The organism is Streptomyces erythrochromogenes, assembly GCF_040684695.1.
GTDB classification, from domain to species: domain Bacteria; phylum Actinomycetota; class Actinomycetes; order Streptomycetales; family Streptomycetaceae; genus Streptomyces; species Streptomyces erythrochromogenes_C.
Window position 1 is genome coordinate 1 of sequence record NZ_JBFBGM010000021.1, and the last position, 55161, is coordinate 55161.

Sequence of the window (55161 nt, forward strand, 5' to 3'; positions counted from 1 at the left end):
GCCGCCCCCCGGCGGGCGCGCGGGCCCCCGGGGCCCCCGCCGCCCCCGCCCCCGCAACGGTGCCGCACCCGGCCACGCGCCGGCACCGGCACCGGCACCCATTCGGCGCGGCGGAGCCGGACCCTACCCGCGCCCGAACAGCGGCGTCAGGGCCATCTCCGCCGCCCCCTGCGCCACACCCGCCCCCGCCAGCGCGACCACCGGCCGGGCCGGATCCAGCGCGCGGGCCGCGAGAACGGCTCCGACACCGGCCACGAAGACGTCCGGCGCCGCCGCCACCACACGCCCGCCGAGCAGCACGCGGTCCACGTCCAGCAGGGCCACCAGGTTGGCCGCGGCCTCGCCCACGATCCGTGCGGCCCCGGGGAGATCGCCCCGGGCGACCGCCTCCAGGCACAGCGCCTCGACGCAACCGCGCGCCCCGCACCGGCACCGCGGCCCGTCCAGCAGGAGCACCTGATGACCGAACTCCCCCGCCGCCGAGCGCGCACCCCGGTAGACCCCGCCGCCCAGCCAGAGTCCCGCGCCGAGCCCGGTCCCGATGTGCAGGTACACGCAGGTACGGGCGCCGCCCCCGGCATAGACCTCCGCGACCTCCGCATCCGGCCCGGCAAACGCATCCGCGTCAACACCGGCGCCCGAGCCCACACCCGCACCGACGCCCGCGCCCGCGCCCGCGCCCACACCCCCACCGGCACCGGCACCGGCACCCGCACCCGCCTCCGGCCAGGTGGCCCGGAGCCATGCCCCGGCGGCCGCGGCCGCGCCGGCGTTCGTGTCCTTGTCCAGCAGCACCGGCAGGCCCAGCCGCCCCTCCAGCACCCCCCTCAGCGGGAAGTCCTTCCAGCTCGGGTATCCCGTGACCCGCCCCATCACCCCGGCCCGGTGGTCGAGCGGCCCCGGCGCGGCGACCCCGACCCCCAGGAGCGGCGGCCCGGACGGGTCGCGGACCCGCGCGACCGCCCGTACGACGGCCTCGACCGCCGCCTCCGGCCCGGCCCCGAAGTCGAGCGGGCCGCCGCTCTCGGCGACGACGCGGCCCGCCAGGTCCACCCGTACCGCCAGGAGCTCGTCGCGGTCCAGGTGCACCCCGACGGCGTGCCGCACGTCCGGCACCAGCCGCAGCAGGGTGCGCGGCTTGCCGCCGGTGGACGCGGCGCGGCCCGCCTCCGCGACCAGGCCGTCCGCGCCGAGCCTGGCCGTGATCTTGCTGACGGCCTGCGGGGTGAGCCCCGTACGGGCGGCGAGTTCCGTGCGGCCCAGTCCCGCCGGTCCGGCGGCGCGCAGCAGGTCCAGCACCAGCGCCTCGTTGTGGCCGCGCAGCGCCGGCAGGTTCACCCCGCCGCGCCGGCCGTACACATCGCCGTGGCCGCCGTGACCGCTGTGGCCGCTCCCGCGGTTCCCGCTCCCGCTACCCCTGTTCACAGGCCCATTGTCCACCCTCCTTGCACTTTGACAACACTGTTGCCAAAGTGGTCTCCATGAGCACCCCCGCCCCCACTGCACCACTTCGCGTCGGCGTCATCGGCTATGGACTCGCCGGTTCCGTCTTCCACGCCCCCCTGGTGGCCGCCACGGACGGACTCGTCCTCGACACGGTCGTCACCTCGGACCCGGACCGGCAGGCCCAGGCCCGCGCGGAGTTCCCCGACGTCCGCACCGTCCCCACCGCCGACGCGCTCTGGGAGCGCGACCTCGACCTGGTCGTGGTCGCCTCGCCCAACAAGACGCACGTCCCGCTCGCCACCACCGCCCTCGAAGCCGGCATCCCGGTCGTCGTGGACAAGCCCCTCGCCGCCACCGCCGCCGAGGCCCGGGCGCTCGCCGCCCTGGCGGAGCGGCGCGGAACCTTCCTCTCCGTCTTCCAGAACCGCCGCTGGGACAACGACTTCCTCACCCTGCGCCGCCTCCTCGCCGACGACGAACTCGGCGAGATCCAGCGCTTCGAGTCCCGCTTCGAACGCTGGCGGCCGCAGCTGAAGGGCGGCTGGCGGGAGTCGGGCGCCCCTGAGGAGATCGGCGGACTGCTGTACGACCTCGGCAGCCACGTCGTCGACCAGGCCCTCGTCCTGTTCGGGCCCGCCGTACGGGTCTACGCGGAGACCGACGCGCGCCGCCCGGGCGCCGAGACGGACGACGACACCTTCATCGCCCTCACCCACGCCAACGGGGTCCGCTCCCACCTCTACATGAGCGCGACCACCGCCCAGCTCGGGCCGCGGTTCCGGGTGCTCGGATCGCGCGCCGGCTACGTGAAGTACGGCCTGGACCCGCAGGAGGGCGCCCTGCGGGAGGGGCTGCGGCCGGACGGGCGGCTGCCCTGGGGAGAGGAACCCCCGCACCTGTGGGGGCGGGTGGGCTCGGGCGAGTCCCCGCTGACCGGCGGCGGTGCCCCGGTGCCGACCGAGCAGGGCGACTACCCGGCGTACTACGCGGCGGTGGCGGACGCCCTGCGCACGGGCGGGCCCGCCCCGGTCACGGCGCACGAGGTCGCGCACTGCCTCGACGTACTGGAGGCGGCCCGCATGTCGTCCCAGGAGGGCGTGGCGGTGGAACTGCCCGTCACCGACGAGCCCGGGGCCGCGTGACATCCCCGGCGCGCGCATGCGGAACGGGCGGGGCCGCCACGCCGGCCGCCCCGCCCGTCTCCCGCTCCCGGACCGCGGCGGCTACGCGCTCTTGAACTCCTGGCGCTGCCGGCCGAGGCCCTCGATCTCCAGCTCCACGACGTCACCGGCCCGCAGGTACGGCTTCGGCTCCGGCTGGCCCATCGCCACACCGGCCGGCGTGCCGGTGACGATGACGTCGCCCGGGTACAGGGTCATGAACCGGCTCAGGTACCGGACGACCTCGCCGACCGGGAAGATCTGGTCAGAGGTGTTGCCCTCCTGCTTGAGCTCGCCGTTGACCCACAGCTTCACGTCCAGGACCTGCGGGTCCGGGATCTCGTCGGCGGTGACCAGCCACGGGCCGAGCGGGGTGAAGGTCTCGCAGTTCTTGCCCTTGTCCCAGGTGCCGCCGCGCTCGATCTGGAACTCGCGCTCCGAGACGTCGTTGACGAGCAGGTAGCCGGCGACGTGCGCCAGACCCTGCTCCGCGGAGTCCAGGTAGCGGGCGGTGCTGCCGATGACGACGCCGAGCTCGGCCTCCCAGTCGGTCTTCACGCTGCCGCGCGGGATCAGGACGGTGTCGTCGGGGCCGACCACGGTGTCCGCGGCTTTCAGGAAGAGGATCGGCTCGGCCGGCGGCTCCGCGCCGATCTCCGCCGCGTGCCCGAAGTAGTTCAGCCCGATGCCCACGATCTTGCCGATGCGGCCGACCGGCGCCCCGATGCGCAGCCCCTCGGCGTCCAGGACCGGAAGCCCACCGGACTCGGCCGCGTCCCGTACCCGGGACAGCACGGAGTCGTCGGCGAGCAGCGCGCCGTTCACATCCGTGATCAGGCCGGACAGGTCCCGCAGGGTCCCGTCCTGGTCGAGCAGCGCGGGGCGCTCCGCCCCGACCGGTCCGACACGCAGCAGCTTCATGGGCATTCTCCCGTGGTCGTGGGTGGTCGGCCCATGGGCATGCCCCGGGCCGGACGATGGGTTGCGGCCATCGGAGGATTGGTCGATCCTCCAAGATGTCCACCCAATCCGCAAGACCCTGTTCACAGACTGGAACGCACTGCTCCGCCGGCCGGCCGGTCGGTGGCGGCACCCGCGGTGCCGGTGGCGGCACCCGCGGTGTCGGTGGCGCGCGCCGCGGCGCGCGCCTTGCGGTGCTCCAGCCAGACCCGCTCCGCCACCGACCAGGCGGTGGTGGTGAGGAGGTAGAGCCCGGCGGCCAGCGGCACGACGGCGGCGGTGATCAGCGTCCCGAAGGACAGCAGGGGCAGTACGCCGCCCAGCTTGCGCATGGCCTCCTGCTGCTCGGCACTGAGCTCGGGCAGCCCGGCCGCACCGGCCCCGGCCCCGGCACCGGCCCCGGCACCGGCCTTCTGCACAGGCTTCTTCACGGACTTCTTGGGGGCTGCGGCCGCGGCCGCAGCGGCCACCGCGGCAGCCCGGCGCCCGCGTACGGCACTCCACGCCGCCACTGCCGCGATCGCCCCGAAGAGCGCGAGGAACACCAGCCCCTGCGCGCCGAACAGGCCGCCCTCGCCGAGCGCGTCGGCCCACCGGGACCCCAGCGGCGCGGCGAACAGCCGGTGGCTCAGCAGCTCACCCCCCGAGGTGAACGCCTGGTACATGAGGAAGAACACCGGCAGCTGGAGCAGCAGCGGCAGGCAGCCGGCCACCGGAGTCGCGCCGCGGAAGGCGGCCCTGCTCAGCGGGTGCAGGGCGAGCCGTACGAGCACGGTGAACAGCACGATCGCGGCAGCGGTCGCGGACTCGGCCAGCACCGGCTCCAGGAGCCGGCCCAACTCGACAACAAGGTGGGTGAAAACGGACACGTGGGCCCTCCGAAGGGTCTCGTCGAACGTCGAAAGAGGTGCATTTCGGCGTGACGACCCACGAGGGGCGACAACAGTGATCAGTCAGCAGAAGGCGAGGAGTACTGCGCGCCCCTACGCGGCCGTCGGAACGAGACGGCCGGGCGCCCTGGGCCTCGACCGGCCCGAGGCGTCGGGATCGCGCTGCGGCAGGAACGCCGTGCGCTGCTCGCGATCACGGATCGCGGTGCGTATGCGGTGGGGTGGCACGGGCCGTACGAGCCGTGCGGCGGCGGCCAGGGCCTCCGCGCCCACGGAGACGGCGGCGACGGTCGCGGCGAGGGCGACCACCACGGCGCCCAGCCCGCTCTCCCCGGCGAACAGGCCGAGGGCTCCCCCGACCAGCACCAGCGGGAGCAGCACGGAGAGGACTGCGGCGATCCGGGTGAACATGACGTCGAAGCGTCGTGACCGACTCACGCGAACCTCCCCCTCTCCAAGCGCTGTTCCCCGTCGATGGTAACCGGCACCGCCGACAACGCCGGAGCGCGGTCACGGCCTGAGCGTCCCCCAGACCACCAGCCGGTACTTCGAGCTGTACTCGGGCGTGCATGTGGTCAGGGTGATGTAGGCGCCGGGTTCGCCGTAGCCGTACTCCGGCTTCACCACGCTGCGCGGCACCGGCGCGATCACCCCGGTGTCGCGCTCGGTCGTCTCCCCGAGGACCTTCCCCACCACGTACGTGTACCTGCGCCCCCGCAGGTCGACGATCAGTTCGTCGCCCGCCCGCAGCCGGTTGATGTACCGGAACGGCTCGCCGTGGGTGTTGCGGTGCCCGGCCAGCGCGAAGTTCCCCCGCTCCCCGGGTCCGGCGGTCCCGGGGTACTGCCCCGCGTACCCCTTGTCGAGGACGGACCGCTTGTCGATGCCCTGCGCGACGGGGACGACGAGGCCGAGCCGCGGGATCCGCAGGACGGCGTACGCCCCCGCCGCCGCCCCGGCCCCGGCCGCCCGCCCGGACGGACGCGGCGCGGGCGCGGCGGAAGCGGCAGAGGCAGAGACGTCGGCCGAAGCAGAAGAAACAGCAGGGGAAGGAGAGGCAGAAGGCCCTGCGGAAAGCGACGGACTCCCCGGGTCCCGCTCCGGTCGGCCCCAGTCCCGTTCCAGGGACCGGACCTGCTCCCGCGCCGCGGCGGCGGCCTGCCGGTTGGTCCACCACACCTGGTGCACCACCAGCAACAACACCACCACACCCACGGTGACGGTCAGCTCGGCGGCCGCCCACAGGACCCCCACGAGACCGGCCCGGCGCGCCCGCCGGCCCCGCCCCTGAACCACCACAGGTATGTGATCCCGCACGGGCGGCACCCTAAGTCCTCCCCCGTCAACTGACCAGCGGCAGTACGGTGTGAACCATGCGCCCCGACACGCCTGCCGAGCACATCGCCGAAGCCGAGCGCCTCATCCGCACGGCGACCCGCTACCCCGAGGACCAGGAGCCCTTGCTCCTCCAGGCCGCGGCCCACCTCGAACTGGCCGACGAACGGGACCGGGCGAGCGCCCTGTACGACCAGCTCCTGTCCTCCTCCCCGTCCGACCCCCACCTGATCAAGGCCCTCCAGGCGGCGAACCTCTGGGAGTACGGCCACGAGGCCGAGGCCCGCGCCCTCATCGCGGGCATCCGCGCCGCCTCCCCCAAGGACCCGGCCCCCTGGGAGGTCATCGCGGAAGCCCTGGAGGCCCACGACGAGTTGGAGGCCTCGGAGGACTGCTTCACCCAGGCCGCCACGCTCCTGATCGCGGACTCGACCCCGCTCACCCCGGCCACGACCGCCCTCCTGACGGGCCGCCACCGGGTGCGCCGGCTCCTGGGGCGCCCGCACGACGACTGGGACATGGTCGCCGACACCCGCCACATCGGCCCGATCCCGCTCGACGAGCTCCACGACCCGAAGCGCATCTGGGCCCTGGGCTCCGACGACCCGGCCGAACTGCGCGCCGAGATCGCCCGCCTGCGCGCCGAACTGGGCGACCGCCGCGCGGCCCTGTCCCGCCCGTTCCCGGTGGCGATCCTGCACTGGCCGCAGCGCGAACTGTCCGAGCTGCTGACCAGCTACCCGACGCTCGGCTCGGAGTACGCCTCGCACGAGGCCCACCTGCGGGAGATCGAGACCTCCCTGCGCGCCCTGGCCGCCTCGGGCACCACCAACCTGGGCATCGTCACGGCCAGCGTCCCCTCGTACGAGGCCTTCGCCGCCTCCGAGAAGACCTCCCCGGCCTCCCCCAGCCTCCTGGCCGAATACGCCACGACCCTCGCGGCCCGCGGCAAAGCCACCCCCTGGCCCCCCACCCCCACGGCCCCCTGCTGGTGCACCTCAGGCAAGCCGTACTCGGAGTGCCACGGGGAGCCCGGCCCCTGATTCCGCTCCACGCTCCCGGCCGTATCCATCCAGACCTGCCACAGGGGACAGTCGCGGATTAGGCTCGTCCTCGATTCAACGACCCCCTAGGCAGGCCATGAGCGACGACTGGCAGTTCGAAGTTCCCACCACTGGTAGCAAGCACCTCCCGCCCGACGCCCGATACATGGAGGCGCTCAGCAGCCAGGGATACGGCTTCGAGGTGGCCATCGCCGACCTCGTCGACAACTCCATCGACGCCGGTGCCCGTGACGTGGTGATCCATTTTCTCCGTGACGAGGACCGGCTCGTCAGCCTCCTCGTCATCGACGACGGCAAGGGAATGACGGAGGAGGACCTCGATGTCGCCATGACCGTCGGGGGCCGCCGCGACTACGCCTCCGATGCTCTGGGAATGTTCGGCACCGGGCTGAAGTCCGCCTCCCTCAGCCATGCATCAGCGGTGACGGTCGTCAGCAAGACGCGTAGAACCAGGGCAGTCGGCCGCCGCTGGCTGATGGAGCGGGCCGTCAACGGATACCAGTGCGACATCGTGGCTGCCGACTACGCACAGACGCTGATCGACCGGTACGCCCAGAGGCCGATCACCTGGCAGGGAACCGTCATCCGCTGGGACGGGGTCAAGAACTTCCCCCAGAACGGCGGAGGCGGCCAAACCGACCGCTACCTGCACCGGACCATCAACCGACTCGGTCTCCAGCTCGGTCTGTACCTGCACAGATTTCTCGCCCGGGACGACTTCAACATCACGATCGCGGTCGAGGACGTGAACACCGGGACCGAGTACATGAACTTCGGAGTCGAGGCGCTCGACCCGTTCGGATATCCGGTGCCGGGTCACACCGACTACCCGCGGCGCTTCAGCGTGGACCTTGCTTCGGCGCTTCCTGTGTCCCTCGATGCCCACGTCTGGCCCGCGAAGTCGACACTGGACGGGTACAAGGCTGTCGGCTCCGTCCTGGACCGTCAGGGCTTCTACTTCTATCGACACAATCGCCTCGTGCAGGCCGGCGGCTGGAACAACTTCCGACAGCCGGATCAGCACCTCTCGCTTTCTCGTATCGCCATCGACCTCCCAACCCAGGGAAACGACGTATTCCGACTGACCGTGAAGAAGGAGGGTGTCGAGGTTTCACCCGAGTTCGTCTCCGCTTTGGAGGAGGCTCGAGATGTCGAAGGGCGTCGCTTCCTCGACTATGTAGCCGATGCCGAGTCGGTGTACCGCGAGGCGCGCAAGCGCGCGGGAACGACCCGGAAGGCCGTCGTCGGTCCGGGCAAGGGGTTCGACCCGGTCGTCCGAGAGGCGATCGAGGACGAGCTGCCGCTCTTGCCCGGTGAGGATCCCATCGCCATCCGCTGGCAGGCATTGGACAGCAGCCTGTTCTTCGACATCGACCGGGAAAACCGGACGATCGCCCTGAATCACCGTTACCGCTCGGCGATCCTGGGTGGAAGGCGCGGCGGCCTCAATGACGCCCCCACCTTGAAGTCCCTCATGTACCTCCTGCTCCACCAGGTATTCGAGAAGGAGTACAGCGGAAGCAGGGAAAAGGACAACCTTCAGTTGTGGCAGTCCATCCTGGTGGCCGCTGCACGCACCGAGCTGGAACGCATGGGCGACGATGACTGACGCGGGCGGCTACCCGGAACTCCCCTGGTCGACCGTCGAGCACTACCTCGGGGAACGTCAGGCAGCCAGCTATCTGCTCTCCGCACCGACAGCGGGACGTGCTGTCTGGTACGAGATCGGTGACGGCGGGGAGGAAATCTCGCTGCAGGTGGAACTCGACCGACACCAGCAGCCACCACGCTCGTCGCTGCCTGCGGTCACCATCGACCAGGTGCACCGTGACGGCAGGCGGATGGCCCGCATCCACACCACCCAGGTGGCGTTGATGCGCGACTTCCACGACCTGCTCACAGCCGTCGCCGACCGCATCGTCACCGGCGGGCGCGACCTCGGGCAGGCCTTCGAGGAGACGGTGCACGCGTGGGGCCGGCTGCTCGACCAGCCGCGCGGACTCGGCGTGGAGCGTCGCATAGGGCTTCACGGCGAGCTTGCGGTATTGCGTGCCGTTGCCCGCTCCCACGGGTGGGCACAGGCGATCGAAGCCTGGACCGGACCCAAGGCAGAGGAGCACGACTTCGGCCTGCCGGAGTCCGATCTCGAGGTGAAGACCACTGCCTCGGAAAGGCGACGGCACACCATTCACGGGATACACCAGCTCACGGAGAGCTCCGGCCGCCCCTTGTGGTTCGCCTCCCTCCAACTGACGCGCGGCGGTCTCGGCGGACGCTCCCTTCACGATTCGGTGACCTCGGTGATCCGTGACACGCGGGCTGCCGACCGCATCGCGGCATCACGACTGGAGGCTGCCTTGGCGACCGGTGGTTGGAGTGAGAGCGACCCGGACGACGAGCGGTGGGCTCTGCGTGCGGCACCCTTGCTCGTTCCGGCCGAGCAGCTCCCGAGACTGACCGAGTCGATGATCCCCGCCTCCGTCCGAGAGCACGTTTCGGCGATCGACTACCGCATGGACATATCCCATATGAGCTCGGCACCCGGCTCGCCGGTCGACCTCACCGACTTCCGTCTTCCGTGACCGACGAGGACCTCCATTGACAAGTACCGAAACCCTCCGGATTGCACTGCACAGTGCCGTGCTCTCCGATCTCGACGGCAGCAAGCCGAAGAGCCTGGCTCGTGCCCTCGCCTACCAGGCCGAGGACATGGCCCCGGACGTCGCGGCGCATGCCGACGAGGCCGATTTCCAGACAGCGCTTAAGGGTGCCCGCTCGACGGACCAGTTGGTCGAGCTCTGGCGGAAACAACTCACGCGCTGGGACTACGCCGACCAACCCGCCTGGAGCGCCACACCGCCGCGCACCGACGAGCGCAGGGCCGCGGTACACGATCTGCTGAAGCTCGAGGAGACCACCCGCACGCTCCTCGACGGGCTGATTCCCGTGTCGAAAGCGGCGGTCTCCGTGGTGATCAGTCCGGAGCACAAGCCCTGGTACACACCTCAGTCTCAACTCAGCCGACCTCACTACTGGCCCGCCTATCGGAACCTGCTTGCTGCCAAGGGATGGCCGGCCGATGCCGTGGCCGCACTGGACGTGGCAACCGACCAGGTGGTCGAGCGACTGGCCGACCCGACCGACTCGACGCTGTACCAGTCCAAGGGTCTCGTCGTGGGCTACGTGCAATCCGGGAAGACCGCGAACTTCACCGGCGTCATGGCCAAGGCCGTGGACGCGGGCTACCGGCTGGTGATCGTCCTCGGGGGCACGCTCAACATGCTGCGAGCCCAGACCCAGCGGCGGCTGGACATGGAACTCGTCGGACGGGAGAACATCCTGCGTGGGGCAGACGAGCTGGAATCCGACTATGCCGACGACCCGGCGTGGACGGCCGGAAGGTTCGTCTCCTTCGGCAGCCTTCCGTCCTCTCTGGGAGCGTTCGACATCGTGCGGATGACCACGAGGGACGACGACTACAAGAGTCTGCTGCAAGGCATCACCGCTCTGGAGTTCGAGAAGCGGGAACCTGCCCTTCCGCTGTACGACCGGGAGAACCTGCACCGCTCGGCTGCACGCCTGATGGTGGTGAAGAAGAACAAGACAGTGCTGGCCAAGCTCGTGAAGGACCTGGGGAAGATCAAGACTCCGCTGGCGGAAGTCCCCGTCCTGATCATCGACGACGAGTCGGACGAGGCCTCGGTCAACACCTCCAAGCCGGACGTCCAGCGCAGCGCGATCAACGAGCAGATCTCGAAGCTGCTCAACATGCTGCCGCGTGCCCAGTACGTGGGCTACACGGCGACGCCCTTCGCGAACGTCTTCGTGGACCCCAGCGACACCGAGGACATCTTCCCGAAGGACTTCCTCATCTCCCTGCCCCGCCCCGAGGGATACATGGGCGCACGCGACTTCCACGACCTGGACAGCGAGGTGGAAGAGCACGAGCGCACCGTCGCCAACTCCAACGAAAAGGCGCATGTCCGCGACATCGTCGACGACGCGGAGGACGACACCTGCCTCCGGCAGGCCATGGACATGTTCGTGCTGACGGCCGCCATGAAGTTGTACCGGGAAGAAGTGGGCGAACTCGGCGACGGCTACTTCGAACACCACACGATGCTCGTCCACGAGTCGGTGCGAACCGGAGCCCACCGGGAGTTGCACGACCGGGTGCTGAACCTGTGGCACAACGCCGGCTACACCGGCCCTCGCGGGCACGAGAGGCTGCGCAGGCTCTTCGAGACGGATGTCGCACCTGTGTCTGCAGAGCGGGCCGACGGGCAGAAGGTTCCCGCCTCCTATGACGAGTTGATGCGATTCGTCGGGCCGGCCAGCGTGCGCATCGGTGGTGACGGCCGGCCGATCATCGTCGTGAACGGCGACAAGGACCTGGAAACAGGCGAGGCCGACTTCGACAAGCGCCCGATTTGGAAGATCCTCATCGGAGGGCAGAAGCTGGCCCGCGGCTTCACGGTCGAGGGGCTGACCGTGTCCTTCTTCCGCAGGAGGGCCGGAAACGCCTCCACCCTGATGCAAATGGGGCGCTGGTTCGGATTCCGCAAGGGATACCGGGATCTCGTGCGCCTCTACCTGGGCCGCAGGGAAATCATGGGGAGAACCGAGGTGGACCTGTACGACGCATTCCAGGCCATCTGCCTCGACGAGGAGGCATTCCGCTCCGAGCTGCAGCGGTATTCCGTGATGGTGGACGGTCGGCCGCAGGTCACCCCCGCACAGATTCCTCCATTGGTCTCGCAGCACCTGCCGTGGCTGAAGCCGACCAGTCCGAACAAGATGTACAACGCCAGACTGGAACTCGTCAGGTCTGCCGGGCGCTGGGAGGAGCCCACCGCCTACCCGCAGAAGGGCGAAGACATCCGACACAATGCCGAGCTGTGGCTTCCGTATCTCGAGTCACTCGGATCACAGGCGAGCACGTACGGATACCACTTCCAGGACAAGGGCGTCGCCCACCGCTTCAACGCCCTGACCGGCATCTTCTCGGCACCCACCGTCCTGGCCACGCTCTGCGGACTGCGCTGGGAGGTGGCAGATCAGTTCTCTCCCCACCTCCGCTACATCTCGGAAATCACCGAGGCCGGCAAAGTGGACGACTGGGTCGTGCTCGCCCCTCAGCACGCCTCCGCCTCCGCCGGCAAGACAGTCACCCTCGGTTCGGCGGGGCGGCACTACTCGTGGTTTTCCCGTGACCGCCGCGCGGACCGAGGGCCGCTGTTCGGCGCGATCAGCGACAAGAAGCACCGCGGGGTGGCCCACCGGATCGCAGGCGCCCTGGGGGCCTCGGGGGATGCGGCCACGGAGGGGTTGGTGGCCGAACGACGTGGTGCGATCGTTCTCTATCCGGTAGTGCAGACGGCCCACCAGGGCTCCATCGACGCAACCGGCCGCCTCGATTCGGACAAACTCGTCATGGCGTTCACCTTCGTGGCACCGGCCTCCGCCCACAGCGCGAACGGCCAGGTCGTCCAATTCACGACGATCTCTTCCACGCCCGATGCGATCATCGACGTCACGGAGATCGACAGAAGTTGATCTACGGCAGGTCGACGGTGGTGGTGAGGCGGACAGCCCGCCTCACCACCACCGCGCACACGGCGATTTCGGGGGCGGCATGAACACAGGCACGACGGGACGGCTTCGGTCCCTGGACATCTGCTCGGGGGCCGGTGGGCTGGCACTGGGTCTCGAACAGTCCGGTTTCGACCCCGTCCTCCTGCTCGACAACCGCGATGTCGCATGTCGAACCCTGCGCACCAACCGGCCCTCCTGGAATGTCCTCGAAACGAACCTGCTTGACTTCGACCCGTCCGAGCACACCGAGACCTACGACGTGGACCTCCTGTCCGCCGGCCTGCCGCGTGTGAAGGCCACGGCCGCCGTGGCGCGCCGTGACAGCGAAGCCGAAATCGAACTGCTCCGAGCCACGATGCTGCTCCTCCACGGTGTGCAGCCCAGGGCGCTGCTCGTCGAGAATGTGCCCGACCTGGTGACGAAACGAGATTACGAGGCGATTCGCTCGTACGTAGCCGACGAATTGACACACCTTGGCTATCGACACACCTGGTTCGTCGTGAACGCGGCGGATTTCGGCGTCCCGCAAACGCGCCGACAAGGCATTTTGGTCGCTTTCAAGGGCGATGCGCTGGATGCCTTCGTCCAGCCGAATCCGACCATCGAACCACACACGACCGTCGGTGAGGCACTGCTGGAATCGATGGCTGCCGGCGGCTGGCGAGGGGCACACAAGTGGGCAGAGCAGGCGGATCAGCCCGCTCCCACTCTGGTCGGCGGTTCCTGGGAACGTGGGGGCGCGGACCTGGGGCCGACGGGGTCCAAGCGCGCCTGGGCACGCATGGGAGTGGACGGAGGGACGGTGGCCGACTCAGTCCCGGACGCCGACTTCGAATGGGATCCCGAACTGGGACGGGCCGGGATGATGCCGCTCACCGTCGCCCAGGCCGCCTTGCTCCAGGGGTTCCCGCCCTCGTGGCGGATCGAGGGTCGCAAGACCGCGATGTACCGGCAGGTGGGCCACGCCTCACCACCGCCCGTCGCACGCGCCCTGGGCACGGCCATCGCCACCGCCCTGCGCTCCTGAAGACGGGGAAGGAAGCAATGGGCCTGCAGCTCGGTGACTACACTTGCCCCTCATGACCAGAAAGCAGCCTCAGCCGTCTCACCATGGGCAAATCCGCGTAATGGATCTGTTCGCCGGGGCTGGGGGCTTTTCCTCCGGGTTCAGCCGCTACACGCCCGGAGGGGGGTCCGGTCCGTTCACCTCGGTAGCCGCCGTCGAGTTCGACCGGGCTGCAGCGGCGACCTACGCGGCCAACTTCGGTGGTTCGCATGTCTTCGCGGGCGACATCGCACACTTCGATCCCACCCCCTACAAGGGTCAGGTCGACGTGATCATGGGCGGACCGCCGTGCCAAGGCTTCTCCGGACTAGGCAAGGAAGATCCGACCGACCCGCGCAACGAACTCTGGCAGGAGTACGTTCGGGTGGTGGCCAAGGTCCACCCCAAGGTGTTCGTGATCGAGAACGTCGACCGCTTCCTGAAGTCCGCGCAGTACGCCGAGCTCCTCTCGGCCGCCAAAACGCCTGGGCATCCACTCCACGACTACACGGTGGTGCCCGCCGTGCTGAACGCCGCCGACTACGGAGTTCCTCAGGCACGGCGGCGCGTGATCGTCATCTGCACCCACAAGGACTTCGCCGAGCCCCTGCGACACCCGGCGCCGACACACCACAAGAACGGCTACGAGTCGGACGGGACGCAGGACGCCCTCTTCGACTCCGTGCCCGGTGGACAGACCCTGCCTCGCTGGGTTCCGGTCTCCAAGGTCTTCGAGCTCTCCGCCAAACTCCCGATCCTGCCGCGCATGCCCGATCCGCGGGGCGACGGGGACTCCACCGGCTCCGTACCCGGGCACTACCTGACGACGGATCTTCATTTCGGGAGGAACCCGGAGGATCTGTCCCGCGCCCGATACATGGCAATTCCCGAGAACGGAAACCGGAAGAACCTGCGCGGGATCAGCTATCGCCTCGACCGATCGGGGCGCATTCGCCTCTCCACGGACAAGGACTACGGTCGCCTGAAGGGGCAGGAGCACTACCTCTCCACGGACAGCTGGGACAAGCACAATTCCGGATCAGGCGACGTCATGGGCCGCATGCGGAAAAACGCTCCTTCCGTGACCATTCGAACAGAGTTCTACAAGCCCGAAAAGGGGCGCTACCTGCACCCGACGGAGGACCGCCCGATCACCCACTATGAGGCCGCCCTCATCCAAGGGTTCCCCGAGACCTTCAAGTGGTACGGGACCAAGATCGAGATCGCCCGTCAGATCGGCAACGCCGTACCCGTCGGCCTCGGCAGGGCCCTGGCCGAAGCCATCCACACCTTCCTGGCACGCAACAACTGACCAGGCTTCGAGCCGCCCGTCAATGATGGTCCGACGGCTTGTCCAGGCTCACCCCCGCCGGCAGCCGAGGGGTGGGGACGTTCTTCTTCCCGGCAGAACGATCCCGGATCGGCGCCTCGGCCAACAACTGCTCGAAGATCGGGACCAGAGCGTCGATCGAAGTGCGACTCACTTCACCGTCCTGGGGGCCTACCGGCAGTCGATCCCAGGGTGCCGCCGGGGCGTCCTCCGCGTCGTCGATCCAGTCCTGGAGCGCGTCGGTGTCGGCCGGCCGATCCGGCGCCAGCACGTCGTAGACCAAGGTACTGCCGGCCGCGTTCACCGCTGCGGAGAGCGCGTTGGCCAGGTCGCCCGGACGGGACGCCCCTGCGGCAAGTCGCCGATCGAGAACCTGCAGGATTGCCTGCGCCGTCGGGCGGTGATCGATGACATCCAGACGCATCGTGGTCTGCAATACGTCCTGCACCCGGCAGGCGGTCTCGGTCGGGCGGTAGTCGGCTCCGTCACGGAACAACTCGGCGGCCCACCAGAGCCGAGAAAAAGCCTGCGTGTAATGCGGCCCGCAGAAGCGGGCCGCCGTCGCGGCGCCCGGCCCACCGTCCGTGTCCGAGCCCCTGTGCCGCCACACGACGTAGTCGGGGGCAACCACCATGGCGATGAAGTTCCACAGTCGCCCGTCCGCGGCCTCCGCCCGCGTCATCCGCAAGGTGGCGTGCAGTCGAGGTGCGATCCAGCCGTCCGCAGCCGTGCGACGGTCCTCGAATCGGCGCATCGCCTCGTCCACCAACACGCGCACCGGGTCGGTTCGCCAACGGTGGGCAGCGCCCAGCGTTTCGGCAGCCCTTCGCAATGCCACCTGAGGCGGTCGCTCTTGTCCGGTCTGCACGGCTCGACCGATGTGCTTGGCCACCGCAGCATCCGCCAACAAGGCGAGAGTCGGCGGGAGTTCCGGGACATCAATACGGTTCATCGCGGACCACCGGCTCCTTCGAGGTTCTGCACGGAACGCACCGCATTGGTCAGGTTCCTCGTCGCGCGGCTTCGTCGTCCTGCTGCGAACTGGACGCCCGTCTGGATCTCCGCCCAGCCGTAGCCCTTGGTACGTCGTTCGACAATCTCGTAGAGCGCGTCGGTCGGTTGGCGGCCCGGCAGCACGTCCGGGAGCATCGACCGGAGCACCGACTCCCGCCAACCCTTCGGCAGTACCGGAGTGCCGTCCTCGTCCGTGTCGAGATCGCTCACGGCTGTGTGGAACATGGCGGTCCATGCGTCCTGGGCAATCTGGGTGGCTGCGAGGTCACGCAGCATGCGTTCCCCCGGACTGCCACCGGACCCCCGAAGTGCGGCGATCAGCCCCTCGACGGCCCCGGTGTTGAGATACACGGTCGGAACGTCACCCGTGGTCTCGACGATCCAGGCAGACTCCTTGTAAGGCCGAAGCCATTCGAGGTCACCCTCCTTGAAGTCCACCTCGACGATCTCGATCTCGCGCTGCCGGGCAGGCGTCGACGCCTTCAGATCGACGTACCAGTCCTGCACGGCAGACCCCACCAGCCGGCCTGCAACGCCGTCGACCGTCGCGACGACGGAGACTCCGAGTGTGGCTCGCCGCAGGTGAGTCACACTGTCCAGTTCGATGGTGCCCTGCATCGTTCCGTCCGCCGACCGCGACAGAACCGCAGTCGTGCGGGCGTTCGTCGCTTTCTCGGAGAGTACGGCGAGGAACACCACGTCGGACCACGGTCCCGAGCTGATCTCCGATTCCGGGACGGTCACCGACAAGCGCAGCCGAGCCCGCTCCCACGCTCCCCGCCCCGCCTGGTGCAGGGCGACCGCGCGGTCGGCAGCAGAGATCATCGCGTAGGGCAGTTCCCGGTTGTCCACCGAAACGGACACCACTCTCAGCTCCACGTCTCCGAAGATCGTCGGATAGGGGAACACCGCCGTCACGCCGCACCTCCGCGAGCCTTCTGAACCTCCACCACAAGTCGCGCGTACCCACTGCGTACGGGGTGCGTGGCGGGGTTTGTGACACCTCGGAAGACCGCTCTGCGCACTCCGGGTTCCACCACGAGGTCACCGTTCTCCACTCGGCAGTCCTCGTCTGCTTCCAGAGACGACCATCCGACCACCGGACGGCCTCCCGAACGTACGTCGAACTTCGCCACGGGCGTCAACCTCCACGGGTCTTCGGCCGCGGGGAGCCTGACCTCAACGGTCACGCTCCAGGCGCCCGATTCCACCACCCGTGCCGTCACTCCGCGGATCGTGGGAAACGCCTGCGCCCGCCGTGCCGATCCGTTGGGTGCATCCCAGGTCAACAGCTCGCGCAGGGCGGCTGGGCCGCCCGCCCGCTTCGTCTCGCGCCTGCCCACCAGAGCGCGCACGGCCTTGTCGACATCGCTGCGGAACTCCTTCAGACGGCTCACGGCGCCACGCTCGTAAAGCGAAGTGAGCTCCTCCGTCCGGTCCCAGCGGTCGTGCTCGGGCGGCTCCGAGGCGCGCAGGAACTCTTCGGCCAAGGCGACATCGTCGCCGTACCGATCCGTCGCATAGCCGGCCAGCAGCACGGCCTGGAACGGCATCGTTCCCAAGGGCAGCTCGCGGGGGCGATGCTCCGTGATCGTCATGCGGTTTCCCCGCATGCACACCACCCGGCTGTGACGCTCGTCTGCGTCCGCAGCCGGAGTGAGCAGGAGCACCGCCATGTGTTCGCGACCCTTGTCCCGGGCCCTTCCGCGCCCCTTCAGGGGCGTCACGATCAATGGCACCTCGGCACGCGCCACCTGGTCTTCCGAAGTGAGGCTGTCAACCGTCTGACCGTCGAGGTGGGCTTGGAGTGCGCGACTCAAGGCGGGATGACGGGTGTACGGGTCGACCCGCTCTTCGGAGACGACGACCTGCCCATCGCGAAGGGTGGAAACCCGCGCCTCCAGCAATGGACCGGCAGCGGCACCTCCGATCATCGCCGCCCAGAAGGCGTCGGCCAGCGATCGCACGAGCTTGTCGTGCAGGTCACGCAACTCCTCGGCGTCTCCGGACGCGTCATGGGCACCGACGACCAGAAAGGACGTGCCCGGTTGGCTCGTGTGCCGGTCGAGGTGCAGGCTCCGCACCGCCTCCTCGTCCGCCCACCACGAGCGAGAGACGTCTTTGTGTGCGGGGTCCGTGTCCGGCTCGCCGAACCAGGCCGGCCCCGCGAAAGCCTCACCGTCGACCTGCCGCCACGGCAGGTCGAGCCGTCCGATGACCCGTCGCTCCGTCCTGCCTTCGTGCGGCTCGGAAAGCGTCGAGTTGATGAGGACGAGGCCGAAGCGACTGGCGGCCCACAAGGTTGCCTTGCCCAGCCCGTACGAGCCGCCCGCACGGCCTCCGGACTGCTTGTGGCTGTCGAGCTGACGCCTCACGACGGCGGCGAATCGGCCGTCGTGGTATTCCGGCCCCGTCAGTCCGTTGGCGTTGAAGTCGTCCACCCGCAGGAGGAGCAGGGAGTTCTTCGATTCGAGTTCGTCAAGCGCAGCCCGCAGGCTCCTCGACACCTTCTGTTCCGCAGAGGCCGCGCGTTCGTAGTGGGGGCGCAGTTCGTCCCACTGGAGTGCAGCCAGGAACGACGAGAGGTGCTCGCCCGTCAACTCGTGCAGGGTGTAGTGCACTCGTACCGGAGCACCTGCGTCGAACCGCTCGTCCAGCGCATTCTGGGTGGCCTCACGGGCCAATACGGACATGTCGGCGTCGAAGGCGAAGGCAGCAGCATTGCCGTACTCACGCCCGCCGTCGGCATGGGCCGTCCGGTGATGCCACCGCAACGGGCGGTTGGACGCCACGTCGGTGGTCCGACTTTCGACCAGGGCGGGGTTGGTGCCGAATACCTCCGCGAGCGCCCTCTTGGTCTCCTCCCGAGGCTCTGCCCGCCCGTTCACCCAAGCGGAAACAGCCGCACGGGTCAGCCCGAGTCGGACGGCCAGGTCGGACTGGGACATGTCCATACGGTTCAGCTGTCGTGCGAGCCAAGGACCGAATTCCTCAACAGGGTGCTCCATGCATCGCCCTCCGCCGTCCCACTCCTCGACCTACGTCGTGATCACCTTAACAGGACTCATTTGACAAGGAGGTTGTTGTCAAATATTCGAGACGGATCCCTGCTCCGCAGCCCTGGAACGCGAATCGGCCCGGCGGCTCGCGACCACGGCGAGCACACGCAAGGCCGCCTCGTCTGCCTGTTCGTGCTCCCAGACCCGGACGGCGAGCCACCCCGCCTCGGCCAGGCGGGCATCGGTGTCGCCGTCGCGGCGCCGATTGCCCTCGATCTTCGCTCTCCAGAACTCGGCATTGTTCTTCGGCCATGTGGCGTGCAGGGGGCAACCGTGCCAGAAACAGCCGTCGACGAACACCGCCACCCGCGCCGGCCCGAACACGATGTCGGCTTCGCGCCTGACGCCCTTCACCGGCCGCCGGTGCACCCGATATCGAGCCCCCGCGGCGTGCAGCGCCTTGCGCAGTGCGATCTCGACGCCCGTGTCGCGGCTCTTCTGGCGACTCATTCGAGCACGCACGGTAGTCGTCGTAGCCAATTTCTCCACGCCACCATTGTGGACCGGCCGGATTCCCATTCGGTATGGCGTCACAAAACCGCCGACGCCCGTGGCCCCGGCGATCGGAGGACTCGGCTTGAGCGAGGCCGGACCCGTCGGCGGGCTAGCGGTCCGCCGTGGCGTAGGTGGTGGCGGCCACTGCGGCGGCTGCCGTGAAGACGGCCGGCCAGGCGCCGATCTTCTTCGCCAGGGGGTGGGAGCCGGCGAAGGCGGCGACGTAGGCCGCGCCCAGCAGCGCCGTCGTCGTCGGCGACGTGCGGCGGTGCCACTCGCGGGCGGCGAGGGTGCCGGCCGCCGCGAGGACCACGCCGCCGAGGGGGCGCTTGCCGGTCCAGCGGGCTGCGGCGTAACCGCCGACGAGGCCGCCTGCGGCTACGACCGATGTGGGGAACTGCGCCATCGTGGGGGCCTCCTGCCGTTCGAACGTGACCGAACGAGGCTAACGCGCCCGGCGGGCGAAGCGGCGCCCGGCCGCCACCGCCAGTACGACGGCGGCCCCGCCCAGCACGTTGTCGGGCAGCGCGTCCTGCAGGGACCGCGGCAGCACCGCCACCACCCCCAGGATCACGAAGAACGCCACCGCACAGGCGGCGGCACCCATCAGGACTCGGCTCAGGAGGCTGTTGCGCACACCGGGCTCAACGCCGGGCCGGGCGGGCCGATACGGGTGGCCCACGACACGTACGGAAGTCGGATTTGTCGCACACCCTCCGGATCTGCGGACCTCCCTTCCCGGGAACGCACCGGGCGTAGATTCGGTCTTCGATACGGGCGATACGACCCAAGCCACCCAAGCCGGCCCAAGGAGCTGCAAACGTGATCTGTTACGGACCGGCCGTCCTCGACCTCACGGACGAACTGGCCGACGCCTACGGCGAGGTCTTCTCCGCACCGCCGTGGAACGAAGATGAAGAAACCATTCGCCAGTTCGCCGTGCGGCTCCAGGCCGACAGCCGCCGCACCGGTTTCCGTACCGCCTTTGCGCAGTCGCCCCTCGGCGTCGACGGATTCGCCACCGCCTGGCTGACCCCGCGCGTCTTCCCGACCGGCCGCGCCTACGGACAGGTCGCCGCGCAGCTCGGCCGGCAGCGCGTACGGGACCTGCTCGTCGGCGCCCTGGAGATCGACGAACTCGCCGTACGCCCGCACGCCCGCGGGCACGGCACCGGGCGCGCCCTGCTGGCCGAGATCACCGCCGACGCCCCCGACGACCGCGCCTGGCTGCTGACCGCCCGGGTGGCCACCGACACCGTCGCCACCTACCACCGGCTCGGCTGGCACGAGGTGAAGCCGCTGCCCGGCACGGAGAACGGCGTCGTCGTCTTCCTCGCCCCGAACCACCCCTCGGCCTGAGCGTCGGCCGCCCGCCACCGGGCATACCGGGGGCATGATCACCCGTATCGCCCGCATCGCCCAACGCCAGCTGAACATGGCCACCCACCACCAGCTCCGGCAGGCCGGCATCCCGGCCGCCACCATCAGCGGCCGCAGCCGCCGCGGAGGACCCTGGCAGCGGCTCCTGCCACGGGTGTACCTGCTGCAGACCGGCCCACCCGACACCCGGCAGCAGGCCCTCTCCGCCGTCCTGTACGCCGCCCCGCCCGCCGCGGACCCGCTCTCCGGCACCGCCGCCGCGCTCACCGGCGGCGCCGCCCTCGCGCTCATCGGCATCCGCGACGCACCGCCCGACCCCCTGGACGTCCTCGTGCGCGCCCCGCGGTCGGTCACGGCCACCGGCCGCGTCCGGCCCGCCTCCACCACCCGCTGGCCCGCGACCATCACCATCGCCGGGGTGCCCAGCACCCGCCCCGTCCGGGCCGCCACCGACTTCGCGGCCCGCACCGACGACCCCGACCTCGTACGCTCCGTCCTCGCGAACGTCGTCCAAGGCGGCTGGTGCCACCCGCACGACCTGCACGCCGAACTGCGCGCGGGCCGGGTCCGACACCGCCCGGCCGTCCGGACGGCGGCCGCCGAACTGGTCGCCGGGGTCCGCTCGATCGCCGAGGGCCGCGCCCGCGACGCCCTCTCGGCAACGGACCTGCCCGCTCCGCTCTGGAACGCCCGGCTCCACGGACCCGACGGCTCCTTCCTCGCCAGCCCCGACGCCTACTGGCCCGAGGAGGGAGTGGCCCTGGAGATCGACTCCGCGGAGTACCACTACACGCGCGACTCCTGGCAGGCCACGCTCCGCCGCCGGCTGCGCCTGGAGGCCCGGGGCGTCCTCGTGGTCAGCACGACGCCCGGGATCCTGCGGGAGGAGCCGGCGGACCTGATCGCCGCCCTGCGCGCGCTGCTCGCCCTGGGCGCCGCCCGCGCCGCCCCGCCGGAGGTCACCGCCCGCGGACACGCCCAGCTGGAACTGCCGCTCGCCGCGTCCCCCTACGCTCCGAAGGCGCGGGAGACCGTGTAGATCAGCAAGCCCGCCAGGGCGCCGACCACCGTGCCGTTGATACGGATGAACTGCAGGTCGCGGCCGATGTGGGCCTCGATCTTGCGGGAGGTGTGCTCGGCGTCCCAGGCCGCCACCGTGTCGGTGATCAGCGAGGTGATCTCCCTGCGGTAGGTGGTGACCACGTAGACGATCGCCCCCTCGATCCAGCCCTCCAGCTTCGCCTGGAGGCGCCCGTCGGTGGCCAGGCGCGCGCCCAGGGACATCAGCGAGGCGCGGACGCGCAGGCGCAGCTCGCTCTGCTCGTCCTCCGCCGCCGAGATGATCATCGAGCGGATCGCGGACCAGGCGGAGGCGATGACGTCCTGGACCTCGTCACGGGCCAGGATCTCGGACTTGAGGCGCTCCACCTTCGCGCGCGTCGCCGTGTCCGACTGGAGGTCGGACGCGAAGTCCCGCAGGAAGCGGTCCACCGCCGCGCGCGCCGGGTGCTCGGGCATGTCCCGCATCTCCGTGACGAAGCGGAGCAGCTCCTTGTAGACGCGCTCGCCGACCTTGCGGTCCACGAACCGCGGGGTCCAGCCGGGGGCTCCGCCCTGGACCGCGTCCGTGATCGAGTCCCCGTGGGTGACCAGCCAGTCGTGCGCCTTGGCGCAGACGAGGTCGACGGCGCGGCGGTGCCCGCCGTCGGCGACGACCTTCTGCAGGGTCTTGCCGAGGCCCGGCGCGATCTCGGCGGTCTCGGCGCGCCGGGTGATGGCCTCGCCGACCACGGCCTGGACGTCGGAGTCGCGCAGGACGGTCAGCGCGCCGCGCAGGGCCGTGGCCAGTTCGGCCGTGACGCGGTCGGCGTGCGCGGGCTCGGCCAGCCAGGCGCCGAGGCGGCCGCCGATGGCGAGGGAGTGCAGGCGGGCCCGGACCACGTCGGCGGAGAGGAAGTTCTCGCCGACGAACTCGCCGAGGGTGACGCCGAGCTGGTCCTTCTTGGTCGGGATGATCGCGGTGTGCGGGATGGGCAGGCCGAGCGGCCGCTTGAACAGGGCCGTGACGGCGAACCAGTCCGCGAGCGCGCCGACCATGCCGGCCTCCGCGGCGGCGGCCACGTAGCCGGCCCAGCCGCCGGCGCCCCAGGCGTGCTGGGCGTACTTGGCCAGTACGTACACCAGCGCGACCAGGAGGAGCAGGCCGGTCGCGGTGGCCTTCATCCGGCGGACGCCGCGGCGGCGCTCCTCGTCGGCGGCGTTGAACACGAACGCTCCGCGGGCGGGGGGCGGTGACGGTGGTGGCTGCGGCGCGGGCGGCGGGGCGATGGCCCCGGCCGCGCCGCCGCCGCTGGGCGTGCCGCGGCTGGGCGTGCCGCCTGCCGAGCCGCCTGCTGGGCCGCCTGGTGTGCTGCGGTTGTCCACGTGCTCCTGCCTTCCCCCGGGGGCGCCGGTTTTGTCTGCATAGCATCCGACTCCTGGGAGGCCGGTGGAGTTCCCGCCACGCCCTTCCGCTCCCGCGGGGGTGGCAGTCCGGGCGAGCCCGGGCCCGGGTCGGCCGTTCCGCGGCGAGGTACGCCTGGGCTGCCCGCTCCCCGAACCCCACGGTGTCGCCACCGCGCGGGTGGCGGTCCGGGCGAGCCCGGGCCCGGCCGTCCGCTCCGCGGCGGGTACGGCTCCGCTGCCCGGACCCAGCCTTCCCGCTCCCGCGGGGGTGATGCTTCGGGGTGCCCCGGCTCCGGCCCGGCCGAACCGCTTCCGCGGGCAGCGGTCGGGGGTACGGCCCCTGGCCCGGCCTTCGCGCTGCGCGGGGCGGGATCCGGGCTCGGTGCGGGTTCCCTCGCGGGAGGCCGGGCGGGATTCGGGCTCGGTGGCGGCCGGGTCGCGGTGCCGCCGAGGGGTGTCTCCTCGGCTCGGCGCGTGCGGGCATGTCTCGGCTGTGCAGGGTGGTTGCGCGCTCGTCCTGCGGGGACACCCCTCACCGTCCCCGCTCCAACAGCGCGAGCCCGGTTCCGCGAGCGCCGAAGCCTGGGCGTGGGGTGGGGACACGGCGGAGTGTCCCCGCAGGACGAGCGCGCGACCACGGCCGCCTGGCCGCGACACCCCGCAGGCGCCGAGCCGAGGAGACACTCCGGCGGGGCACTGCCCCACCCCTCGCATCCCGCCCCGCGAAAACCCGGCCCAATTCAGCCTCGCCGGCGATTGAGGCGCGGGGTCCGGGGCGGAGCCCCGGGAACACCGGCCGAGCCGAGGAGACGAGCAGACGCTCCGCGGAAACCCGCAACCCAGGACGGTCAGAGTTCCTTGCGCAGGGACGGGCCGCCCAGGGGGCGCTTGGGCTTCTTGATCTTGACTTCCACGCCGCCCCAGAAGGCGAAACCCGTCACCACCACCCGCGGAGCGCCCGGCTCCGTCGGCCCCGGGCTGTCGCGCTGGTCGAAGGCGCCCATGAAGCCGAAGCCCCGTACGTCGACGTCCACCCCCGGCGGCACCGTGATCTCGATACCGCCCATGATCGCGACGCAGTTGATCACCACCTCGCGCTGCGCGAAGTCCGCCTCGCGCAGGTCCAGCTCGCCGCCGCCCCAGAACGCCACCGCGTCGAAGCGGGCCGGGACCGTCCACCTGCCCTTGCGCTGGAAGCCCGACATCACCGCGACGGCCAGCGCCGACGAGCCCGTCCCGCCGATCCGGCCCGGCCAGGCCGTGCCCGCCGCCGCGGCCGGCGCAGCCGCCGGCACGGCCGCCGCAGCCGCACCCGGGGCCGCCGGCAGGTCCGCCGTCAGCGGTTCCAGCTGGGCGTACGTACGGGACTTGTACGCCGCCTCCAGCCGCTCCTCGAACTCCTCCATGTCGAGCCGGCCCTCGGCGACGGCGTCCCGAAGACGCTCCACCACCCGGTCCCGGTCGGCATCCGACGCCCTCAAGTCCGGCAACTGCTTCTCCGGCCGCTCGTCACTCATGCGCCCAGACTATGCACCGGCGGGCGGGAGTTGTATGGTCCGGCCCCTGAGACCGCCCCCGAGCGAACCCTGAGAGCGCCCCCGAGGACCGGCTCCGACGGCCCGCCCCGGCCGTCAGCCCCGCCCCGCGTACATCCGCGCGATCACGTCCTCGATGTCCGGCTCCCGCACCGACAGGTCCACCAGTGGGTACTCCGCCGCCACCGCCGACACCAGCGGCGCGGCCGACGCACCCGCCGGGAAGGCCAGCCACTGCCTGGGACCCTCCACCTTCACCACCCGCGCCCCCGGCACGCTGATCGGCGCCAGCTCCCGTTCCAGGTCCACCACCAGCGTCCGCTCGCTCTCCCCCACCGACCCCGCCGCGTGCAGCCCGCCCAGCGCCCCGTCGTACATCAGCCGCCCGTGGTCGATCACCATCACCCGCTCGCAGAGCTGCTCGATGTCCTGCAGGTCGTGCGTGGTCAGCAGCACCGTCGTACCGCGCTCCTCGTTCAACTGCCGCAGGAAGCCCCGTACCTTCGCCTTGCTCACCACATCGAGCCCGATCGTCGGCTCGTCCAGGTACAGCACGTCCGGATCGTGCAGCAGCGCCGCCGCGATGTCCCCGCGCATCCGCTGCCCCAGCGACAGCTGGCGCACCGGCACGTCGAGCAGCTCACCCAGGTCGAGGCGGTCCACGCACCGCTCCAGGTTCTCCTCGAACCGCGCCTTCGGCACCCGGTACATCCGCCGCATCAGCCCGTACGAGTCCTTCAGCGGCAGGTCCCACCACAGCGTGGTGCGCTGCCCGAAGACCACCCCGATCCGCTGCGCGAGACGCACCCGCTCCCGCGCCGGGTCGATGCCCGCCACCCGCAGCCGGCCGCCGCTCGGGGTGAGGATCCCGGTCAGCATCTTGATGGTGGTGGACTTCCCGGCCCCGTTGGGCCCGATGTAGCCGACCATCTCACCGCGCGCGACCGTGAAGCTGATCCCGTCCACCGCCCTGACCTGGCGTTTCTCCCGGCGCATCAGGCCCACCCGGCGTCGTACGTCGAAGACCTTCTCGACCCCGTCCAGCGAGATCAGCACGTCGTCCACGGCCACCTCCCCAGCCACATCCACATCCACGTCCACCACGGCTCAGCTCCCCGTGCTCCGGTACGAACGGACTCCCGCGCGCCAGGCCAGCGACGCGGGCACGAACACCGCGAAGGCCACCAGCGGGCTCAGGAACGCGGCCCACCCCGGCAGCCCCAGCGGATCGGGCCGCCCCAGCACGTACAGCGCGGGCAGCCAGTTGACGAAGGCCAGCGGGACGATGAAGGTCACCGCGCGCAGCAGCTCCGTCGCGAAGATCGTCGGCGGGTACTGCAGCATCGTGCAGCCGCCGTAGGTGAAGGAGTTCTGCACCTCCGCCGCGTCCCCGGCGATGAACTGGAAGGCCGCCCCGGCCACCATCACCGCCGCGAAGATCGCCGCACCGGCCAGCACCATCACCGGCACCAGCAGCACCTTCCCGGCCGTCCAGTCCACGTCCAGCGACCACAGCGCCCAGCCCAGCAGTCCCAGCCCCTGCGCGATCCGGCCCAGCCGGCGCAGCGCGAAGCGGTCGGCCGCGACCTGCGCGAGCAGCGGGACCGGCCGCACCAGCATGGTGTCGAGCGAACCGTCGCGGACCCGCAGGCCGATCCGGTCGGTGTTCCCCAGCAGCAGGTCCGCCAGCCCCAGCGACGCCGAGCAGGACCCGTACAGCAGGGCGACCTCGGGCAGCGTGAAGCCGCCGAGGACGTCCACGTGCGAGAACATGATGAAGATCGCGACGAAGTCCAGCAGCGTGATCGCCGCGTTCCCCAGCGTCGCCAGGACGAAGGACGTCCGGTACGTCATCGTCGACCGGACCCACATGGCCACGATCAGGCCGTAGCCGCGCAGCCCCTCCCGGACCCGGCCGCGCGCCCGGGCCGGCACCTCCGGGGCCGCGAACTCCCGCTCCGGTACCGCCTCGGCGGTCCCGACCGCCTCAGCCACCCTGGACCACCACCTTCCGCGTCGCCGCCGACTGCAACAGCCGCCCGATGCCCAGCAGTACGAGGACCCAGCCGGCCTGGAAGCCCAGCGCGCCGACCGCCGCCCCGGCCCCCGAGTGCACCCCCAGCAGGACGTCCATCGGAACCTGGAGCATCGCCGACCACGGCAGGACGCGCACGAACTCCCCGAAGGCTCCCGGGAAGACGGTCAGCGGCAGCAGCATGCCCGAGAAGAAGACCGAGACGACGGTCGCCATCAGGTTGATCCCGGCCCCGTCCAGCAGCCAGAAGGCGAGCAGCCCGAGCAGGTAGCGCAGCGCGAAGCTCACCACCAGCCCGAGCCCGACGGACACCAGGAACAGCAGCCAGCGCCACGGGTCCCAGGGCAGCGCCAGCCGGAAGGCGAGCGCCCCCGCCACGAGCGGGACCAGCCCGCGCCCCAGCAGCTGGAAGGCGGCCCGGCCCAGGTCGGCCGCGAGCCACCACATCTGGAGGTCCGCGGGCCGGTACAGGTCGACGGCGATGTCGCCCGTGCGGATCCGCTCCTGGATCTCCTCCTGGAACCCGCCGCCGATCAACGCCCCGGCGGCCAGCAGCGACTGGCTCACCCACACGAAGGTGAGGGCCTGTGACTGGTCGTAACCGCCCAGCCCCGGGCGCTGGTCCCACAGGGCGATGTACGTGAACGCGACGATGAAGCCGAACACGGTGTTGGTGAACACACCGGCCGCGGTCGCCGTGCCGTAGGTGGCGTAGCGCCGGAATCCGCCCGCCGCGACCGCCGCGTAGAGGGCCACGCTCCGGTCCGCGCTCCGGCCCGCTCCCCGGCCCGCTCCCTGGCGCACTCTCTGGCGCACTCTCTGGCGCACTCTCTGGCGCACCGTATCCCCTCCGTTTTCCGCGTCGTTCCTACGTCGGCCAGGTCGGCCGAGTCGGCCAAAGCGCGCGAGCTTAGTGCGGAGGGGCGAGCCACGCGACCGATTTACCCCGGTCCAGGGCGGTGGTCACCGGCCATCGGGTAGACACCATGAGGTACAGAAGTGGATATTTCGAACAGCGTCGAGGAGTCCTGGAGATGAGCGACCAGTCACCACCCGCGGGCTGGACCCCTCGAGACCCGGACACCCCGCCCGGCGCTCCCCACCCGCACGCCGGGCAGCCGCCGGAGCCGCCGCGGCAGCAGCGGCAGCCGGCGCAGCCGGGGCCACAGCCTCCGGGGCGCGGCGGCAAGGCCCGCCGCGGGCGGACCGGATGGCGCCGGCTCCTCCCCACCTGGCGCATGGTCCTGGGCACCGTACTGCTCCTCGCCCTCCTGATCGGCGGCGGCCTCGTCGCCGGTTACCTCCTCGTCGACATCCCGCCCGCCAACGCCGCCGCGACCGCGCAGTCCAACGTCTACCTCTACTCCGACGGCTCCCAGCTCGCCCGCGACGGCGAGGTCAACCGCGTCAACGTGCCCCTGTCGCAGATCCCGCTGACCGTCCAGGAGGCCGTACTCGCCGCAGAAGACCGGGACTTCTACTCCGAACGGGCGGTGGACCCCAAGGCGATGGTCCGCGCCGCCTGGAACACGGCCACCGGCAAGGGCACCCAGTCCGGCTCGACGATCACCCAGCAGTACGTCAAGAACTACTACCTGGGCCAGGAACAGACGATCAAACGCAAGGCCAAAGAGTTCTTCATCGCGATCAAACTCGGTCGCGAGAAGTCCAAGGCCTACATCCTCGAGGGCTACCTGAACACCAGCTACTTCGGCCGCAACGCCTACGGCATCCAGGCCGCCTCCCAGGCGTACTACGGCAAGGACGTCTCCGCCCTCACCACCGCCGAGGGCGCCTACCTCGCCACCCTGCTCAACTCCCCCAGCGCCTTCGACGTCGTCTCCCACCCGCAGAGCCGCGCCCGCGCCCTCGCCCGCTGGAACTACGTCCTCGACGGCATGGTCAAGAAGGGCTGGCTGCCCGCCGCCGAGCGCGCGGCCACGACGTTCCCCGAGCCCGGCAAGGTCCGGGCCGCCGCGGGCCTGTCCGGCCAGCGCGGCTACCTCGTCGAAGCGATCAAGGAGTTCATCCTCGAACGCGAGATCCTCGACGACAAGACCCTCGCCGAGGGCGGCTACCGCATCAGGACCACCATCGACCGGCGCCGCCAGGCCGACTTCGTCGAAGCCGTCGACGACCAGATGCTGAGCAGGCTCGATCCCGAGGCGCGCAAGGCGGACCGGGTGGTCCGGGCCGGCGGCGTCTCCATCGACCCGGCCACCGGCAAGGTCGTCGCCCTGTACGGCGGCGTCGACTACACCCGGCAGTACGTGAACAACGCGACCCGGCACGACTACCAGGTCGCCTCCACCTTCAAGCCGTTCGTCTTCGCGGCCGCCGTCGAGAACGGCTCCCGCACGCAGGACGGCCGCAGGATCACCCCCAACACCCTCTACAACGGCGACAACAAGCGCCCCGTCGTCGGCGGCCGGATCCGCTTCGCCCCCGAGAACGAGGGCCAGGTCTCCTACGGCAACATCACCGTCAACACCGCCACCGACCTCTCCGTGAACGCCGTGTACGCGCAGATGGCCGTCGACGTCGGCACCGCCAGGGTCAAGAAGACCGCCATCGACCTCGGCATCCCCGAGGACACCCCGAACTTCGTGGTCGGCCCGGCCATGGCGCTCGGCACCCTCCAGGCCAGCGTCCTCGACATGACCCAGGCGTACGCGACCCTCGCCGACCACGGCCGCCGCACCCCCTACACCTTCGTGGAGGAGATCGCGAAGGGCGACGACAAGATCCCCCTGCCCGAACGCACCCCCGTCCAGGCCATCAGCCGCGAGGCCGCCGACACCACCACGTCCATGCTGGTCAGCGTCGTGGACAACGGCACCGGTACGGCGGCCCTCGCCGCCGGCCACCCGGCCGCCGGCAAGACCGGCACCGGCGAGCTGGACCGTTCCGCCTGGTTCGCCGCCTACACCCCGGACCTGGTCACCGTGGTCGCGATGATGGGCCAGGACCCGGACACCGGCACCCTGGAGTCGCTGTACGGGGCCCTGGGCGAGCCCCGTATCGGCGGTGGCGGCTACCCGGCCCGGATCTGGGCCGCGTACACCAAGACCGCGCTGGAGGGCACCGACCCCGTCGACTTCGACCTCGACCTCCAGCCGGGCGCCGCGCAGTCCCCGCCGCCGCCCTCCTGGCAGTCGGAATCCCCGCAGGAGACGCCCGGCGACGACGACACCCCGACCCCGCCCCAGCAGCCGGACCCGCCGTCCCGCGGCCAGGACAACGGCGGGCAGGGCGACGGGGGCCGCACCCAGGGCGGCCGGGACAACGGGGGCCGGGACGGCGGCGGCCGCAACGACGGCGGACAGACGCAAGGCGGCCAGGACACCGGGGGCCGCGGCCAGGGCGGCCAGGACGACGGCGGCACCGGCCGGGGCGACCAGGGCGGCGCCACCGCCGGCAGCCAGGGCGGGACGGGCTCCGACGGGGGCGGCGGGAGCGGGAGCGGGGGCGGAGGCGGCTGGGACGGCGGCGGCATGGTCGGCGGCCCCCGCCCGCCGTCCGCGTTCCTGGAGTGACCGGAGCGAGCCGGGAGGTCAGTGACCGGAGGCGTCAGTGACCGGAGGTCGCCTTCAGCCCCACCACGGCGACCAGCAGCAGGCAGATGAAGAAGATCCGGGCGGCGGTGACGGGCTCACCCAGCACCGCCATACCGAGCACGGCCGCACCGGCGGCACCGATGCCCACCCACACCCCGTACGCCGTGCCGATGGGCAGGGTCTTCGCGGCGTAGGACAGCAGCACCATGCTGGCCACGATCCCGGCACCCGTGAAAACGCTGGGCCAGAGCCGGGTGAAGCCCTCGGTGAACTTCATGCCGATCGACCAGCCGACTTCGAGCAGACCGGCGAGAAGAAGAAGAACCCAGGCCATGACGGCACCTCCGAGACATCGAGCGATACGGGGTGCGTCGTCTTGTCGTACCCGGTACGGCGCGTCTCGTCGGGTTCTCCCCCACCGTAGCAAAGGGCAGCGAAAAGGGCCGGTGACCTCGGCCACCAGCCCTTGCCGTCCCGCGTCCGGTCAGAGGTACAGCCCGGTGGAGTCCTCCGACCCCTCCAGCCGCTCCGCGGCCACGGCGTGCAGGTCCCGCTCGCGCATCAGCACGTACGTCGCCCCGCGCACCTCGACCTCGGCGCGGTCCTCGGGGTCGTACAGCACCCGGTCCCCGGGCTCGACGGTCCGTACGTTCTGCCCGACCGCGACGACCTCGGCCCAGGCCAGCCGCTTGCCCACGGCGGCCGTCGCCGGGATCAGGATGCCGCCGCCGGAACGCCGCTCGCCCTCGGGCAGATCGGACTTCACGAGCACGCGGTCGTGCAGCATGCGGATGGGCAGCTTGTCGTGGGTGGTGTTCTCGCTCACGCCCCGAACCTACCTGTCCGCGCCCCTCCCGTACCGCCCAGGGTCATCCGCGCCTGCGGCGCGCCGAGACCACGAGCAGGCCGACGACGCCGACGGCGAGCAGCGCGACGGGCACGAGGCGCTCCAGGCGCGGGGCCCCGTCCTCGTGGCGCATACCGTCCCGGACGTCCGTCACGAGGCGGTTCACGCCCGCGAAGGCCCGCCCCGCGGTCTGGTCGACGGTCGAGGCGACCCGGGCCTTCGCGTCCCCGATGATCGTCTTCGGGTGCACGCGCACGCCGATCTCGTCGAGCGTCTCGGCGAGCTGCTCGCGGCGGCGGACGATGTCCGCCTCGATCTGTGCGGGGGTCCTGGCTTCCGACACCGCGCTGCCTCCGTCGTCGTGTTCGTGTTCGTGGTCGTGATCGTGTGGGGGCGTAGTCCGCCGTGAACAGTCTGTCAGCTTAGTCTCGTGAGGTACCGATCCCCTCCCGAGGAGACTGTGAGATGAGCGAGCGACTCCAGCCGGGCGACACCGCCCCCGCCTTCACCCTGCCCGACGCGGACGGCAACGAGGTCTCGCTCGCCGACCACAAGGGCCGCAAGGTCATCGTCTACTTCTACCCGGCCGCCCTGACGCCGGGCTGCACGAAGCAGGCCTGCGACTTCACGGACAACCTGGACCTCCTGGCCACGGCCGGCTACGACGTCATCGGCGTCTCCCCGGACAAGCCGGAGAAGCTGGCGAAGTTCCGCGAGAAGGAGCACCTGAAGGTCACCCTGGTCGGCGACCCGGAGAAGGAGACGCTGACGGCGTACGGGGCGTTCGGCGAGAAGAAGCTGTACGGCAAGACGGTCACGGGCGTCATCCGCTCCACGGTGGTCGTGGACGAGGAGGGCAAGGTCGAGCACGCCTTCTACAACGTGAAGGCGACGGGCCACGTAGCCAAGATCATCAAGGACCTGGGCATCTGACGCCCCCGTCCTCCCGGAGCGGGCCGCCCCACACCCGGGGCGGCCCGCTCCGCTTATCGGACGAACCACCCCGTGACCGTCCGCCCACCGAACCCGTTACCCCGTACGAGGCCCGCACGCGCGGCCGGAACGAGGGGGGCGGAATGCCGACAAGTCCATATACGAAGGAACGCCTGACGAAGGCTGCCGCAGGGGCGCGGACGCTGACGGAAGCCTTGCAGAGATTGGAGGTGGACCCGAGCGGCCCGTCGCGGCGCTACCTGCGCGATCGCATGCGGAGGCTCGGTGTGGACGTGTCGCACTTCGAGCGTGAGGGGGTGCGGTGGACGCGGGAAGTACTGGCCGAGGCCGTCGCCGCCTCGACGACGATGTGTGAGGTCCTCAGACGTCTCGGTCTCGACGTGGTTGGCGGTCACCACACCCACATCAGCCGCAGGGTGAAGGCGCTCGGGATAGACACCTCCCACTTCGCACTGCCCTCGTCCGCGGGACGTCCGAAGGTGCGAAGGACCCCGGAATCCCTGCTGGCGAGGCAGGAGGGCCCACAGGCCCGCCGGATGCAGAGCGCACACCTCAAGCGAGCCTTGGCCACCTTGGGCGTCCCCGAAGCATGCCGGATGTGCGGCATCGAAGCCGTCTGGCAGGGTCGCCCGCTCTCCCTCGAGGTCGACCACATCGACGGCGACTGGCGCAACAACCTGCCGGAGAACCTGAGACTGTTGTGCCCCAACTGCCACTCCACCACGGACACGTACCGCGGCCGCGCGAAGGGCCGACGGCGATGACGCATTCCGTCGACACCGGCGCCGCGGCGCGCCAACGCCGGGCGTACACACCGCGCGTGAAGCCCGAGGCCACCGTCCTGCGCGAGGCGGTCGCCGCGTCTCGCTCACTGGCCGAAACACTGCGGCGGCTGGGCCGGGAGCCCTCGGGAAGCATGAACCAAGCCCTCAAGTCCTGGATCCCCGAGGACGGACTGTCGACCTCGCACTTCCTCGGTCAAGCACACCACCGCGGCCGAACCGGAACCGTACAGATGCGGCGGGCCGAGGACGTCCTCGTCAGGCACGATGGGCGGCGGCGTACGCGCTCCCACCTGCTCCTGCGCGCGCTGCGCGAGGTCGGTGTCCCTGAGTACTGCGCGATGTGCGGAACGCCCCCCGTCTGGCTGGGGCAGCCGATGACCCTGGAGATCGACCACATCGATGGCGACTGGAGCAACGACCGGCGCGAGAACCTCCGACTCTTGTGCCCCAACTGCCACGCGGTCACGAGCACGTGGTGCCGCGGCGGGAGACCCGGCGGATCCGGCAGCTAAGGCCCGCCCGATTCCAGCCGTCACCCAGTACAGTGGTCTTGGCTCGCGCCCGTACGCCAACGGCTGAGCGGCGATCTTTAGGTGGTCGTGTCTGTCGGTTCGAATCCGATCGGGCGTACCAGCACGAAGGGCTTGCTTCCCCGGATTCCGGGGAAGCAAGCCCTTCGGCGTGTGCGGGTCCCGGTGTCAGGGCAGCAGGGCGCGGATGAAGGGGACCAGGGCGCGGAAGGCCTGGCCGCGGTGGGAGATGGCGTTCTTCTCGGCCGGGGTCAGTTCGGCGCAGGTGCGGGACTCGCCCAGGGGCTCCAGGATCGGGTCGTAGCCGAAGCCGCCGGTGCCCGAGGGGGCGTGGCGCAGGGTGCCCAGGAGGCGGCCCTCCACGACGCGTTCGGTGCCGTCCGGCAGGGCGAGGGCCGCCGCGCAGAAGAAGTGGGCGCCGCGGTTCTCGTCGGCGATGTCGCCGAGCTGGGCCAGGAGCAGGTCCAGGTTGGCCTTGTCGTCGCCGTGGCGGCCGGCCCAGCGGGCCGAGAAGATGCCGGGGGCGCCGTGCAGGACGTCCACGCACAGGCCGGAGTCGTCGGCGACCGCCGGCAGGCCGGTGGCCCGGGCCAGGGCGTGGGCCTTGAGGAGGGCGTTCTCGGCGAAGGTGACGCCGGTCTCCTTGACGTCGGGGATCTCCGGGTACGCGTCCGCGCCGACCAGCCCGTGGGGCAGGCCGGCGTCGGCGAGGATGGCGCGCAGTTCGGAGACTTTGCCCGCGTTGCGGGTCGCGAGGATCAGGCTGCTGGGCGTCGAGGTCATGCCCTCATTATCCCGGGGTGCAGACCTTGGAGATCTCGCTCGCGGCGTCGGCGACCGGCTTGATGTCCGGGGCGGGGTTGCCGCTCTCGATGGCGGTGCGGACGTTCGTGACGGCGGTGTTCATCGAGTTGATGGCCTTGCCCAGGTCGGCGTTGTCCGTCTGGTCGCCGATCTTCTTGAGGTTCGCCTCGATCTGGTCGAGGGCGTTCTTGGCGTCCTGGGGGCTGTTGCCCGCCTGGGAGACGGCCTGCTGGAGGTCGTTCGCGCCGTCCGTGATGGCGACCGCCGTGTTCGCGCAGTCCATCGCCGTGGAGATGGCGTCGCAGGCGGAAAGGGCCGGGACGGTCAGGACGGCTGCCACGGCTACTGCCGCTATGCGGAGCTTCATACGGTTCTCCCGAGAGGACGTGGACGTGCACGGTGCGGACGGGTTGGACGGGTTGGACGGGGCGGGCGCACGGTGGTGACACCGTGCGCCCGTTGTCCGTAGGGACGCCGGGTGGCGTCCTGCGGTTGCCCGCTGGTTACAGCTCCAGCGCGCCCCGCTGGATGGCCTCGAGGTCGGCGCAGCCGCCGGCGGCGAGGTCGAGGAGGGCGTTGAGTTCCTTGCGGTCGAAGGGCTCGCCCTCGGCGGTGCCCTGGACCTCCACGAAGCGGCCGTCGCCGGTGCAGACCACGTTCATGTCGGTCTCGGCGCGCACGTCCTCCTCGTAGCAGAGGTCGAGGAGCGGGACGCCGTCGACGATGCCGACGCTGACGGCGGCGACGGTTCCGGTGAGGGGCTTGCGGCCGGCCTTGACGAGCTTCTTCTTCTGGCCCCAGGCGACGGCGTCGGCGAGGGCGACGTAGGCGCCGGTGATGGCGGCGGTGCGGGTGCCGCCGTCGGCCTGGAGGACGTCGCAGTCCAGGACGATGGTGTTCTCGCCGAGGGCCTTGTAGTCGATGACGGCGCGCAGCGAGCGGCCGATGAGGCGGGAGATCTCGTGCGTGCGGCCGCCGATCTTGCCGCGGACGGATTCGCGGTCGCCGCGGGTGTTGGTGGAGCGCGGCAGCATCGAGTACTCGGAGGTGACCCAGCCTTCGCCGCTGCCCTTGCGCCAGCGCGGGACGCCTTCGGTGAAGGAGGCGGTGCAGAAGACCTTGGTGTCTCCGAAGGAGATGAGGACGGAGCCCTCGGCGTGCTTGCTCCATCCGCGTTCGATGGTGACCGGGCGGAGCTGTTCGGGCGTACGGCCGTCGATGCGAGACATGTGTCCGAGCCTAGTGGGTGGCCGGGAACGCGAAGACCCCGTCCGGGGTGCGGGACGGGGTCCGTCGTGGCTTCGGGCCGGGCGGCCCGGACTTCAGGGAGTCCGGATCACATCATGTCTTCGATGTCGGCGGCGATCGGGTCGGCGTCGGTGCCGATGACGACCTGGACCGCGGTGCCCATGCGGACGACGCCGTGGGCGCCGGCGGCCTTGAGGGCGGCCTCGTCGACGAGGTCGGGGTTGATGACCTCGGTGCGCAGGCGGGTGATGCAGCCTTCGACCTCTTCGATGTTCTCGATGCCGCCGAGCCCGGCGACGATCTTCTCAGCCTTGGTGGCCATGTGTTTCTCCCTGAGTGTTTCGAAGAACGAGTCTCGGCGGCCAGTACGTGGCTACCCACCTGCACGGCCCGCGTTGTCACGGTAACGCACGGTTGGCCCATCTACGCGAGCGCATGTCCGGTCCCTGCCGAATGATGACGATCAGCAGCAACCTGCCCACAACTGGTCTACACCAGTGTGCACGCTACTGCTGCCGCAGCCAAAAAATCCGGGCCGGTCAGGGAGACGCCGATGAGTGCGAGCAGCGCCGCCGCAGTACCGGGACCGTCCCGGCGCAACACCCTGTACCAGGGGCTGCAGAAGATGGGCCGGAGCCTGCAGTTGCCGATCGCGGTCCTGCCCGCGGCGGGCATCCTGAACCGGCTCGGCCTGATCGACGCCGAGGGCACCGGCGTCTGGCCGCAGATCGCCAAGGTCATGGCCGCGGCCGGCGGCGCGCTGCTCAATGCCGATCTCGGGCTGCCCCTCCTCTTCTGTGTCGGCGTCGCGATCGGCATGGCCAAGAAGGCCGACGGCTCGACGGCGCTGGCGGCGGTGGCCGGCTTCCTCGTCTACCGCAGCGTCCTGCGCGCGTTCCCGGTGCCGTGCCCCGACGGGACGAAGGACGTCGGGGGCGGCTGCCTCGGGCCGGACGAGACCTTCGCGCAGTACACCTTCCAGAACCCGGGGGTGTTCGGCGGCATCGTGATGGGCCTGCTGGCCGCGTGGTTCTGGCAGCGCTACCACCGGGTGAAGCTGGTGGACTGGCTCGGCTTCTTCAACGGCCGCCGGCTGGTCCCGATCATCATGGCCTTCGTGGCGATCGCCTTCGCCGCGCTCTGCCTGTGGATCTGGCCGCCGATCGGCGACGCGCTGGAGAGCTTCTCCGACTGGCTGGTGGGCCTGGACTACTGGGGCGCGGGCATCTTCGGGGTGGCGAACCGCGCGCTGCTGGTGATCGGCCTGCACCAGTTCCTGAACGTGCCGGTGTGGTTCCAGTTCGGCAGCTTCACCAAGCCGAACGGCGAGGTGGTGCACGGCGACATCAACATGTTCCTGAGCGGTGACCCGAACGCGGGCCTGTTCCTGACCGGCTTCTTCCCGATCATGATGTTCGCCCTGCCCGCGGCGGCGCTGGCGATCACGCACTGCGCGAAGCCGCAGCGGCGCAAGGAGGTCGGGGGCCTGATGCTGTCGGTGGCCCTGACCTCGTTCGTCACCGGGATCACCGAACCGCTGGAGTACTCCTTCCTCTTCGTCGCGCCGGCGCTGTACGCGGTCCACGCGGTGCTGACGGGCGTGTCGATGGCGGTGACGTGGGCGTTCGGCGTGCACGACGGCTTCAGCTTCTCGGCGGGCCTGATCGACTACGTCATCAACTGGGGGCTGGCCACGAAGCCCTGGCTGATCATTCCGATCGGTCTCGGCTTCGCGGTCGTCTACTACGTCGTCTTCCGGTTCGCGATCACGAAGTTCGACATCCCGACGCCCGGCCGGGAGTCGGACGAGGAGATCGCGGCGATGCAGGCGGAGAACACCAAGGCCTGAGCCCGGCCCCGGCAGGGTTACCGCACGGTCCGTCAAGGGCCCCTGGATCACGATCCGGGGGCCCTTCGGCACGCCTCGGAGAGTGTGACCCAGGCCACAGGAAAACGAAGGTTCCTTATCTATCCCTCACCGTGTTACAACTGGTCTACACCACGATTGGTGTAGACCACGACCGCTTCCCCCGGCGGCGTGTTCCCCCTTTCTGAGACGTCGCCGTCCCCCTTGGCTCCACCCCCTTGGCGGCGCCTTGCTCCCCGGAGGAAGTTATGAGTACGGCTACTGACGCCGCTGCGCCGCCCGCCAAGAAGCGGGGAGCCGGCCTGATCCAGGGTCTGCAGAAGGTCGGCCGCAGCCTCCAGCTGCCCATCGCCGTCCTGCCCGCCGCAGGCATCCTGATGCGCCTCGGCCAGCCCGACGTCTTCGGCAAGGACGGCCTCGGCTGGGGCAAGGTCGCCACGGTGTTCGCCACCGCCGGTGACGCCGTCTTCGCCAACCTCCCGCTGCTGTTCTGCATCGGCGTGGCGATCGGCTTCGCCAAGAAGGCGGACGGCTCCACGGCGCTCGCCGCGCTCGTCGGCTTCCTGGTCTACAAGAACGTCCTCACCGCCTTCCCGGTGACCGAGGCCGTCATCAACACCACCGAGAACAAGGGTGTCGACGTCGCCGCGACGTACAACAACCCGGGCGTCCTCGGCGGCATCATCATGGGTCTGCTCGCCGCGGTCCTGTGGCAGCGCTTCCACCGCACCAAGCTGGTGGACTGGCTCGGCTTCTTCAACGGCCGCCGCCTCGTCCCGATCATCATGGCCTTCGTCGGCGTCCTCGCCGGTGTGTTCTTCGGTGTGGTGTGGGAGCCGATCGGCGAGGTCATCTCCAACTTCGGTGAGTGGATGACCGGTCTGGGCGCCGCGGGCGCCGGCGTCTTCGGCGCCATCAACCGCGCGCTGATCCCGATCGGCATGCACCAGTTCGTCAACACCGTCGCCTGGTTCCAGATCGGTGACTTCACCAACGCCGCCGGCGAGGTCGTCCACGGCGACCTGAACCGCTTCTTCGCCGGTGACCCGGACGCCGGTCTGTTCATGACGGGCTTCTTCCCGATCATGATGTTCGGTCTGCCGGCCGCCGCCCTGGCCATCGCGCACACCGCCCGCCCGGAGCGCCGCAAGGCCGTCACCGGCATGATGGTCTCGCTCGCGCTCACCTCGTTCGTCACCGGTGTCACCGAGCCGATCGAGTTCTCGTTCATGTTCATCGCGCCGGTGCTCTACGCGATCCACGCGGTCCTGACCGCCCTGTCCATGGCGATCACCTGGGCGCTCGGGGTCCACGCGGGCTTCACCTTCTCCGCGGGTCTGATCGACCTCGGACTCGGCTGGAGCAAGGCGACCAACCCGTGGATGATCATCCCGATCGGTCTGGTCTTCGGAGCCGTCTACTACTTCGGCTTCCGCTTCGCGATCACCAAGTTCAACCTCCCCACGCCGGGCCGCGAGTCCGACGAGGAGCTGGCCGAGATGGCGAAGGCCGAGGCCAAGTAGGACCCCGCACCACCGACGAAGCCCCCGCTCTCCCTTCCGGGAGGGCGGGGGCTTCCTCGTGCCGGTGGCGCGCCGGAGCGCCGGGCGCCGCCGGGTCGGGCTCAGACCTCGTAGACCGCTCCCGCGTACGCCAGGTCGACCGGGCCGTCGTAGACCGCGCGGGCGTCGGCGAGGTTCTGCGCGGGGTCCGTCCACGGCGGGATGTGGGTGAGGACGAGCCGCCCGACGCCGCCGCCGTGGGCGTACTCGCCGGCCTCCCGGCCGTTGAGGTGGAGGTCGGGGATGTCCTCCTTGCCGTGCGTGAAGGAGGCCTCGCAGAGGAAGAGGTCGACGCCCTCGGCGAGCTGGCCCAGCTCGGCGCAGACGCCGGTGTCGCCGGAGTACGTGAGCGAGCGGCCGCCGTGCTCGACACGGATGGCGTAGGACTCGACGGGGTGCGCGACCCGCTCGGTGCGGACCTGGAAGGGGCCGATCTCGAAGGTCCCGGACTTCAGGGTGCGGAAGTCGAAGACCTCGCTCATCGAGCGCTCGTCGGGGACGTCGTCGTAGGCCGTGGTGAGCCGCTTCTCGGTGCCCTCGGGGCCGAAGACGGGGATGGTGCCGCAGCGGCCGCCCTCGTGGCGGTAGTAGCGGGCGACGAAGTAGGCGCACATGTCGATGCAGTGATCGGCGTGCAGATGGCTCAGGAAGATCGCGTCGAGGTCGTAGAGACCGCAGTGCCGCTGGAGATCGCCGAGGGCGCCGTTGCCCATGTCGAGCAGCAGCCGGAAGCCGTCGGCCTCGACGAGGTAGCTCGAACAGGCCGATTCCGCGGACGGGAACGACCCCGAACAGCCGACGACGGTGAGCTTCATGGAGCGTGAACCTCCGTGGACGGTCCGTGGACGGAATGCGGGCCGTGCGTGGGTCGAGCGTAAGGCGCGAAACGTCCGGTCGCTCCTCCGCGGCAGGCCGTTGTGGGGGGAATCACCTGCGCTGTCACCCGGGGGAGCGACGGTGCGCACGGGCGTTGCCGTGCCGGGGCCTTCCCGCGCGGCTACGGTCGAAACATGGACACGTCCTGGTGGCCCGCGGTGGCCGCGGTCGTGGCTCTGGCCCTGGTGATGCTGATCGCCGGGGGGCGGCTGGGCGTCCCCCGCCGGACCCCGCCCGCGCACGGGACCGGCCGGCCGCCGCACCCGCAGCCGGGTGAGCTGTGGACCCTGGCGGACGGCCGGACCTGCCTGGTCCTGGGCGTGGGCCCGGTACGGGAGCACCGGGCGCGGGTCGCGTGGATCACCGCGAAGTACGACGACCGGCGGGCCGGGGTGATCCCGCTGCCCCCGGGGACGGTGGGGGCGCAGGGCCGGGCGGGTTTCCTGGAGGCGGACCGGCCGGACGAGGTGTCGCTGTGGGACTTCCGGGCCCGGCTGGGGATGCTGGACCCCGCGGTGTGGGACGAGGTCAAGGGACTGGGAGGCGGTCGGTGATGCCGGAGATCCGCTTGCGGCGCGTGTACGACCCGCCGGAGCCGGCGGCCGACGGGCTGCGGGTCCTGGTGGACCGGCTGTGGCCGCGCGGCCTGGCGAAGGCGGTGGCGGGGGTGGACGAGTGGCCCAAGGCGGTCACTCCGTCGACGGAGCTGCGCAAGTGGTTCCACGACGGGGGCTCGGCCGACGGGTTTCGGCAGCGGTACGAGGCGGAGCTGGCGGAGCCGGAGGCGGTGGCGGAGCTGGATCGCCTCCGCGGGCTGGTCGCGCGCGGCGGACCGGTGACGCTGCTGACCGCCGTGAAGGACCCGGGCTCCAGCCATGCGGCGATCCTGGCGGAGCGGCTGTCCGGCTAGCGCGTGCCGCTGCGCGGAGCCTCTCCCCGCCCCGCCCTTTCTCCGTTTCCCGGGCGCTGCCCGGACCCGCGCCTCAAACGCCGGCGGGGCTGGAATCGCGCTGTGCGCGATCCAGCCCCGCCGGGGTCAGGCCCAGAGCTGGCCCTGGAGGACTTCGATGGCCTCTTCCGTCGTCGGTGCGGTGTAGACGCCGGTCGAGAGGTACTTCCAGCCGCCGTCGGCCACGACGAAGACGATGTCGGCGCTCTCGCCCGCGGCCACCGCCTTGCGGCCGACGCCGATCGCCGCGTGCAGGGCGGCGCCCGTGGAGACGCCCGCGAAGATGCCCTCCTGCTGGAGCAGCTCCCGCGTGCGGGTGACCGCGTCCGAGGAGCCCACCGAGAAGCGGGTGGTGAGCACGGAGGCGTCGTACAGCTCGGGGACGAAGCCCTCGTCGAGGTTGCGCAGTCCGTACACGAGGTCGTCGTAGCGCGGCTCGGCCGCGACGATCTTCACTCCGGGGACGTTCTCGCGCAGGTAGCGGCCGACGCCCATGAGGGTGCCGGTGGTGCCCAGGCCGGCCACGAAGTGGGTGATCGACGGGAGGTCGGCGAGGATCTCCGGGCCGGTGGTGGCGTAGTGCGCGCCCGCGTTGTCCGGGTTGCCGTACTGGTAGAGCATCACCCAGTCCGGGTGCTCCGCGGCCAGTTCCTTGGCCACCCGGACGGCGGTGTTGGAGCCGCCGGCTGCCGGCGACGAGATGATCTCGGCTCCCCACATGGCCAGCAGGTCGCGCCGCTCCTGGCTGGTGTTCTCCGGCATCACGCAGACGATGCGGTAGCCCTTGAGCTTGGCCGCCATCGCGAGCGAGATGCCGGTGTTGCCGGAGGTCGGCTCCAGGATGGTGCAGCCGGGCTGCAGCCGGCCGTCCTTCTCGGCCTGCTCGACCATGTGGAGCGCGGGGCGGTCCTTGATCGAGCCGGTCGGGTTGCGGTCCTCCAGCTTGGCCCAGATCCGGACGTCCTGCGAGGGGGACAGCCGGGGCAGCCGGACCAGCGGCGTGTTGCCGACCGCGGCCAGCGGGGAGTCGTAGCGCATTACTTCGATCCGCCGGCCACGGCCGGGAGGATGGTGACGTTGTCGCCGTCCTTGAGGGCGGTGGAGATGCCGTCGAGGAAGCGGACGTCCTCGTCGTTGAGGTAGACGTTCACGAAGCGGCGCAGCTGGCCGCCGTCGACAATGCGCTCCTCGATGCCCTTGTGCCGGGTCTCCAGGTCCGCGAAGAGGTCGGCGAGCGTGGCGCCCTCACCGTTCACGGCCTTCTCGCCGTCGGTGTAGGTGCGGAGGATGGTGGGGATGCGGACCTCGATGGCCATGGCTGGGCTCCAGTCGTCAGGGCGTGGGCGTGGCAGGTGTGCGTGGGAAAGCGGGCGCGCGTTCGTGCGGGCCCCCGCGCGGGAGGGCTCCGGTGCTCAGGCGGCAGGACAGATGGCGCTGGCGAGTCGGCACAGGTCGACGTGCAGCCGCGCCACGAGCAGCAGCCTGCCGGGCGTCTCGATGCTCACGTCGTGGGGAACCATGCGGTCATGTTAACGATTCCCGGTCCCCGGTTTGGAGTGTGATCCCGCATCGTGGACGCCATCTGCTCACATGCTGGTCAGTAGGCCTCGACGACCTGCACTTCTTCCTCGGTGATCACGCCGTCGACGATCCGGTAGGAGCGGAACTGGAACTCCCCGAGGCCGTCCTCGTCGGCGGTGGAGACCAGCACGTAGTGCGCTCCGGGCTCGTTCGCGTAGGTGACGTCCGTGCGCGAGGGGTAGGCCTCGGTCGCGGTGTGCGAGTGGTAGACGATCACCGGCTCCTCGTCGCGGTCGTCCATCTCGCGGTAGAGCTTGAGGAGGTCCTTCGAGTCGAACTCGTAGAACGTGGGCGAGCGGGCCGCGTTGAGCATCGGGATGAACCGCTCGGGGCGGCCGGTGCCCGCCGGGCCGGCCACGACACCGCACGCCTCGTCGGGGTGGTCCTTGCGGGCGTGCTCGACGATCCGGTCGTACAGGGCCTGGGTGAGGGTCAGCATGAGCGACAGGATAAGCAGACGGGCCCTCCCGTACCGAGGAGTGGTACGGAAGGGCCCGCATGGTGGACAGGATGTCCACGGGAGCCGGGTTCCCGGCCGTGGCAGGCGGCCGGGAGCCGCTGCTACGACGCCTTGGTGAAGGCCGCGCCGCGCGGGTCGCGGTTCTTCATGACCAGGTAGGCGACGCCCAGGATGATCCCCCACAGCGGGGCGCAGTACAGCGAGACGCGGGCGTCCTTGTCGGCGCCCATCATCACGATGACCATGGCGATGAAGGCCAGGGCGAACCAGCTGGTGTACGGGGCGCCGGGGGCCTTGAACTTCGAACCGGGCAGCTCGCCGCGGTCGGCCTTGGCCCGGTAGCGGATCTGGCAGACCAGGATCATGATCCAGGCCCACATGCCGGAGATGGTGGCGAAGGAGACGACGTAGTCGAAGGCCTTGCCGGGGGCGACGTAGTTGATCCAGACGCCCACGAGCATCAGCGAGGCGCTGAAGGTGGTGCCGATGAGCGGGGTGCCGCTCTTGGTGAGCTTGGTGAAGACCTTCGGGCCCTGGCCGTTGAGCGCGAGGTCGCGCAGCATGCGGCCGGTGGAGTACATGCCGGAGTTGCAGGAGGACAGGGCGGCGGTCAGGACGACGAAGTTGACGATCGCGGCGCCGATGCCCAGGCCCATGCGCTCGAAGGCGGCGACGAAGGGCGAGACGCCCGGCTGGAAGTGCGTCCACGGGACGACCGACAGGATCATGATGAGCGCGCCGACGTAGAAGACGGCGATGCGCCACGGCACGGTGTTGATGGCCTTGGGCAGGGTCTTCTCGGGGTCCTTGGACTCGCCGGCGGTGACGCCGACCAGCTCGACCGCGAGGAAGGCGAACATCACGATCTGCAGGGTCATCAGCGTGCCGCCGATGCCCTTGGGGAAGAAGCCGCCGTCGTTCCACAGGTTGGAGACCGTGGCGGTGTCGCCCGCGTCGGAGAAGCCGATGGTGAGGATGCCGGCGCAGATCAGGATCATGCCGACGATGGCGGTGACCTTGACCATGGAGAACCAGAACTCCAGCTCACCGAAGAGCTTCACGGAGATCAGGTTGGCGCCGTAGAGGATGACCGTGAAGATCAGCGCGTAGGCCCATTGCGGGAAGCTGTCGTGGGTCCAGTACGACATGTACTGCGCGGCGGCGGTGACCTCGGTGATGCCGGTGACCACCCAGAACAGCCAGTACGTCCAGCCCGTCACGTAGCCCCAGAACGGGCCGAGGAACTCGCGGGCGTAGTCCGAGAAGGAACCCGAGACCGGGCGGTACATGAGCAGCTCGCCCAGGGCCCGCATGATGAAGAAGATGACCAGGCCCGCGATCGCGTACGCCAGGATCAGGCTGGGGCCGGCCTTGGAGATCGCCTTGCCGGCGCCCAGGAAGAGGCCGGTGCCGATGGCTCCGCCGATCGCGATCATCTGGATCTGGCGGGCGCCGAGCGTGCGGTGGTATCCCTCGCCGCCGTCGCCCTGGGTGCCCTCGCCGGGCGTGTTGCCGTGCTGCTCGACCTGCACTGAGGTCATGTCTGGTGCGCCTTTCTCCACTGCCGACCCGCGCCGTCATTGGCTGCGGATCGGGTCCTCGATCCCCCCGGATACGGATGGAGTTGCACGCCGGCGGTCTGCCGGTTCAAGCGGGCCGGGGGACATGGGTGGCGTCCCTTCGGCGGTCGTGAAGATTTATCACGTGCTTACGACCGCCCGAGGGGGAGAAATGTGGTGCACGGCATCAAAATTTCCGGACAAACATCCGTGATCATGACAGATCACCGCATCGCGGTGATCTGATCGTTATCCGGATTTGAGCGTCCGCTGAGCGAACGATGCCTTCCCTTGAGGTTCCTCAGAGGGTTTCGATCAAGGACTCCTGGAGTCCGCCGAGCCAGAGGTACGCCATCACCATCGGCTTGCGCGGGTCGTCGTCGGGCAGCCGGAAGAGCGCCGCGCTCTCGTCGTCCTCGGTGATGTCGAGCCGGGCGGCCAAGGTCAGGCGCAGGTCGTTGAGCCCGCCGAGCCAGCGCAGCGGCAGCTCACCGGTCAGCTCCAGCACGGCGGCCCCGTCGCCGGCCGGGGTGAGCGCGTCCAGGCTCCGTACGAGGGCGAGGGCGTCCTCGCGCTTGCGGGCGCGCAGGTCGTTCTCGGTGAAGCGGCGGAACTCCGCCGAGCGGGCCTTGGTCTCCGCCGGGTCCACGCCCTCGTCGCCCGTGCCGCCCGGCGATCCGTAGGCGTCGGGGAAGAGCCGGGCCAGCGCCGGGTCGGACGGGGGCTCGCTGGGCCCCTCGGCGAACAGCGCGGCGAGGGGGTCGGCGTCCTCGGCGGGCTCGGGGTCGCCGGGGCCGATCAGCTCCAGCATCTGGACGGCCAGGGAACGCAGGATGGAGATCTCGATCTCGTCCAGCGCGATGGCGGCTCCGCCGCCCTTGAGGGACTCGAACAGCCCGGTGGACCGGCCCATCAGTTGCGGTCCTGGGAGAGGGTCGCCCACAGGCCGTAGCCGTGCATGGCCTGCACGTCGCGCTCCATTTCCTCGCGGGTGCCGCTGGACACGACCGCCCGCCCCTTGTGATGGACGTCCAGCATCAGCTTGTGCGCCACGTCCTTGGAATATCCGAAGTACGCCTGGAACACGTACGCCACGTAGCTCATGAGGTTGACCGGGTCGTTGTGCACCAGGGTCACCCAGGGAACGTCAGGTTCGGGGACCACGAAGGTCTCTTCGGCCGACTCGGTGCGTTCGATCTCAAGGGGAGCAACACTCACTCGTCCCATGCTGCCACCGCGATGGGGCGGTTGCACAAACGGGACCCACATCTCGTCACTTTGACGAAATGTGCGCTAGCATCGCCGCCATGAACCCTGCGGATCTGGGCCTGCCGGTGGACGTGCCGTCGACAGCGCTCTTCACGGACCATTACGAGCTCACGATGTTGCAGGCCGCGCTGGCCAACGGCACCGCCGACCGCCGCTCCGTCTTCGAGGTGTTCACCCGGCGGCTCCCCGAGGGGCGCCGCTACGGGGTGGTCGCCGGAACCGGGCGGGTGCTGGACGCGGTGGAGAACTTCCGCTTCGACGGCGCGGTGCTGGAGTTCCTGCGCGAGCGGGCCGTCGTCGACATGCGGACGCTGGACTGGCTGGCCTCGTACCGCTTCTCCGGCGACATCTGGGGCTACCCGGAGGGCGAGGTCTACTTCCCCGGCTCGCCGGTCCTGCGGGTGGAGGGCAGCTTCGCCGAGTGCGTGCTGCTGGAGACGGTGATCCTGTCGATCCTCAACCACGACTCGGCGATCGCGGCGGCCGCGTCCCGGATGTCCTCGGCGGCCGGCGACCGGCCGCTGATCGAGATGGGCGCCCGGCGCACGCACGAACTGGCGGCGGTCGCCTCGGCCCGGGCCGCGTACGTGGGCGGCTTCACCTCCACCTCGGACCTCGCGGCCGGCTTCCGGTACGGCATCCCCACGGTCGGCACGAGCGCGCACGCCTTCACCCTGGTCCACGACAGCGAGCGGGACGCCTTCACGGCGCAGGTCGCCTCGCTGGGCCGCGGCACCACGCTCCTGGTGGACACCTACGACGTGGCCGAGGCGGTGCGCACCGCCGTGGAGGTGGCGGGCACCGACCTGGGCGCCGTGCGGATCGACTCCGGCGACCTGCTGCTGGTGGCCCACCGGGTGCGCCAGCAGCTGGACGAGCTGGGGGCGACCTCGACGAAGATCGTGGTCACCTCCGACCTGGACGAGTACGCCATCGCCTCGCTGGCGGCGGCTCCGGTGGACGCGTACGGCGTGGGCACCCAGCTGGTGACGGGCAGCGGGCACCCGACGTGCTCGATGGTCTACAAGCTGGTGGCGCGGGCCACCTCGGCGGACCCGAAGGCGCCGCTGGCCCCGGTGGCCAAGAAGTCCACCGGGGGCAAGACCTCCATCGGCGGCCGCAAGTGGGCGGCGCGGCGGCGCGACGCCGAGGGGGTGGCGGAGGCGGAGGTGATCGGCCTGGGCCCCGTTCCCTCGGCCCTGGCCGACGACCAGCTGCTGACGCACCTGGTCAAGGCGGGCGAGGTGATCGCCCGCGAGCCCCTGGAGGCGGCCCGCGACCGCCACCGCGCGGCGCGCGCGGGCCTGCCGCTGTCGGCGACCCAGCTGTCGCGGGGCGAGGCCGTGATCCCGACCGAGTACGTCTAGCGTCTGGCCCTGCGGGCACGCTCGGCAGGAGGGACGGGGGCTCCGCCCCCGTCCCCCTCCAGCGCTCCGGGGCCGCCTGCCCGGCGCGGCCGGACTGCCCGCAGGGCAGTCTCAGCCCCGCCGGCGTTTGAGGCGCGGGGGTCTGGGGGCAGAGCCCCCACGCGGCGCAGCCGCCATCCAGCACAGCGGGAAGGGGCGGGGTGGGGGAAGAGCCTCCCGCAGGGCCCGCCGCCGCACTACGACAACGAACCGAAGGGCACGTCATGCACCGCGCACTGATCGTCGTCGACGTACAGAACGACTTCTGCGAGGGCGGCAGCCTCGCGGTCACCGGCGGAGCCGACGTCGCCGCCGCCATCACCGAGCTGATCGGGCAGGCCACCGCCGGGTACCGGCACGTCGTCGCCACCCGCGACCACCACATCGACCCGGGGACGCACTTCGCGCACCCGCCGGCCGAGCCGGACTACGAGTCCTCCTGGCCCGTGCACTGCGTGGCGGGGACGGAGGGCGTCGGCTTCCACCCGAACTTCGCGCCCGCCGTGGCCTCGGGTTCGGTCGCCGCGGTCTTCGACAAGGGCGCGTACGAGGCCGCGTACAGCGGCTTCGAGGGCGCCGACGAGAACGGCGAGGGCCTCGCCGCCTGGCTGCGGGAGCGGCACGTCGGCGAGGTCGACGTGGTCGGCATCGCCACCGACCACTGCGTGAAGGCCACCGCCCTCGACGCCGCCCGCGCCGGCTTCACCACGCGCGTGCTGCTGGACCTGACGGCGGCCGTGGCCCCGCACACCACCGAGCGGGCCCTGGAGGAGCTCCGCGCGGCCGGTGTGACGCTCGTGGGCGCGGTCGGGCCCCGGCCGTAGGACCGGGGCCCGCACCCCCTCAGGTGCCCAGCAGGGCCCGGATGGGGTGCCAGAGCTCCTGGGCGCGGTCGGGTGCGCCGCGCCACAGCAGGCCGTCCGGATGGTGCAGGACGGCCGTGACCTCGTCGGGTGTGGGCGGCTGTGCGTTGCCCCGCAGGTACACCGCCCGCATCCCGAGGTTCCGCAGCCTGGTCAGGGCGCGGGCCCGGTTCGCGGCGTGCACCAGCACGCGGACATTTCCGCCCTCACCGGACGGCCTCGGCAGCGTGAGCGCAACCACCACGCTGCCGCCTGGCAATCTGACGAAACCTCCACCGGGCATGTCGGTCATCTCCCCCGTCAATAAGAACCTCGTACCGGGGCATCTAAACGCGATCGGCCGCCGCCCGCTAGAGGGCGACGGCCGATCATGCTTTGACCTGCGGTTTTACCGAAAAGCTACTTCGACGGGCCGACCTCGACGGTCATGACCTCACCGTCGTAGGTCTCCTTCAGGATCTTGATCTTGGTGTTGGTGTCAGTGACCTTCACCGATCCGGTCGGGTTCTCGTCGTAGTAGTACTTGCCCTTGCGGTCGTCGAAGACGAGGTTCGCGGGCTTCGGCTTCAGGAACAGCTCCTCGCCGTTCTTGTGCAGCGTGAAGGCGTCCGTCGAGTACGCGCTGAAGGTGGCGTCGTACGGCTGGATCTTGTTGCGGAGCAGCGTGCCGTCCGCCCACTTCATCGGCTTGGCGTTGGCGTCGATCGGCAGGATCAGGCCCTGGCCCGGGTGGACGCTGGTGTTGTTGTCCTTCTGGCTGGTGTCCCACTGCCAGATGAGCAGACCGTCCTGGTACGGGTAGTGCTCGACCCAGTCCGGCTTGGTGTTGCCGAAGCCGAAGTTGTACGGGCCCACCTTGAGGGTGGAGTCGTACGACACGTAGCGGCGGTTCTCGGCCAGGTAGTACTGCGCGTACTCCTTGGTGAAGCCGGAGCCGATGCGCGAGAAGCCCTTGCCGGTCCAGCCGTTGTCGCCGTTCTCGGCGCCGTCGGTGAACAGCGCGGAGCCGTCCGCGGTGAGGGTGACGGCGTCGGCCGTGAAGCCCTTGCCGCCCGCGCCGCCGTCCGTCTGGTAGCGGAAGCGGAGGTCGACCTTCTTGCCCGCGTAGGCGTCGAGCGAGAAGTTCAGGTTCTTCCAGGCGCCCGAGACACCGGTGAGCGACGGGCTGCCGGCGGCGTCGACCGGGATGGCCGTGCCGTCGGCGGTGCCGGCGAGGGCGGTCCAGTTGGCGCCGCCGTCCGTGGACACCTCGGTGTAGAGGTAGTCGTAGTCGGCCTCGATGTCCCACCAGCCCTTGAGGGACAGGGCGGCGGACGTCTTGCCCGTCAGGTCGACGGAGCGGGTGAGGGTGTTCTTGAGGTCGTCACCCATGTTGCTCCACCACTGGGTGGAACCCTCGGCGGGAGCGACGACGTCCGTCTGCACCTTCTTCTTCGGCAGCTCGACGACCAGGGCCTGCTTGTCCTTGGTGTTGAACTCCGCCACACCCAGCTTGTGGGTGGACTTCGTCGCGGCCTTGGCCGTGTCGTAGTTCAGCCAGCCCAGCTGGAGCTTGTCCCAGGCGGTCATGTCGCCCGGCATGTCGCCTATGGAGTCCTTGCCGGTGCCGAGCCAGGAGCCGGCCGACATCAGGGACCAGAAGCCGACGCCGTTCTCGCCGCCACCGGAGGTGTCGTAGAGGTCGGGCAGGCCCAGGTCGTGGCCGTACTCGTGGGCGAAGACGCCGAGGCCGCCGTTCTCGGGCTGCATCGTGTAGTCGCCGACCCAGATGCCGGAGTCGCCGATCTGGGTGCCGCCGGCCTTGTTGTTGGCCGGGCCGGTCTTGCCCGCGGAGGTGCCGTAGGCGTACCAGCGGTGCGCCCACAGGGCGTCGGGGCCCTGCACGCCGCCGCCGGCCGACTCGTCCTCGCCCGCGTGGACGATCTGGAAGTGGTCGATGTAGCCGTCGGGCTCGTTGAAGTTGCCGTCGCCGTCGAAGTCGTAGCGGTCCCAGACGTCGTACTGGGCCAGCTTCGCCTTGATCTCGGCGTCGGTCTTGCCCGCCTTCTTCTGGGCCTCGACCCACGCCGTGACGCCGTCCTTGACGGTGTCCCAGACGTTGGAGCAGTTGCTCTGGCCGCAGAAGTTGGAGCCGTAACGGGCCTCGTTGTACGGGACCTTGACCCAGTCGGCGACCTCGCCCTCGACCGAGTAGCGGCCCGAGGAGGTCTTCTCGTAGTACGTCTTCAGGGAGTGCTTGCCCTCGCCGGTGGCGAAGTACAGGTCCTGGAAGTACTGACGGCTGAAGTCCTTGCGCCAGGCGGTGCTGTTGTCCTTGGCGCGGTCGGGCTGCGCGATCGTGTTGTGCAGCGGACCGGGGGTGCCGCCGTACTTCGGAACGGCCGGCTTGGGGCCGGGGCCGTCCGGGTCGTGCATGGTGGTGCTGTCGACCTGGTCGCCGAACTCGACGAGGATCGTGAAGATCTTGTCGGTCTTCTCGCGGCCGAGCTCGACGTACTTCTTGTCGTCCAGCTTGACGACCTTGGAGGCGCCGCGCTGCTCGACGCCCTTCTTGCCCTGGAGCACCTGGTCCAGGGCGGCCTTGCGCTGCTGGGCCTGCTGCTCGCTGAACGGGCCCTTGAGGTCGTGCTCGACGACCTTGGCAGGAGTGGTCGGGTCCTGCCGGTCGGCCACCGGGGCGGCCGCGGCCTTGCCCTCGGCCTGGGCCGCGGTGACGGTGAAGAAGGTTGCACTGGTCGCGCACGCGGCCATGGTCACGGTGACGGCGGCAGCGCGGATCGCACGCCGTCGGGCGGAATTGCTGGTCACTTGATGTCGTTCCCCTCCCGCGGCCGCAGCGTCTGAGTTCGGAACTTCTCCATAGGAGCGGGGGGTTCCGCGCGGCGCGCGTCTCAAGTGACGACATTTGACCGGAGAGACGCGAGAAAAGACAGACCTTGACTTGAACCTTACAACTGCACTATGCGGTCAGGGAGTTCCGCTATCCGGACGTTCCGCAGCCATACGGGGCGAAGGGCCCTTCCCGACCCCGGAACGGGTCCGTAGCGTCCCCTTTCTCCCCCCTACGGGGCGTGAAAAATGATCCCGTGCGCCCCCTGTGCTCCAGCACCGTGTGTTAGGTCACGCTTACCGGCGGCTCGCCCCGGGCATCCCGTCATGGAGTCACTTGACGCGCGACGTTGGTTGAGCCGACTCCCCCTCCCCCTCACCGAGGACGGATATCGCCATGCCGCGTCCGACTGCCGCACAGCTCGCGTACGGGTCCGCCACGGTCATCGTGTCGACGATCGCCATGCTGCTGCTCTCGCAGACGAGCACCGGGCTCGGCGTCGCGGTCATCTCCGCCGCCGCGCTCGCCCTGGGTCTGCTCGTCGCCCTCACCGTGCCCGTCCCCAAGCGCCGCGGCCGCCACGCCGCGCGTACGGGCGGCGCCGCCACGCCGGCCTCGTCCCCCGCCGGGGCGGCGCAGGACACCCGGGTGCCCGAGCCGCGGACGGCGTCGGCCGAACACCCCGTCCACCACTGAGCCTCCGCCCCCGGCGCGCACGACACGGCGCGGGCGGCCTCCCTCCGGGGGAGGCCGCCCGCGCCGCGGGTGCGCCCGTGCGCGGTGAGCGCTAGGTCGCCTGGACCACGACGGTCTTGGCGGCCTTGTCGTGCAAGCCCTGTTTGTACGGCTTGTCGACGAGGATCGAGACGATCAGCGCGATCGGCCACAGGCAGAAGCAGCAGAGCAGCGTGGGCAGCCAGAGCACGGCGGCGCGGGTCAGGGCGGTGCCGGAGTTCGGCACGGAGCCGTCGTTGAGCATGGCGACGCGCAGGCCCATCGCCTTCTTGCCGACGGTCCGGCCGTCCTTCTTGGTGAACCACCAGTCGTAGCCGAGGTAGGCGACGATCGAGATCAGGGTCATGATCAGACCGCTGCCGCTGTACGACTTGGTGAAGACCTCGCTGACGTCCTCGCCCCGGTCGGTCTCGACCGTGTAGCGGTTCGTGCCGAAGGCCAGCTGGATGAGGAACAGCGGGACGGCGACGATCACCACGTCGATGACGCGCGCGGCGAGCCGCTTGCCGAAGTCGGCGAGCGGGGGCATGCCGGCCAGCGGGTCGGGCATGCCGTAGCCGCCGCCACCGCCGTACGGGTCGCCTCCGCCGCCGTACGGGGGCGGAGGGGGCGGATATCCCCCGCCGCCGGGGCCGGGGCCTCCCGGGGGCGGCGGACCCCCGCTTCCGGGCGGAGGCGGTCCGTACGGCGAACCGCCCGACGGAGGCGTCGGTTCCTGGGGCTTCTTGAGGAACGGGTCTTCCTCGGGCGGCTGGCCCGGCGGCGGCTGGTCGGTACTCATGGCCCGAGTCGAACCCGGGTCCGCCACCCCCGCAACGGGACGGGGTCCATTCGGGGGGACGGCCCCCGGACGCGGTCTAGCGGGCCACGTACGTCTTGGCCGCCTTGTCGTGCCAGGCCTGCCGGCGGGGGCGGTTCACGAGGCACCACAGGCTGCCGGGCAGGCCCAGGAAGCAGTACACGAGCCAGCGGCGCAGGGCCGCGCCGAAGGACGGCGGGCGCAGGGTGGCGGTGGCCAGCACCCGGACGCCCAGCAGCTTCTTGCCCGGGGTGCGGCCCCAGCGGGCGGTGGGCAGCACCTCGTAGAGGACGCCGAAGAGGAGGACGGCCGCGAAGACCAGGCCGAGGCTGCCGGCGATGGTCGGGTCGAGCAGCCAGACGGTGGTGGTGCGGCCGCTCGCCCGGGCGGCGTCCACCTTGGCCTGGACGTGGGCGGCGGCCGACGGCAGCAGGGGCCGCGCGACGGCGGCGGCGACGGCGGCGAACACGAGGGAGTCCAGGGCCCGGGCGAGGGTGCGGCGCACCAGCCCGGCGGGGCGCACGGCCCGTTCGGCCATCCGCTCGAAGACGGCCCGGGGCGTGGCGGGGCGGCCGGTACGGGCGTCCGTGCGGGCCTCCTGCGCACCGCGCGGCTCCCAGCCCCCGGGCTTCGGCTCCGCGGGGGCGGCGGCCTCGGCGGGCTGCGGGACCTTCGGGCGGACGCCCGCGGGCCGGGGCTCCCACACCTCGGGGCGGGCGGGCGCGGGCGCGGCCGTGCGCTCGGGTGCGGGCGCGGCGGTCCGCTCGACTGCGGGGGCGGGGGTGCGGGCGGGTGCGGGGGCGGGCGTCGCCTCGGGCCAGGCCGCGGTGACCCCGGTGGGGCCGGGGCCGCCCGTTCCGGGGGCGTCGGGCCATGCCGGGGCGGCGGGGGCCGCCGGGGCCTGTGCGGCCGGGGAACGCGCCGACAGGATGCCCGCCGAGGACGGTGCGGGGAGCTTCGCCGGCGCCGCCTCGGCGGACGGCGTACGGGCCAGGGAGATCCCCGCGGGCCGGGCGGACGGCTGCCCCGGCTCGGGCTCGGGCTCGGCCGGCGGAGCCGGTACGTGTGCGTGTGCGGCCTCCGGCTCGCCCTCGGCCTCCTGCGGGCTGCCCCAGGACACCCGGCGGTCGCGCGGCCCGCCGAAGCCGGCCTGGTGCACGGGGTCGGCCTGCCACACGGGTGCCGGGGCCGGAGCCGGGGCGGGAGCCGGGTTCGGAGCGGGTTCCGGCAGCGTCTCGGTCATGGAGGTCTCGTCGAGGAACACCGGCCCCGTCTCGTCGGCGCGGACGGCGGGCGCGGCGACGGGGGCCGAGGTGGGGAGCGGGCGGGCCGGAGCGGGCACGGGGACGGGCGTGGGGACGGGTGCGGGCGCCGCCGGGGCAGGTCGGCTCGTGCCCGGGACCCAGGCCGCGCCGTTCCAGTACCGGATGTACCCCGGGATGGACGGATCCGGGTAGTAGCCCTCGCGGGCCGCGTGCTCGCCGTCACCAGGGGAGGCCGTCATGTCCCCAACTCCGATCGTGGCTTGAGGCTTGTGCAAGGGGAGGACCATAGCCAAGAACCGTGGGCCGACAGGTCCGGTAACGGGAGAATCCAAGCCATTGAGCGAACGTCACTCCCCGCGGCTGTTTTCGGTCAGCCGACAGGATTCGGCCAATTTCGCGTTCGGTGCCGAAAGCCGCGTCATACCCGGGCACATCGGAGCTCTCAGCGGGTGTGGGGTGCCATCCGGCCCCACGCACCGACCGAAGTGAGGCCGTCATGCACCACCCCGTCATCGAGCGCGAGCTGGAACTGAAGCTGGTCCTTTCCCCAGAGCGCAGCATCCCCGTCCCGGCGCGCCTGCTCTACCTCACCGAAGACCCGTACGCCGTCCACGTCACCTTCCACACCGGCTCCAGCGCCCCCGTCTACTGGACCTTCGCGCGGGAGCTGCTCGTCGAGGGGGTGTTCCGCCCCTGCGGGCACGGCGACGTCCGGATCTGGCCCACGAAGGTCGACAACGAGGCGGTGCTCTGCATGGCGCTCAGCTCCCCCGACGGCGACGCCCTGCTGGAGGCTCCGTCCCTCGCGGTGTCGGCCTGGCTGGAGCGGACCCTGCGGGTCGTCCCGCCCGGCAGCGAGTCGGAGCGGCTCGGCCTGGACGCGGCGCTGGCGGAGCTGCTCGCCCCGACCCCGGCCGACGACCTGTGGCTGCGCGACCCGTGGCCGTCGGACGAGTCGGCGGACGGGGACCTGTGATGACGCACGGTCCCCGCACCCCCGGCGGCGGCCGCAGACCGGGCGGCCGCCGCGGCCGGGGCGGCGGCCACCTGCGCCTCGTACGGCCGGAGGAGCCCGCCCGGGTCCCTGAAGACCTGGCCCGGATGGCCGAGGCCCGGATATCCGAGGAGCTCGCCCGGGTCTCAGAAGAGCTTGCCCGGGTTGAGGAGCCCGAGTGGATCGAAGGCCTGCTTGACGGCGCGCTGCATCTCCATTCCGACCGGGCCGAGTTCACGCGCGAGCCATTCCTTCTTCAGGACGCCGACCCCGTGTTCGCCGGTGATGGTCCCGCCGAGGGAGAGGCCGAGTTCCATGATTTCGCCGAAGGATGCGCGGGCCCGCCGCGTCTCGTCCTCGTCGGCGGGGTCGAAGCAGACGATCGGGTGGGTGTTGCCGTCACCGGCGTGCGCGCAGACGCCGATGAGCAGGCCCTGGGCGCGGGCGATGGCGGCGGTCCCGTCGAGCATCTCCCCGAGTCGCGAGCGCGGTACGCACACGTCGTCGATCATCGTGGCGGGCCGGAGCGCCTCCAGGGCGGGGAAGGCCATCCGGCGGGCCTGGAGCAGCAGTTCCGACTCCGCCTGGTCCTCGGCGGGCACGACGGCGGTGGCGCCGGCGGCGGTGCAGAGC

General features: G+C 70.8%; 56 protein-coding genes, 1 tRNA gene, 1 pseudogene and 1 riboswitch (1 of these 59 only partly in view). Of the genes and pseudogenes, 22 read left to right on the forward strand and 36 right to left on the reverse strand.

Annotated features, from left to right (window positions below; translation table 11 throughout):
* Nucleotides 1-123: 123 nt before the first annotated feature.
* Entirely contained in the window at nucleotides 124-1425 is a 1302-nt protein-coding gene (locus AB0O53_RS26780) for an ROK family transcriptional regulator (RefSeq protein ID WP_435886675.1), read from the reverse strand.
* Between the two features lie 56 nt (nucleotides 1426-1481).
* Between AB0O53_RS26780 and AB0O53_RS26785 the strand changes: the two genes are divergently transcribed.
* The gene (locus tag AB0O53_RS26785) at nucleotides 1482-2588 is read left to right on the forward strand and encodes a Gfo/Idh/MocA family oxidoreductase (protein ID WP_350998945.1); all 1107 of its coding nucleotides are present in this window, start codon (nucleotides 1482-1484) and stop codon (nucleotides 2586-2588) included.
* A gap of 81 nt (nucleotides 2589-2669) precedes the next feature.
* On the opposite strand, the gene AB0O53_RS26790 is transcribed toward AB0O53_RS26785, so the two are convergent.
* From AB0O53_RS26790 to AB0O53_RS26805, 4 genes are all read right to left on the reverse strand, one after another.
* Complete coding sequence (locus AB0O53_RS26790) at nucleotides 2670-3527, reverse strand: fumarylacetoacetate hydrolase family protein (RefSeq protein WP_350998947.1); 858 nt, start codon at nucleotides 3525-3527, stop codon at nucleotides 2670-2672.
* Nucleotides 3528-3649: 122 nt separating this feature from the next.
* Nucleotides 3650-4435, reverse strand: a complete 786-nt coding sequence (locus AB0O53_RS26795; protein ID WP_365198847.1) for a YidC/Oxa1 family membrane protein insertase — start codon at nucleotides 4433-4435, stop codon at nucleotides 3650-3652.
* 114 nt (nucleotides 4436-4549) lie between these two features.
* A complete protein-coding gene (locus AB0O53_RS26800) occupies nucleotides 4550-4867 on the reverse strand; it encodes a DUF6412 domain-containing protein (protein ID WP_403139220.1) in 318 nt (105 codons plus the stop codon).
* A gap of 99 nt (nucleotides 4868-4966) precedes the next feature.
* Nucleotides 4967-5773 carry a class E sortase gene (locus tag AB0O53_RS26805; RefSeq protein WP_365198850.1) on the reverse strand — a complete coding sequence of 269 codons (807 nt, stop codon included), beginning with the start codon at nucleotides 5771-5773 and terminating at the stop codon, nucleotides 4967-4969.
* Nucleotides 5774-5829: 56 nt separating this feature from the next.
* Between AB0O53_RS26805 and AB0O53_RS26810 the strand changes: the two genes are divergently transcribed.
* The 6 genes from AB0O53_RS26810 to AB0O53_RS26835 all read left to right on the forward strand — a co-directional run bounded on the left by AB0O53_RS26810 (nucleotide 5830) and on the right by AB0O53_RS26835 (nucleotide 14807).
* A complete protein-coding gene (locus AB0O53_RS26810; RefSeq protein ID WP_364845185.1) occupies nucleotides 5830-6834 on the forward strand; it encodes a DUF8829 domain-containing protein in 1005 nt (334 codons plus the stop codon).
* 97 nt (nucleotides 6835-6931) lie between these two features.
* Nucleotides 6932-8464 carry an ATP-binding protein gene (locus AB0O53_RS26815; protein WP_365198853.1) on the forward strand — a complete coding sequence of 511 codons (1533 nt, stop codon included), beginning with the start codon at nucleotides 6932-6934 and terminating at the stop codon, nucleotides 8462-8464.
* Nucleotides 8457-9437, forward strand: coding sequence for a PD-(D/E)XK motif protein (locus AB0O53_RS26820; RefSeq protein WP_365198856.1), 981 nt, complete (start codon nucleotides 8457-8459; stop codon nucleotides 9435-9437). The genes AB0O53_RS26815 and AB0O53_RS26820 overlap by 8 nt, the downstream gene beginning before the upstream one ends.
* A gap of 16 nt (nucleotides 9438-9453) precedes the next feature.
* Nucleotides 9454-12411 (forward strand): Z1 domain-containing protein, encoded by a 2958-nt coding sequence (locus AB0O53_RS26825; protein ID WP_365198858.1) that lies wholly within the window; start codon nucleotides 9454-9456, stop codon nucleotides 12409-12411.
* 79 nt (nucleotides 12412-12490) lie between these two features.
* On the forward strand, nucleotides 12491-13477 hold the full coding sequence (locus AB0O53_RS26830; protein ID WP_365198861.1) for a DNA cytosine methyltransferase: 987 nt from the start codon (nucleotides 12491-12493) through the stop codon (nucleotides 13475-13477).
* Nucleotides 13478-13529: 52 nt separating this feature from the next.
* Nucleotides 13530-14807: a DNA cytosine methyltransferase gene (locus AB0O53_RS26835; protein ID WP_365198863.1), complete on the forward strand. Its 1278-nt coding sequence runs from the start codon at nucleotides 13530-13532 to the stop codon at nucleotides 14805-14807.
* 19 nt (nucleotides 14808-14826) lie between these two features.
* Here AB0O53_RS26835 and AB0O53_RS26840 read toward each other — a convergent pair whose 3' ends face one another.
* The 6 genes from AB0O53_RS26840 to AB0O53_RS26865 all read right to left on the reverse strand — a co-directional run bounded on the left by AB0O53_RS26840 (nucleotide 14827) and on the right by AB0O53_RS26865 (nucleotide 20030).
* Nucleotides 14827-15777, reverse strand: a complete 951-nt coding sequence (locus AB0O53_RS26840) for a DUF6339 family protein (RefSeq protein WP_365198865.1) — start codon at nucleotides 15775-15777, stop codon at nucleotides 14827-14829.
* Complete coding sequence (locus AB0O53_RS26845) at nucleotides 15774-16757, reverse strand: hypothetical protein (RefSeq protein ID WP_365198868.1); 984 nt, start codon at nucleotides 16755-16757, stop codon at nucleotides 15774-15776. The genes AB0O53_RS26840 and AB0O53_RS26845 overlap by 4 nt, the downstream gene beginning before the upstream one ends.
* Nucleotides 16754-18847 (reverse strand): helix-turn-helix domain-containing protein, encoded by a 2094-nt coding sequence (locus AB0O53_RS26850; RefSeq protein ID WP_365198870.1) that lies wholly within the window; start codon nucleotides 18845-18847, stop codon nucleotides 16754-16756. The genes AB0O53_RS26845 and AB0O53_RS26850 overlap by 4 nt, the downstream gene beginning before the upstream one ends.
* 78 nt (nucleotides 18848-18925) lie before the next feature.
* Nucleotides 18926-19348, reverse strand: coding sequence for a very short patch repair endonuclease (locus AB0O53_RS26855; RefSeq protein ID WP_365198873.1), 423 nt, complete (start codon nucleotides 19346-19348; stop codon nucleotides 18926-18928).
* A gap of 154 nt (nucleotides 19349-19502) precedes the next feature.
* Nucleotides 19503-19799 carry a hypothetical protein gene (locus AB0O53_RS26860; RefSeq protein WP_359117877.1) on the reverse strand — a complete coding sequence of 99 codons (297 nt, stop codon included), beginning with the start codon at nucleotides 19797-19799 and terminating at the stop codon, nucleotides 19503-19505.
* A 39-nt stretch (nucleotides 19800-19838) separates the two neighbouring features.
* Nucleotides 19839-20030, reverse strand: coding sequence for a hypothetical protein (locus tag AB0O53_RS26865; protein WP_365198876.1), 192 nt, complete (start codon nucleotides 20028-20030; stop codon nucleotides 19839-19841).
* A 185-nt stretch (nucleotides 20031-20215) separates the two neighbouring features.
* Here AB0O53_RS26865 and AB0O53_RS26870 point away from each other — a divergent pair, with 185 nt between their 5' ends.
* Together AB0O53_RS26870 and AB0O53_RS26875 are read left to right on the forward strand one after the other, a co-directional pair.
* Nucleotides 20216-20752, forward strand: coding sequence for a GNAT family N-acetyltransferase (locus AB0O53_RS26870; RefSeq protein WP_350998968.1), 537 nt, complete (start codon nucleotides 20216-20218; stop codon nucleotides 20750-20752).
* A 34-nt stretch (nucleotides 20753-20786) separates the two neighbouring features.
* On the forward strand, nucleotides 20787-21812 hold the full coding sequence (locus AB0O53_RS26875; RefSeq protein ID WP_365198879.1) for a hypothetical protein: 1026 nt from the start codon (nucleotides 20787-20789) through the stop codon (nucleotides 21810-21812).
* Here the strand turns inward: AB0O53_RS26875 and AB0O53_RS26880 are convergent.
* The 5 genes from AB0O53_RS26880 to AB0O53_RS26900 form a co-directional block, all read right to left on the reverse strand.
* The gene (locus AB0O53_RS26880; protein ID WP_435886676.1) at nucleotides 21782-23041 is read right to left on the reverse strand and encodes a DUF445 domain-containing protein; all 1260 of its coding nucleotides are present in this window, start codon (nucleotides 23039-23041) and stop codon (nucleotides 21782-21784) included. The two genes, AB0O53_RS26875 and AB0O53_RS26880, sit on opposite strands and share 31 nt — an antisense overlap.
* Before the next feature lie 1025 nt (nucleotides 23042-24066).
* The gene (locus AB0O53_RS26885; protein WP_365198881.1) at nucleotides 24067-24735 is read right to left on the reverse strand and encodes a DUF1707 SHOCT-like domain-containing protein; all 669 of its coding nucleotides are present in this window, start codon (nucleotides 24733-24735) and stop codon (nucleotides 24067-24069) included.
* Nucleotides 24736-24849: 114 nt separating this feature from the next.
* Complete coding sequence (locus AB0O53_RS26890) at nucleotides 24850-25818, reverse strand: ABC transporter ATP-binding protein (protein ID WP_365198883.1); 969 nt, start codon at nucleotides 25816-25818, stop codon at nucleotides 24850-24852.
* Nucleotides 25819-25860: 42 nt separating this feature from the next.
* Nucleotides 25861-26748, reverse strand: coding sequence for an ABC transporter permease (locus AB0O53_RS26895; protein WP_434094459.1), 888 nt, complete (start codon nucleotides 26746-26748; stop codon nucleotides 25861-25863).
* Nucleotides 26741-27544 (reverse strand): ABC transporter permease, encoded by an 804-nt coding sequence (locus tag AB0O53_RS26900; RefSeq protein ID WP_350999225.1) that lies wholly within the window; start codon nucleotides 27542-27544, stop codon nucleotides 26741-26743. Before AB0O53_RS26900 ends, AB0O53_RS26895 begins: the two co-directional genes overlap by 8 nt.
* Nucleotides 27545-27822: 278 nt before the next feature.
* On the opposite strand from AB0O53_RS26900, the gene AB0O53_RS26905 reads away from it, so the two are divergent.
* Nucleotides 27823-30324, forward strand: coding sequence for a transglycosylase domain-containing protein (locus tag AB0O53_RS26905; RefSeq protein WP_365198886.1), 2502 nt, complete (start codon nucleotides 27823-27825; stop codon nucleotides 30322-30324).
* Between the two features lie 34 nt (nucleotides 30325-30358).
* Here AB0O53_RS26905 and AB0O53_RS26910 read toward each other — a convergent pair whose 3' ends face one another.
* The 3 genes from AB0O53_RS26910 to AB0O53_RS26920 form a co-directional block, all read right to left on the reverse strand.
* Nucleotides 30359-30679 (reverse strand): DMT family transporter, encoded by a 321-nt coding sequence (locus AB0O53_RS26910; protein ID WP_030026576.1) that lies wholly within the window; start codon nucleotides 30677-30679, stop codon nucleotides 30359-30361.
* 31 nt (nucleotides 30680-30710) lie between these two features.
* Nucleotides 30711-30780: riboswitch (guanidine-III (ykkC-III) riboswitch) on the reverse strand.
* 49 nt (nucleotides 30781-30829) lie between these two features.
* Nucleotides 30830-31171 (reverse strand): GroES family chaperonin, encoded by a 342-nt coding sequence (locus tag AB0O53_RS26915; protein ID WP_030009035.1) that lies wholly within the window; start codon nucleotides 31169-31171, stop codon nucleotides 30830-30832.
* 43 nt (nucleotides 31172-31214) lie between these two features.
* Complete coding sequence (locus AB0O53_RS26920; RefSeq protein ID WP_350998983.1) at nucleotides 31215-31535, reverse strand: DUF3618 domain-containing protein; 321 nt, start codon at nucleotides 31533-31535, stop codon at nucleotides 31215-31217.
* A gap of 122 nt (nucleotides 31536-31657) precedes the next feature.
* Here AB0O53_RS26920 and bcp point away from each other — a divergent pair, with 122 nt between their 5' ends.
* The 4 genes from bcp (at nucleotide 31658) to AB0O53_RS26940 (ending at nucleotide 33564) form a co-directional block, all read left to right on the forward strand.
* Complete coding sequence (gene bcp, locus AB0O53_RS26925) at nucleotides 31658-32125, forward strand: thioredoxin-dependent thiol peroxidase (protein WP_350998985.1); 468 nt, start codon at nucleotides 31658-31660, stop codon at nucleotides 32123-32125.
* Nucleotides 32126-32268: 143 nt separating this feature from the next.
* Nucleotides 32269-32910, forward strand: coding sequence for an HNH endonuclease signature motif containing protein (locus AB0O53_RS26930; RefSeq protein WP_365198890.1), 642 nt, complete (start codon nucleotides 32269-32271; stop codon nucleotides 32908-32910).
* Nucleotides 32907-33443 (forward strand): HNH endonuclease signature motif containing protein, encoded by a 537-nt coding sequence (locus tag AB0O53_RS26935; protein WP_365198893.1) that lies wholly within the window; start codon nucleotides 32907-32909, stop codon nucleotides 33441-33443. The genes AB0O53_RS26930 and AB0O53_RS26935 overlap by 4 nt, the downstream gene beginning before the upstream one ends.
* 45 nt (nucleotides 33444-33488) lie before the next feature.
* Nucleotides 33489-33564 (forward strand) — tRNA-Leu (locus AB0O53_RS26940).
* A 65-nt stretch (nucleotides 33565-33629) separates the two neighbouring features.
* Here the strand turns inward: AB0O53_RS26940 and rdgB are convergent.
* The 4 genes and pseudogenes from rdgB to AB0O53_RS26960 form a co-directional block, all read right to left on the reverse strand.
* Nucleotides 33630-34244, reverse strand: a complete 615-nt coding sequence (gene rdgB, locus AB0O53_RS26945; RefSeq protein WP_350998992.1) for an RdgB/HAM1 family non-canonical purine NTP pyrophosphatase — start codon at nucleotides 34242-34244, stop codon at nucleotides 33630-33632.
* 7 nt (nucleotides 34245-34251) lie between these two features.
* Nucleotides 34252-34632: a hypothetical protein gene (locus tag AB0O53_RS26950; protein WP_350998995.1), complete on the reverse strand. Its 381-nt coding sequence runs from the start codon at nucleotides 34630-34632 to the stop codon at nucleotides 34252-34254.
* A 136-nt stretch (nucleotides 34633-34768) separates the two neighbouring features.
* On the reverse strand, nucleotides 34769-35494 hold the full coding sequence (rph, locus tag AB0O53_RS26955) for a ribonuclease PH (RefSeq protein ID WP_350998998.1): 726 nt from the start codon (nucleotides 35492-35494) through the stop codon (nucleotides 34769-34771).
* A gap of 107 nt (nucleotides 35495-35601) precedes the next feature.
* Nucleotides 35602-35844: pseudogene (locus tag AB0O53_RS26960) on the reverse strand (PTS sugar transporter subunit IIB); the annotation flags it as partial.
* Nucleotides 35845-36066: 222 nt separating this feature from the next.
* Between AB0O53_RS26960 and AB0O53_RS26965 the strand changes: the two are divergent.
* Nucleotides 36067-37362 (forward strand): PTS transporter subunit EIIC, encoded by a 1296-nt coding sequence (locus AB0O53_RS26965; protein WP_350999000.1) that lies wholly within the window; start codon nucleotides 36067-36069, stop codon nucleotides 37360-37362.
* Nucleotides 37363-37628: 266 nt separating this feature from the next.
* On the forward strand, nucleotides 37629-38903 hold the full coding sequence (locus AB0O53_RS26970; RefSeq protein ID WP_350999003.1) for a PTS transporter subunit EIIC: 1275 nt from the start codon (nucleotides 37629-37631) through the stop codon (nucleotides 38901-38903).
* Between the two features lie 101 nt (nucleotides 38904-39004).
* On the opposite strand, the gene AB0O53_RS26975 is transcribed toward AB0O53_RS26970, so the two are convergent.
* Nucleotides 39005-39757 (reverse strand): MBL fold metallo-hydrolase, encoded by a 753-nt coding sequence (locus AB0O53_RS26975; RefSeq protein WP_350999006.1) that lies wholly within the window; start codon nucleotides 39755-39757, stop codon nucleotides 39005-39007.
* Between the two features lie 195 nt (nucleotides 39758-39952).
* On the opposite strand from AB0O53_RS26975, the gene AB0O53_RS26980 reads away from it, so the two are divergent.
* Nucleotides 39953-40372 (forward strand): hypothetical protein, encoded by a 420-nt coding sequence (locus tag AB0O53_RS26980; RefSeq protein ID WP_350999008.1) that lies wholly within the window; start codon nucleotides 39953-39955, stop codon nucleotides 40370-40372.
* Nucleotides 40372-40728, forward strand: coding sequence for a DUF488 domain-containing protein (locus AB0O53_RS26985; RefSeq protein WP_350999010.1), 357 nt, complete (start codon nucleotides 40372-40374; stop codon nucleotides 40726-40728). Before AB0O53_RS26980 ends, AB0O53_RS26985 begins: the two co-directional genes overlap by 1 nt.
* Nucleotides 40729-40854: 126 nt before the next feature.
* Here AB0O53_RS26985 and AB0O53_RS26990 read toward each other — a convergent pair whose 3' ends face one another.
* From AB0O53_RS26990 to clpS, 7 genes are all read right to left on the reverse strand, one after another.
* The gene (locus AB0O53_RS26990; protein WP_350999013.1) at nucleotides 40855-41805 is read right to left on the reverse strand and encodes a PLP-dependent cysteine synthase family protein; all 951 of its coding nucleotides are present in this window, start codon (nucleotides 41803-41805) and stop codon (nucleotides 40855-40857) included.
* A complete protein-coding gene (locus AB0O53_RS26995; RefSeq protein WP_030662661.1) occupies nucleotides 41805-42083 on the reverse strand; it encodes a MoaD/ThiS family protein in 279 nt (92 codons plus the stop codon). Before AB0O53_RS26995 ends, AB0O53_RS26990 begins: the two co-directional genes overlap by 1 nt.
* Before the next feature lie 96 nt (nucleotides 42084-42179).
* Entirely contained in the window at nucleotides 42180-42287 is a 108-nt protein-coding gene (locus AB0O53_RS27000; protein ID WP_310941867.1) for a putative leader peptide, read from the reverse strand.
* Nucleotides 42288-42364: 77 nt separating this feature from the next.
* Nucleotides 42365-42787, reverse strand: a complete 423-nt coding sequence (locus AB0O53_RS27005; RefSeq protein ID WP_365198900.1) for a M67 family metallopeptidase — start codon at nucleotides 42785-42787, stop codon at nucleotides 42365-42367.
* Between the two features lie 122 nt (nucleotides 42788-42909).
* Nucleotides 42910-44349 (reverse strand): amino acid permease, encoded by a 1440-nt coding sequence (locus AB0O53_RS27010; RefSeq protein WP_350999021.1) that lies wholly within the window; start codon nucleotides 44347-44349, stop codon nucleotides 42910-42912.
* 319 nt (nucleotides 44350-44668) lie between these two features.
* The gene (locus AB0O53_RS27015; RefSeq protein WP_350999023.1) at nucleotides 44669-45280 is read right to left on the reverse strand and encodes a DUF2017 domain-containing protein; all 612 of its coding nucleotides are present in this window, start codon (nucleotides 45278-45280) and stop codon (nucleotides 44669-44671) included.
* Entirely contained in the window at nucleotides 45280-45594 is a 315-nt protein-coding gene (clpS, locus tag AB0O53_RS27020; protein ID WP_350999026.1) for an ATP-dependent Clp protease adapter ClpS, read from the reverse strand. The genes AB0O53_RS27015 and clpS overlap by 1 nt, the downstream gene beginning before the upstream one ends.
* An 80-nt stretch (nucleotides 45595-45674) precedes the next feature.
* On the opposite strand from clpS, the gene AB0O53_RS27025 reads away from it, so the two are divergent.
* The gene (locus AB0O53_RS27025; protein ID WP_365198905.1) at nucleotides 45675-47003 is read left to right on the forward strand and encodes a nicotinate phosphoribosyltransferase; all 1329 of its coding nucleotides are present in this window, start codon (nucleotides 45675-45677) and stop codon (nucleotides 47001-47003) included.
* A gap of 263 nt (nucleotides 47004-47266) precedes the next feature.
* Entirely contained in the window at nucleotides 47267-47866 is a 600-nt protein-coding gene (locus tag AB0O53_RS27030; RefSeq protein WP_350999030.1) for a nicotinamidase, read from the forward strand.
* A 19-nt stretch (nucleotides 47867-47885) separates the two neighbouring features.
* On the opposite strand, the gene AB0O53_RS27035 is transcribed toward AB0O53_RS27030, so the two are convergent.
* On the reverse strand, nucleotides 47886-48188 hold the full coding sequence (locus tag AB0O53_RS27035) for a hypothetical protein (protein WP_030825287.1): 303 nt from the start codon (nucleotides 48186-48188) through the stop codon (nucleotides 47886-47888).
* Nucleotides 48189-48304: 116 nt separating this feature from the next.
* Entirely contained in the window at nucleotides 48305-50656 is a 2352-nt protein-coding gene (locus tag AB0O53_RS27040; RefSeq protein WP_350999227.1) for an immune inhibitor A domain-containing protein, read from the reverse strand.
* A gap of 475 nt (nucleotides 50657-51131) precedes the next feature.
* On the opposite strand from AB0O53_RS27040, the gene AB0O53_RS27045 reads away from it, so the two are divergent.
* Nucleotides 51132-51431: a hypothetical protein gene (locus tag AB0O53_RS27045; protein WP_365198908.1), complete on the forward strand. Its 300-nt coding sequence runs from the start codon at nucleotides 51132-51134 to the stop codon at nucleotides 51429-51431.
* A 91-nt stretch (nucleotides 51432-51522) separates the two neighbouring features.
* Here the strand turns inward: AB0O53_RS27045 and AB0O53_RS27050 are convergent, their stop codons facing one another.
* Entirely contained in the window at nucleotides 51523-52251 is a 729-nt protein-coding gene (locus AB0O53_RS27050) for an RDD family protein (RefSeq protein WP_350999035.1), read from the reverse strand.
* A gap of 76 nt (nucleotides 52252-52327) precedes the next feature.
* Nucleotides 52328-53773, reverse strand: coding sequence for an RDD family protein (locus AB0O53_RS27055; RefSeq protein WP_350999036.1), 1446 nt, complete (start codon nucleotides 53771-53773; stop codon nucleotides 52328-52330).
* 257 nt (nucleotides 53774-54030) lie between these two features.
* On the opposite strand from AB0O53_RS27055, the gene AB0O53_RS27060 reads away from it, so the two are divergent.
* Nucleotides 54031-54510: an SsgA family sporulation/cell division regulator gene (locus AB0O53_RS27060; RefSeq protein ID WP_350999038.1), complete on the forward strand. Its 480-nt coding sequence runs from the start codon at nucleotides 54031-54033 to the stop codon at nucleotides 54508-54510.
* A 164-nt stretch (nucleotides 54511-54674) separates the two neighbouring features.
* Here the strand turns inward: AB0O53_RS27060 and AB0O53_RS27065 are convergent, their stop codons facing one another.
* Nucleotides 54675-55161 carry the 3' portion of an FAD-binding oxidoreductase gene (locus AB0O53_RS27065; RefSeq protein WP_350999229.1) on the reverse strand. 893 nt of this gene lie beyond the right edge of the window, so 487 of the gene's 1380 nt are visible here — the last part of the coding sequence; the start codon falls outside the window, past its right edge — the gene reads right to left on this strand; it ends in the stop codon at nucleotides 54675-54677.

Bases quoted from the DNA above. Each gene is read 5' to 3' on its own strand.
- AB0O53_RS26785 (WP_350998945.1), top strand. From the start codon at position 1,482: ATGAGCACCCCCGCCCCCACTGCACCACTTCGCGTCGGCGTCATCGGC.
- AB0O53_RS26790 (WP_350998947.1), bottom strand. From the start codon at position 3,527: ATGAAGCTGCTGCGTGTCGGACCGGTCGGGGCGGAGCGCCCCGCGCTG.
- AB0O53_RS26800 (WP_403139220.1), bottom strand. From the start codon at position 4,867: ATGTTCACCCGGATCGCCGCAGTCCTCTCCGTGCTGCTCCCGCTGGTG.
- AB0O53_RS26810 (WP_364845185.1), top strand. From the start codon at position 5,830: ATGCGCCCCGACACGCCTGCCGAGCACATCGCCGAAGCCGAGCGCCTC.
- AB0O53_RS26815 (WP_365198853.1), top strand. From the start codon at position 6,932: ATGAGCGACGACTGGCAGTTCGAAGTTCCCACCACTGGTAGCAAGCAC.
- AB0O53_RS26820 (WP_365198856.1), top strand. From the start codon at position 8,457: ATGACTGACGCGGGCGGCTACCCGGAACTCCCCTGGTCGACCGTCGAG.
- AB0O53_RS26830 (WP_365198861.1), top strand. From the start codon at position 12,491: ATGAACACAGGCACGACGGGACGGCTTCGGTCCCTGGACATCTGCTCG.
- AB0O53_RS26835 (WP_365198863.1), top strand. From the start codon at position 13,530: ATGACCAGAAAGCAGCCTCAGCCGTCTCACCATGGGCAAATCCGCGTA.
- AB0O53_RS26840 (WP_365198865.1), bottom strand. From the start codon at position 15,777: ATGAACCGTATTGATGTCCCGGAACTCCCGCCGACTCTCGCCTTGTTG.
- AB0O53_RS26850 (WP_365198870.1), bottom strand. From the start codon at position 18,847: ATGGAGCACCCTGTTGAGGAATTCGGTCCTTGGCTCGCACGACAGCTG.
- AB0O53_RS26855 (WP_365198873.1), bottom strand. From the start codon at position 19,348: ATGAGTCGCCAGAAGAGCCGCGACACGGGCGTCGAGATCGCACTGCGC.
- AB0O53_RS26860 (WP_359117877.1), bottom strand. From the start codon at position 19,799: ATGGCGCAGTTCCCCACATCGGTCGTAGCCGCAGGCGGCCTCGTCGGC.
- AB0O53_RS26875 (WP_365198879.1), top strand. From the start codon at position 20,787: ATGATCACCCGTATCGCCCGCATCGCCCAACGCCAGCTGAACATGGCC.
- AB0O53_RS26885 (WP_365198881.1), bottom strand. From the start codon at position 24,735: ATGAGTGACGAGCGGCCGGAGAAGCAGTTGCCGGACTTGAGGGCGTCG.
- AB0O53_RS26905 (WP_365198886.1), top strand. From the start codon at position 27,823: ATGAGCGACCAGTCACCACCCGCGGGCTGGACCCCTCGAGACCCGGAC.
- AB0O53_RS26910 (WP_030026576.1), bottom strand. From the start codon at position 30,679: ATGGCCTGGGTTCTTCTTCTTCTCGCCGGTCTGCTCGAAGTCGGCTGG.
- bcp (WP_350998985.1), top strand. From the start codon at position 31,658: ATGAGCGAGCGACTCCAGCCGGGCGACACCGCCCCCGCCTTCACCCTG.
- AB0O53_RS26930 (WP_365198890.1), top strand. From the start codon at position 32,269: ATGCCGACAAGTCCATATACGAAGGAACGCCTGACGAAGGCTGCCGCA.
- AB0O53_RS26935 (WP_365198893.1), top strand. From the start codon at position 32,907: ATGACGCATTCCGTCGACACCGGCGCCGCGGCGCGCCAACGCCGGGCG.
- rdgB (WP_350998992.1), bottom strand. From the start codon at position 34,244: ATGACCTCGACGCCCAGCAGCCTGATCCTCGCGACCCGCAACGCGGGC.
- AB0O53_RS26950 (WP_350998995.1), bottom strand. From the start codon at position 34,632: ATGAAGCTCCGCATAGCGGCAGTAGCCGTGGCAGCCGTCCTGACCGTC.
- rph (WP_350998998.1), bottom strand. From the start codon at position 35,494: ATGTCTCGCATCGACGGCCGTACGCCCGAACAGCTCCGCCCGGTCACC.
- AB0O53_RS26965 (WP_350999000.1), top strand. From the start codon at position 36,067: ATGAGTGCGAGCAGCGCCGCCGCAGTACCGGGACCGTCCCGGCGCAAC.
- AB0O53_RS26970 (WP_350999003.1), top strand. From the start codon at position 37,629: ATGAGTACGGCTACTGACGCCGCTGCGCCGCCCGCCAAGAAGCGGGGA.
- AB0O53_RS26975 (WP_350999006.1), bottom strand. From the start codon at position 39,757: ATGAAGCTCACCGTCGTCGGCTGTTCGGGGTCGTTCCCGTCCGCGGAA.
- AB0O53_RS26980 (WP_350999008.1), top strand. From the start codon at position 39,953: ATGGACACGTCCTGGTGGCCCGCGGTGGCCGCGGTCGTGGCTCTGGCC.
- AB0O53_RS26985 (WP_350999010.1), top strand. From the start codon at position 40,372: ATGCCGGAGATCCGCTTGCGGCGCGTGTACGACCCGCCGGAGCCGGCG.
- AB0O53_RS26990 (WP_350999013.1), bottom strand. From the start codon at position 41,805: ATGCGCTACGACTCCCCGCTGGCCGCGGTCGGCAACACGCCGCTGGTC.
- AB0O53_RS26995 (WP_030662661.1), bottom strand. From the start codon at position 42,083: ATGGCCATCGAGGTCCGCATCCCCACCATCCTCCGCACCTACACCGAC.
- AB0O53_RS27000 (WP_310941867.1), bottom strand. From the start codon at position 42,287: ATGGTTCCCCACGACGTGAGCATCGAGACGCCCGGCAGGCTGCTGCTC.
- AB0O53_RS27005 (WP_365198900.1), bottom strand. From the start codon at position 42,787: ATGCTGACCCTCACCCAGGCCCTGTACGACCGGATCGTCGAGCACGCC.
- AB0O53_RS27010 (WP_350999021.1), bottom strand. From the start codon at position 44,349: ATGACCTCAGTGCAGGTCGAGCAGCACGGCAACACGCCCGGCGAGGGC.
- AB0O53_RS27015 (WP_350999023.1), bottom strand. From the start codon at position 45,280: ATGGGCCGGTCCACCGGGCTGTTCGAGTCCCTCAAGGGCGGCGGAGCC.
- clpS (WP_350999026.1), bottom strand. From the start codon at position 45,594: ATGGGACGAGTGAGTGTTGCTCCCCTTGAGATCGAACGCACCGAGTCG.
- AB0O53_RS27025 (WP_365198905.1), top strand. From the start codon at position 45,675: ATGAACCCTGCGGATCTGGGCCTGCCGGTGGACGTGCCGTCGACAGCG.
- AB0O53_RS27030 (WP_350999030.1), top strand. From the start codon at position 47,267: ATGCACCGCGCACTGATCGTCGTCGACGTACAGAACGACTTCTGCGAG.
- AB0O53_RS27035 (WP_030825287.1), bottom strand. From the start codon at position 48,188: ATGCCCGGTGGAGGTTTCGTCAGATTGCCAGGCGGCAGCGTGGTGGTT.
- AB0O53_RS27040 (WP_350999227.1), bottom strand. From the start codon at position 50,656: ATGGCCGCGTGCGCGACCAGTGCAACCTTCTTCACCGTCACCGCGGCC.
- AB0O53_RS27045 (WP_365198908.1), top strand. From the start codon at position 51,132: ATGCCGCGTCCGACTGCCGCACAGCTCGCGTACGGGTCCGCCACGGTC.
- AB0O53_RS27050 (WP_350999035.1), bottom strand. From the start codon at position 52,251: ATGAGTACCGACCAGCCGCCGCCGGGCCAGCCGCCCGAGGAAGACCCG.
- AB0O53_RS27055 (WP_350999036.1), bottom strand. From the start codon at position 53,773: ATGACGGCCTCCCCTGGTGACGGCGAGCACGCGGCCCGCGAGGGCTAC.
- AB0O53_RS27060 (WP_350999038.1), top strand. From the start codon at position 54,031: ATGCACCACCCCGTCATCGAGCGCGAGCTGGAACTGAAGCTGGTCCTT.